Annotated in this window: 53 protein-coding genes and 1 other annotated feature (1 of these 54 running past the window's edge); of the genes, 44 read left to right on the plus strand and 9 right to left on the minus strand. The window is 37.5% G+C overall.

Going from position 1 to position 57,671, the window contains the following annotated elements; all coding sequences use genetic code 11:
- From ACIQZG_RS03675 to ACIQZG_RS03830, 32 genes are all read left to right on the plus strand, one after another.
- Positions 1-635: the 3' end of an L-fucose isomerase gene (locus ACIQZG_RS03675; protein ID WP_402753811.1), read on the plus strand. Its footprint begins 1,150 nt before the window's first position; the window shows 635 of its 1,785 coding nt (coding positions 1,151-1,785); its start codon lies off the left edge, out of view; its stop codon occupies positions 633-635.
- A 14-nt stretch (positions 636-649) separates the two neighbouring features.
- Positions 650-1,345, plus strand: a complete 696-nt coding sequence (locus ACIQZG_RS03680; protein ID WP_402753812.1) for an FGGY family carbohydrate kinase — start codon at positions 650-652, stop codon at positions 1,343-1,345.
- A 132-nt stretch (positions 1,346-1,477) separates the two neighbouring features.
- Entirely contained in the window at positions 1,478-2,128 is a 651-nt protein-coding gene (locus tag ACIQZG_RS03685) for an FGGY-family carbohydrate kinase (protein WP_402753813.1), read from the plus strand.
- Positions 2,106-2,318 carry a hypothetical protein gene (locus ACIQZG_RS03690; RefSeq protein WP_402753814.1) on the plus strand — a complete coding sequence of 71 codons (213 nt, stop codon included), beginning with the start codon at positions 2,106-2,108 and terminating at the stop codon, positions 2,316-2,318. Before ACIQZG_RS03685 ends, ACIQZG_RS03690 begins: the two co-directional genes overlap by 23 nt.
- Positions 2,315-4,375: a bifunctional aldolase/short-chain dehydrogenase gene (locus tag ACIQZG_RS03695; protein WP_402753815.1), complete on the plus strand. Its 2,061-nt coding sequence runs from the start codon at positions 2,315-2,317 to the stop codon at positions 4,373-4,375. The genes ACIQZG_RS03690 and ACIQZG_RS03695 overlap by 4 nt, the downstream gene beginning before the upstream one ends.
- Positions 4,376-4,820: 445 nt before the next feature.
- On the plus strand, positions 4,821-6,380 hold the full coding sequence (gene rny / locus ACIQZG_RS03700) for a ribonuclease Y (protein WP_402753816.1): 1,560 nt from the start codon (positions 4,821-4,823) through the stop codon (positions 6,378-6,380).
- A gap of 386 nt (positions 6,381-6,766) precedes the next feature.
- Positions 6,767-7,492, plus strand: coding sequence for a YveK family protein (locus ACIQZG_RS03705; protein ID WP_402753817.1), 726 nt, complete (start codon positions 6,767-6,769; stop codon positions 7,490-7,492).
- Complete coding sequence (locus tag ACIQZG_RS03710) at positions 7,492-8,202, plus strand: CpsD/CapB family tyrosine-protein kinase (RefSeq protein ID WP_402753818.1); 711 nt, start codon at positions 7,492-7,494, stop codon at positions 8,200-8,202. The genes ACIQZG_RS03705 and ACIQZG_RS03710 overlap by 1 nt, the downstream gene beginning before the upstream one ends.
- Positions 8,203-8,239: 37 nt before the next feature.
- Positions 8,240-8,995: a tyrosine-protein phosphatase gene (locus tag ACIQZG_RS03715; RefSeq protein ID WP_402753819.1), complete on the plus strand. Its 756-nt coding sequence runs from the start codon at positions 8,240-8,242 to the stop codon at positions 8,993-8,995.
- Between the two features lie 110 nt (positions 8,996-9,105).
- Positions 9,106-10,224: a glycosyltransferase family 4 protein gene (locus tag ACIQZG_RS03720; protein WP_402753820.1), complete on the plus strand. Its 1,119-nt coding sequence runs from the start codon at positions 9,106-9,108 to the stop codon at positions 10,222-10,224.
- A gap of 97 nt (positions 10,225-10,321) precedes the next feature.
- A complete protein-coding gene (locus tag ACIQZG_RS03725) occupies positions 10,322-11,470 on the plus strand; it encodes a glycosyltransferase (RefSeq protein WP_402753821.1) in 1,149 nt (382 codons plus the stop codon).
- Positions 11,467-12,807, plus strand: a complete 1,341-nt coding sequence (locus ACIQZG_RS03730) for a hypothetical protein (RefSeq protein ID WP_402753822.1) — start codon at positions 11,467-11,469, stop codon at positions 12,805-12,807. The genes ACIQZG_RS03725 and ACIQZG_RS03730 overlap by 4 nt, the downstream gene beginning before the upstream one ends.
- Positions 12,808-12,928: 121 nt before the next feature.
- Positions 12,929-14,437, plus strand: coding sequence for a lipopolysaccharide biosynthesis protein (locus tag ACIQZG_RS03735; RefSeq protein WP_402753823.1), 1,509 nt, complete (start codon positions 12,929-12,931; stop codon positions 14,435-14,437).
- Positions 14,438-14,704: 267 nt separating this feature from the next.
- Complete coding sequence (locus tag ACIQZG_RS03740; RefSeq protein WP_402753824.1) at positions 14,705-15,502, plus strand: TIGR00282 family metallophosphoesterase; 798 nt, start codon at positions 14,705-14,707, stop codon at positions 15,500-15,502.
- Positions 15,503-15,865: 363 nt separating this feature from the next.
- Complete coding sequence (locus tag ACIQZG_RS03745) at positions 15,866-16,132, plus strand: stage V sporulation protein S (protein WP_010858535.1); 267 nt, start codon at positions 15,866-15,868, stop codon at positions 16,130-16,132.
- A gap of 298 nt (positions 16,133-16,430) precedes the next feature.
- Positions 16,431-18,170, plus strand: a complete 1,740-nt coding sequence (locus tag ACIQZG_RS03750; RefSeq protein ID WP_402753825.1) for a 2-oxoacid:acceptor oxidoreductase subunit alpha — start codon at positions 16,431-16,433, stop codon at positions 18,168-18,170.
- Positions 18,170-19,036 carry a 2-oxoacid:ferredoxin oxidoreductase subunit beta gene (locus tag ACIQZG_RS03755; RefSeq protein ID WP_402753826.1) on the plus strand — a complete coding sequence of 289 codons (867 nt, stop codon included), beginning with the start codon at positions 18,170-18,172 and terminating at the stop codon, positions 19,034-19,036. Before ACIQZG_RS03750 ends, ACIQZG_RS03755 begins: the two co-directional genes overlap by 1 nt.
- Positions 19,037-20,087: 1,051 nt before the next feature.
- Complete coding sequence (locus ACIQZG_RS03760) at positions 20,088-20,750, plus strand: response regulator transcription factor (RefSeq protein ID WP_402753827.1); 663 nt, start codon at positions 20,088-20,090, stop codon at positions 20,748-20,750.
- The gene (locus tag ACIQZG_RS03765) at positions 20,738-22,117 is read left to right on the plus strand and encodes a sensor histidine kinase (protein WP_402753828.1); all 1,380 of its coding nucleotides are present in this window, start codon (positions 20,738-20,740) and stop codon (positions 22,115-22,117) included. The genes ACIQZG_RS03760 and ACIQZG_RS03765 overlap by 13 nt, the downstream gene beginning before the upstream one ends.
- Before the next feature lie 133 nt (positions 22,118-22,250).
- A complete protein-coding gene (locus ACIQZG_RS03770) occupies positions 22,251-22,652 on the plus strand; it encodes a 2-oxoglutarate ferredoxin oxidoreductase subunit beta (RefSeq protein WP_402753829.1) in 402 nt (133 codons plus the stop codon).
- A gap of 248 nt (positions 22,653-22,900) precedes the next feature.
- Positions 22,901-24,157 carry a carboxylate--amine ligase gene (locus ACIQZG_RS03775; RefSeq protein WP_402753830.1) on the plus strand — a complete coding sequence of 419 codons (1,257 nt, stop codon included), beginning with the start codon at positions 22,901-22,903 and terminating at the stop codon, positions 24,155-24,157.
- Positions 24,158-24,592: 435 nt separating this feature from the next.
- Positions 24,593-26,140, plus strand: a complete 1,548-nt coding sequence (miaB, locus tag ACIQZG_RS03780; RefSeq protein WP_402753831.1) for a tRNA (N6-isopentenyl adenosine(37)-C2)-methylthiotransferase MiaB — start codon at positions 24,593-24,595, stop codon at positions 26,138-26,140.
- Positions 26,137-26,574, plus strand: coding sequence for a YlbF/YmcA family competence regulator (locus ACIQZG_RS03785; RefSeq protein ID WP_402753832.1), 438 nt, complete (start codon positions 26,137-26,139; stop codon positions 26,572-26,574). Before miaB ends, ACIQZG_RS03785 begins: the two co-directional genes overlap by 4 nt.
- A gap of 144 nt (positions 26,575-26,718) precedes the next feature.
- The gene (cotE, locus tag ACIQZG_RS03790; RefSeq protein WP_402753833.1) at positions 26,719-27,351 is read left to right on the plus strand and encodes an outer spore coat protein CotE; all 633 of its coding nucleotides are present in this window, start codon (positions 26,719-26,721) and stop codon (positions 27,349-27,351) included.
- 271 nt (positions 27,352-27,622) lie between these two features.
- Complete coding sequence (gene mutS, locus ACIQZG_RS03795; protein ID WP_402753834.1) at positions 27,623-30,211, plus strand: DNA mismatch repair protein MutS; 2,589 nt, start codon at positions 27,623-27,625, stop codon at positions 30,209-30,211.
- A 15-nt stretch (positions 30,212-30,226) separates the two neighbouring features.
- Positions 30,227-32,107 (plus strand): DNA mismatch repair endonuclease MutL, encoded by a 1,881-nt coding sequence (gene mutL / locus ACIQZG_RS03800; protein WP_402753835.1) that lies wholly within the window; start codon positions 30,227-30,229, stop codon positions 32,105-32,107.
- A gap of 208 nt (positions 32,108-32,315) precedes the next feature.
- Positions 32,316-33,809, plus strand: coding sequence for a glycerol kinase GlpK (gene glpK, locus ACIQZG_RS03805; protein WP_402753836.1), 1,494 nt, complete (start codon positions 32,316-32,318; stop codon positions 33,807-33,809).
- 18 nt (positions 33,810-33,827) lie between these two features.
- Complete coding sequence (locus tag ACIQZG_RS03810) at positions 33,828-35,465, plus strand: glycerol-3-phosphate dehydrogenase/oxidase (RefSeq protein ID WP_402753837.1); 1,638 nt, start codon at positions 33,828-33,830, stop codon at positions 35,463-35,465.
- A 13-nt stretch (positions 35,466-35,478) separates the two neighbouring features.
- The gene (locus ACIQZG_RS03815; RefSeq protein WP_402753838.1) at positions 35,479-36,393 is read left to right on the plus strand and encodes an alpha/beta fold hydrolase; all 915 of its coding nucleotides are present in this window, start codon (positions 35,479-35,481) and stop codon (positions 36,391-36,393) included.
- Positions 36,383-37,267 carry a tRNA (adenosine(37)-N6)-dimethylallyltransferase MiaA gene (gene miaA, locus ACIQZG_RS03820; RefSeq protein ID WP_402753839.1) on the plus strand — a complete coding sequence of 295 codons (885 nt, stop codon included), beginning with the start codon at positions 36,383-36,385 and terminating at the stop codon, positions 37,265-37,267. Before ACIQZG_RS03815 ends, miaA begins: the two co-directional genes overlap by 11 nt.
- A 77-nt stretch (positions 37,268-37,344) precedes the next feature.
- Positions 37,345-37,566, plus strand: coding sequence for an RNA chaperone Hfq (gene hfq, locus ACIQZG_RS03825; protein ID WP_402753840.1), 222 nt, complete (start codon positions 37,345-37,347; stop codon positions 37,564-37,566).
- Between the two features lie 104 nt (positions 37,567-37,670).
- Positions 37,671-37,973, plus strand: coding sequence for a rhodanese-like domain-containing protein (locus tag ACIQZG_RS03830; RefSeq protein WP_402753841.1), 303 nt, complete (start codon positions 37,671-37,673; stop codon positions 37,971-37,973).
- Between the two features lie 103 nt (positions 37,974-38,076).
- Here ACIQZG_RS03830 and ACIQZG_RS03835 read toward each other — a convergent pair whose 3' ends face one another.
- Positions 38,077-38,682 (minus strand): trimeric intracellular cation channel family protein, encoded by a 606-nt coding sequence (locus tag ACIQZG_RS03835; protein ID WP_402753842.1) that lies wholly within the window; start codon positions 38,680-38,682, stop codon positions 38,077-38,079.
- Positions 38,683-38,827: 145 nt separating this feature from the next.
- On the opposite strand from ACIQZG_RS03835, the gene ACIQZG_RS03840 reads away from it, so the two are divergent.
- The 7 genes from ACIQZG_RS03840 to ACIQZG_RS03870 all read left to right on the plus strand — a co-directional run bounded on the left by ACIQZG_RS03840 (position 38,828) and on the right by ACIQZG_RS03870 (position 45,233).
- Positions 38,828-40,078 (plus strand): methionine gamma-lyase family protein, encoded by a 1,251-nt coding sequence (locus tag ACIQZG_RS03840; RefSeq protein ID WP_402753843.1) that lies wholly within the window; start codon positions 38,828-38,830, stop codon positions 40,076-40,078.
- A 158-nt stretch (positions 40,079-40,236) separates the two neighbouring features.
- Complete coding sequence (locus ACIQZG_RS03845; protein ID WP_402753844.1) at positions 40,237-40,611, plus strand: MerR family transcriptional regulator; 375 nt, start codon at positions 40,237-40,239, stop codon at positions 40,609-40,611.
- 119 nt (positions 40,612-40,730) lie between these two features.
- A complete protein-coding gene (gene glnA / locus ACIQZG_RS03850; protein ID WP_402753845.1) occupies positions 40,731-42,065 on the plus strand; it encodes a type I glutamate--ammonia ligase in 1,335 nt (444 codons plus the stop codon).
- A 144-nt stretch (positions 42,066-42,209) separates the two neighbouring features.
- Positions 42,210-42,440, plus strand: coding sequence for a PepSY domain-containing protein (locus ACIQZG_RS03855; RefSeq protein ID WP_402753846.1), 231 nt, complete (start codon positions 42,210-42,212; stop codon positions 42,438-42,440).
- Positions 42,441-43,136: 696 nt separating this feature from the next.
- On the plus strand, positions 43,137-43,340 hold the full coding sequence (locus ACIQZG_RS03860) for a cold-shock protein (RefSeq protein WP_038187584.1): 204 nt from the start codon (positions 43,137-43,139) through the stop codon (positions 43,338-43,340).
- Positions 43,341-43,848: 508 nt separating this feature from the next.
- Entirely contained in the window at positions 43,849-44,268 is a 420-nt protein-coding gene (locus ACIQZG_RS03865; RefSeq protein ID WP_402753847.1) for a MarR family winged helix-turn-helix transcriptional regulator, read from the plus strand.
- A gap of 152 nt (positions 44,269-44,420) precedes the next feature.
- Positions 44,421-45,233: a DUF4097 family beta strand repeat-containing protein gene (locus ACIQZG_RS03870; RefSeq protein ID WP_402753848.1), complete on the plus strand. Its 813-nt coding sequence runs from the start codon at positions 44,421-44,423 to the stop codon at positions 45,231-45,233.
- Between the two features lie 134 nt (positions 45,234-45,367).
- Here ACIQZG_RS03870 and ACIQZG_RS03875 read toward each other — a convergent pair whose 3' ends face one another.
- From ACIQZG_RS03875 to ACIQZG_RS03885, 3 genes are all read right to left on the minus strand, one after another.
- The gene (locus ACIQZG_RS03875; protein ID WP_402753849.1) at positions 45,368-45,748 is read right to left on the minus strand and encodes a GtrA family protein; all 381 of its coding nucleotides are present in this window, start codon (positions 45,746-45,748) and stop codon (positions 45,368-45,370) included.
- Positions 45,749-45,752: 4 nt separating this feature from the next.
- Positions 45,753-46,688: a glycosyltransferase family 2 protein gene (locus ACIQZG_RS03880; RefSeq protein ID WP_402753850.1), complete on the minus strand. Its 936-nt coding sequence runs from the start codon at positions 46,686-46,688 to the stop codon at positions 45,753-45,755.
- A gap of 344 nt (positions 46,689-47,032) precedes the next feature.
- Positions 47,033-48,574, minus strand: a complete 1,542-nt coding sequence (locus ACIQZG_RS03885; protein ID WP_402753851.1) for a glucosyltransferase domain-containing protein — start codon at positions 48,572-48,574, stop codon at positions 47,033-47,035.
- A gap of 605 nt (positions 48,575-49,179) precedes the next feature.
- Here ACIQZG_RS03885 and ACIQZG_RS03890 point away from each other — a divergent pair.
- On the plus strand, positions 49,180-49,902 hold the full coding sequence (locus tag ACIQZG_RS03890; RefSeq protein ID WP_402753916.1) for an SDR family NAD(P)-dependent oxidoreductase: 723 nt from the start codon (positions 49,180-49,182) through the stop codon (positions 49,900-49,902).
- 86 nt (positions 49,903-49,988) lie between these two features.
- Here ACIQZG_RS03890 and ACIQZG_RS03895 read toward each other — a convergent pair whose 3' ends face one another.
- Both ACIQZG_RS03895 and ACIQZG_RS03900 read right to left on the minus strand, forming a co-directional pair.
- On the minus strand, positions 49,989-51,350 hold the full coding sequence (locus tag ACIQZG_RS03895) for a sodium-dependent transporter (RefSeq protein WP_402753917.1): 1,362 nt from the start codon (positions 51,348-51,350) through the stop codon (positions 49,989-49,991).
- 73 nt (positions 51,351-51,423) lie between these two features.
- Positions 51,424-51,651, minus strand: a binding site (T-box leader).
- Between the two features lie 168 nt (positions 51,652-51,819).
- On the minus strand, positions 51,820-52,347 hold the full coding sequence (locus ACIQZG_RS03900; RefSeq protein WP_402753852.1) for a dihydrofolate reductase family protein: 528 nt from the start codon (positions 52,345-52,347) through the stop codon (positions 51,820-51,822).
- A 115-nt stretch (positions 52,348-52,462) separates the two neighbouring features.
- Here ACIQZG_RS03900 and ACIQZG_RS03905 point away from each other — a divergent pair, with 115 nt between their 5' ends.
- Positions 52,463-53,407, plus strand: coding sequence for a helix-turn-helix transcriptional regulator (locus tag ACIQZG_RS03905; protein WP_402753853.1), 945 nt, complete (start codon positions 52,463-52,465; stop codon positions 53,405-53,407).
- Positions 53,408-53,665: 258 nt separating this feature from the next.
- Here the strand turns inward: ACIQZG_RS03905 and ACIQZG_RS03910 are convergent, their stop codons facing one another.
- Together ACIQZG_RS03910 and ACIQZG_RS03915 are read right to left on the minus strand one after the other, a co-directional pair.
- The gene (locus ACIQZG_RS03910) at positions 53,666-54,196 is read right to left on the minus strand and encodes a GNAT family N-acetyltransferase (RefSeq protein WP_402753854.1); all 531 of its coding nucleotides are present in this window, start codon (positions 54,194-54,196) and stop codon (positions 53,666-53,668) included.
- Positions 54,197-54,479: 283 nt separating this feature from the next.
- Entirely contained in the window at positions 54,480-54,971 is a 492-nt protein-coding gene (locus ACIQZG_RS03915) for a CotD family spore coat protein (RefSeq protein ID WP_402753855.1), read from the minus strand.
- Positions 54,972-55,377: 406 nt separating this feature from the next.
- On the opposite strand from ACIQZG_RS03915, the gene ACIQZG_RS03920 reads away from it, so the two are divergent.
- The 3 genes from ACIQZG_RS03920 to ACIQZG_RS03930 all read left to right on the plus strand — a co-directional run bounded on the left by ACIQZG_RS03920 (position 55,378) and on the right by ACIQZG_RS03930 (position 56,675).
- Positions 55,378-55,944: a TetR/AcrR family transcriptional regulator gene (locus tag ACIQZG_RS03920; protein ID WP_402753856.1), complete on the plus strand. Its 567-nt coding sequence runs from the start codon at positions 55,378-55,380 to the stop codon at positions 55,942-55,944.
- Positions 55,945-56,016: 72 nt separating this feature from the next.
- On the plus strand, positions 56,017-56,361 hold the full coding sequence (locus tag ACIQZG_RS03925) for a DMT family transporter (protein WP_402753857.1): 345 nt from the start codon (positions 56,017-56,019) through the stop codon (positions 56,359-56,361).
- The gene (locus tag ACIQZG_RS03930; protein ID WP_402753858.1) at positions 56,361-56,675 is read left to right on the plus strand and encodes a DMT family transporter; all 315 of its coding nucleotides are present in this window, start codon (positions 56,361-56,363) and stop codon (positions 56,673-56,675) included. The genes ACIQZG_RS03925 and ACIQZG_RS03930 overlap by 1 nt, the downstream gene beginning before the upstream one ends.
- An 86-nt stretch (positions 56,676-56,761) precedes the next feature.
- Here ACIQZG_RS03930 and ACIQZG_RS03935 read toward each other — a convergent pair whose 3' ends face one another.
- Positions 56,762-57,601, minus strand: coding sequence for an S-layer homology domain-containing protein (locus ACIQZG_RS03935; RefSeq protein ID WP_402753859.1), 840 nt, complete (start codon positions 57,599-57,601; stop codon positions 56,762-56,764).
- Positions 57,602-57,671: the final 70 nt, after the last annotated feature.

The following is a 57,671-nucleotide window of genomic DNA, read 5'->3' on the forward strand; positions in this document are numbered from 1 at the left end:
AAGGCAGAGCGGAAAATGGTTTTATTCACCTTATTAACTCAGGGCCAGCAGCACTAGATGGCACAGGGCAACAATCGATTGATGGCAAGCCTGCGATGAAGCCATTTTGGGCTATTACAGATGAAGAAGTTGAAGCTTGCTTGCAGCATACAAAATGGCGACCCGCTTCGACGGAGTATTTCCGTGGTGGTGGTTACTCTACTGATTTTACGACCAAAGGTGAAATGCCTGTGACCATTACGCGGTTAAATTATGTCAAAGGTATTGGACCTGTTTTACAAATTGCAGAGGGGCATACTGTAGAGTTAGCGGAGCATATGCACGATACCCTTGATCAACGAACAGATCCGACATGGCCAACTACTTGGTTTGTGCCGAAGATAACTGGAAATGGAGCATTTACGGATGTTTATTCAGTGATGAGTAATTGGGGAGCAAACCACTGCGTTTTAAGTTATGGGCATATTGGTGATGAATTCATTACGCTGGCAGCGATGCTTCGAATTCCAGTAAATATGCATAATGTTGAAGCGGAACGTATATTTAGACCAAAAGCATGGAGTTCGTTTGGTACGGCAAATAGTGAAGGGGCAGACTACCGAGCTTGTCAAAACTTCGGCCCTATCTATAAATAGCAGGAGTGAGTGTGATGAAATATGTCATCGGCGTGGATTATGGCTCTGAATCTGCAAGGGCAATACTAATGAATACTGAAACCGGCATATGTCATAAGTCAGTGCAACAGGTCTACAAGCATGGTGTTATCACAGAGAGTTTATTTGGTAAGCCTTTAAAGCATGATACTGTGCTACAGCATCCAGATGATTATCTATGTGTGTTAGCGACGCTTATCCATCAGTTATCAGAGGTGCCGGGGGTATCGCCTCAGCAAATTATCGGCATTGGTATTGATTTTACGAGTTGTACAGTTGTGCCAGTAGATGATGAGTTTGAGCCACTCCTCCATCAACATCGTTTTGTGGAAAATCCACATGCCTATGTAAAGCTATGGAAACATCATGCTGCAGAGGAAGAAGCGAAGAAATTAAACGAGCGATGCCGCCAGGATAAGTGGATAGAACGGTATGGCAATATCGTATCTTCAGAATGGTTACTGCCTAAAGTAATGGAAATTGCCAATGATGATCCACAATTTTTCCATGAAGTTGCATATTTCATGGAAGCAGGAGACTGGCTCGTTTCGAAACTTACTGGAGTATTGTCACGAAGTAGTTGCTTTGCAGGCTATAAAGGTATGTGGTCAAAGCAAGATAGCTACTTATCAAATGAACAACTTAGTAAAATTCATCATGCACTACCAATGATTTATGACACAAAGTTATGAGGGACTGTACAATCTATTGGCCAAAGAGCCGGTTATCTAACGGAAGAAATTGCTACATTACTTCGATTAACAACGAAAACAGCAGTCGGTGTAGCTATTATAGATGCGCATGCTGCCTTACTTGGTGTAGGGGTGAGTCAACCAAATGAGCTCGTTATGGTGATGGGTACGTCAACTTGTCATTTAATGGTGCATGATAAGGAGATTTTTTTGCCTGGAATAAGTGGAGTTGTTGAGGATGGGATTTTGCCTGGAGCATTTGCCTATGAGAGTGGGCAAGTAGCTGTCGGTGATCTATTTGCCTATTTTATAAAAAATCATGTGCCAAGTAATGTAGTTGAAGAAAGTAAAGAGCGAGGCGTTTCTATTTTTCAATTACTAGAAGAACAGGCTGCAGCATTACAACCAGGCGAAAATCAGCTAGTTGTACTTGATTATCATAATGGTAATCGGACACCTTATGTCAACGGTCAATTAAGTGGTGTTGTTGTCGGTGAAACATTAACGACAACAACAGCTATGCTTTATCGCGGCTATTTAGAATCTGTTGTTTTTGCAACAAGAGTCATTATTGATTTATATGAAGCACACGGACTCCAGGTGCAAAGACTTATTGCAACAGGTGGAATACCCCAGAAAAATAAACTACTGATGCAATTGTATGCTGATATTTTACAAAAGGAAATTGAGGTTTGTGTTGAACAACAGGTACCGGCTGTTGGTGCGGCTATTTTAGGTGCGACGGCAGCCGCACCTGAGAATGGTGGATTTATTGCATATTGAATATGCAATAGAGAGACTGTGCCAAAAAGAAGTACTTCTTTATAAACCTAATAAAGCGACGAAAGCAGTCTATGATGAATTGTTTTCTTGTTATAAGGAACTAAGTGAATACTTCGCGGTAAAGTCAGCGATGATGGAGAAACTTAGACATTTAAAATATACCGAAGAGAAAATGGGGAATGAAAAATGATTGAGAATCTTTGGCCTCAAACGATTGAACCTGTAGAGACAGATACAGTATCTGGTTTAGCACTTCGTTCGAATTTAATCGGTGCTGATCGACGAGTTTGTAATTATGCTGGTGGAAACACCTCCTTCAAAACAACTGCTATCGACTTTCAAGGCAACGAAGTCGATGTAATGTGGGTTAAGGGAAGTGGATCAGACTTAGCGAGCATGACCGAAGACAATTTTACTGCTATACAATTAGAACCAGTCAATAAGTTATTAACACGAGAGAATATGACTGATGAAGAAATGGTTCATTATTTGGAGCATTGTATGCTAGATAAATCACATCCCCGCGCGTCAATTGAAACATTGCTACACGCTTTTTTACCATATAAACATGTGGATCATACACACCCGGATGCAATTATTAGTATTTGTTGTGCACCAAATGGGCAGGACATTGCGCAAGAAATATATGGAGATCGATTTGTATGGGTACCTTATATTCGTCCAGGTTTCTTATTATCCAAAATGATTGCCAAAAAAGTGAAAGAAAATCCAAAGGCAGAACTTGTGTTAATGGAGAAGCATGGATTGGTGGTTTGGGGGGAAACAGCAAAAGAGAGTTACGATAAAACAATTGACGTTATTAATGAAGCACAGGGTTATATTGATGCTGCATTTGCTACTGCACCAGTCTTTGGGGGGGAATGTTTTACATCAATCCCCCAAGTAGAAAGGGTAGAAATCTTAGCAAATTTACTCCCTGTTATTCGTGGATTTGTTTCCAAATCACACCCATCGATCGTGACATATGATGATAGCGATACCGTTTTGGAGTTTGTGAATAGTAAACGTGCGTTAGATTTAAGTAATGTTGGTGCCGCGTGCCCAGACCATCTGGTGCATACAAAACGAGTTCCTTTATTTATCAACTGGGACGGAGAGGTAAAGTCGTTACAGACCATGGTGACTGAAGGGTTAGAAAACTACCGAACAGCTTATGAGGCATATTTTAAGGAGAATGCTACAGCTACAGATCGTATGTTCAATCCTTATCCAAGAGTTATTTTAATTCGTGGAATAGGGATGATTAATACGGGCAAGGATTATCAGCATGCAAAAATTAGTGAGGCACTTTATCAAAGAGCGATTGTAGTCATGAGAGGTGCAGATGCGATTGGTGGTTTTACATCATTGACTGCAGAAGAATCCTATCAAATCGAGTATTGGCCACTAGAATTATATAAATTATCATTAGCACCAAAAGCTGCAGAGTTTTCAGGTAAGGTTGTTTTTGTTACTGGAGGTGCTGGTGGTATTGGTAGTGAAACATGCCGATTGTTAGCAAGCCAAGGTGCGCATGTTGTACTGGCTGATTTGAATGAAGAAGGTGCACAAAAAATAGCATCTGATATTGCTGAGAAATTTGGAGTGGGCAGAGCATTAGCTGTTTCGATTGATGTCACAAAAGAAGATCGAATCCTTCACGCATTTAAACAGACGGTGCTTCAATATGGTGGCATTGATATATTAGTAAACAATGCGGGACTAGCAACATCTAGTTCATTTGAGAAAACAACATTAGATGAATGGAACTTAAATATGAATGTACTTGGCACAGGCTATTTTTTAGTGGCACGAGAAGCGTTCAAATTGATGAAGCTGCAACAAATTGGCGGTAGCATTATTTTTATTGGTTCGAAAAACGCTATATATGCGGGCAAAAACGTTACGGCTTATAGTGCAGTGAAGGCACTAGAAGCACATTTAGCACGTTGTATAGCAGTAGAGGGTGGCGATTTTGGTATACGTGTAAATTCTATATTGCCAGATGCTGTATTGCAGGGGTCGGCCATTTGGGGTTCTAAATGGCGAGAAGAGAGAGCTCAAGCGTATGGTATTCAACCAGACGACCTAGAGGAACATTACCGCAAGCGTACCATTTTACAAGAGAATATTTACCCGAAAGATATTGCAGAGGGAATTGCATTTTTTGCTTCTTCCAAAGCGAAAAAGACGACAGGATGTATGTTAACAATAGATGGTGGGGTTGCAAGTGCTTTTTTACGATGAAAAAAGAAGCATTGCTTTCACGAATTGTGAAGGTAATGCATTTTTTGTTAGAATGCTTATTTTTATGAAGTACTTTAAATGGGCAAAATTAGTTACCGATATTTCCGCACTGCTAGGTAGAGCTTGTAGCGGCGGCGAATGTTTTTCCGTGCGAAAGCTCTTATACATTAATAGAATCGAATTAACTGTTTTGAAAATTGCTCATTGTTAGTTAAGTAGTTAAGATAGAACAAAAGTATGAAATACATATTTTATTGTTGGATATTATTAACTTTTTGTGTGATGAAGGCGAACATGTGCCCGTCAATCCTTGACAGAGTTTATAGGTAGATATACAATTAAATATGTATAATTTCTGAATTATGACTTTTAAAATAGGCAGTACATTTAAAATGTATGCGCCGACTGAAAACGTATTACCGAAATAGCAATAGGAGGTGTTCATATGGACGGAATTACTATCATCTCCGCTTTGCTTGGACTCATCGTTGGTGCCGCTGTTAGCTATATCTACATGAAAAAAGTGAATGACTCAAAAATCACTGGTGCTAAACATGTTGCCGAAACAATCGTTGAAGACGGAAAACGAGAAGCGGAAGCATTAAAGAAAGAAGCACTACTTGAAGCCAAAGATGAAACTCACAAATTTCGAACTGAAGCTGAAAATGACATTCGTGATCGTCGTTTAGAACTTCAAAAACAAGAGAACCGTTTATTGCAAAGAGAAGAGAATCTTGATCGCAAGGATGATGCTCTGAATAAGAGAGAAGCAGGTTTAGAGCGTAAGGAAGAAGCTCTTGCCGAGAGACAACAGCATATTGAACAGATGGAGAGCAAAGTGGAAGAGCTTGTTGCAGCACAAAAATCCGAGCTAGTGCGAATTTCTGCATTAACTAGAGATCAGGCGAAGGCTGTTATCTTAGGAGAAGTAGAAAAAGAGCTAGCAACAGATATTGCTGTTATGACGAAGGAATCTGAAACACGTGCAAAAGAAGAATCTGATAAAAAAGCACGTGAAATTTTATCACTGGCACTGCAACGTTTTGCAGCTGACCACGTAGCAGAAACAACTGTCTCTGTCGTTACCTTACCAAATGACGAGATGAAAGGTCGTATTATCGGTCGTGAAGGTCGAAATATCCGTACTTTAGAGACATTAACAGGTATTGATTTAATTATTGATGATACACCAGAAGCAGTTATTTTATCTGGATTCGACCCAATCCGTCGTGAAACGGCTCGACTTGCACTGGAAAAACTTGTACAAGATGGACGTATTCACCCGGCACGTATCGAGGAAATGGTTGAGAAATCTCGTCGTGAAGTGGATGAACAAATCCGCGAAACAGGGGAACAGACAACATTTGAAATGGGTATTCATAACCTTCACCCAGATTTAATGAAAATTTTAGGACGTATGAAGTATCGTACAAGTTATGGTCAAAACGTGTTAAAACATTCTATAGAAGTGGCTCATTTAGCTGGATTACTTGCTGCTGAATTGGGTGAGGATGTGGCATTAGCTCGTCGTGCAGGTTTATTACATGATATCGGGAAAGCTATCGACCATGAAGTAGAAGGTAGTCACGTAGAAATCGGTGTAGAACTTGCAACCAAATATAAAGAACATCCAGTAGTTATTAATAGTATTGCTTCTCACCATGGTGATACAGAAGCAAAATCTGTTATTGCAGTATTAGTTGCTGCAGCTGATGCTTTATCAGCCGCACGTCCAGGTGCTCGTAGTGAGACCCTAGAAAACTATATCCGTCGACTTGAAAAGCTAGAAGAGATTTCAGAAAGCTACGACGGCGTAGAAAAATCATATGCTATTCAAGCAGGTCGTGAAATTCGCATTATTGTTCAACCAGAAAAAATTGACGATTTAGCTTCACACCGTTTAGCGCGCGATATTCGCAAGCGTATCGAAGATGAACTCGACTATCCAGGCCATATAAAAGTAACGGTTATTCGTGAAACACGTGCCGTTGAATATGCAAAATAAATAATAAATAGGCATCCCTTGACTGAGGTCAGGGGATGCCTATTTTTGTTATTGAAATAGTATGTAGGTAATAACATCTATCAACTAGAAATTGGGAATTTAAGTGTACTTCTCGGTATGAATAAAATAAGGTGTGAAACAATATAGTAGTGAATAAAGCGTAGTGAACGAGTTTCAAATTATTACAGGTGTATTTATTAGGAAAGTATTGGGATGCGATTTATCTGTAAATCGCGGAAAGTGAGCATCCCATAGCGGATATCAATTAATAGTAATGATTAAAAATTGGTTAATCAACATACCTAAAAAGTACGTTTGATGATTCAACAATTTAGTTGTACGCCATATTTATTACTAGTTTATTTTTTGACAAGGAGTGAAGGGCATTGAAAGAAACTATCACATTACAAGATGTATTGAAGATAGTACGAGAACATTTCCTTTTTATAATGAGTTTTACACTTTTCATAGCTTTAGTTACCGCCTTTATCAGTATCTTTGTTTTAAAGCCTACCTATGAGGCGGAGACACAAATTTTAGTGAATCAAAAAAACATAGAACAGCCCTATTTAGGCGTACAACAGGTTGAAACAGATCTACGACTGATTAATACGTACAACATCATTATTACCAGTTCAGCTATTTTATCCAAAGTCATTAATAAGCTAGATTTAGATATGACGCCTGAAATTCTGATGGAACATATAACGGTATCTAGCGCCAATAATTCCCAAGTTGTAAACATTAACGTCATAGACAAGCAAGCGGAGTTGGCTGTGGAAATTGCTAATACAATTGCAGACGTGTTTCAGCAGGAGATTCAAGTTTTAATGACAGTTGATAATGTTAACATTTTATCAGTAGCAAAATTAGATAACCAGCCTGAGCCAGTTGCGCCCAATAAATCCCTCTATATAGTAGCAGCCTCGTTTATTGCTTTTGTCTTAAGTGCCGGCTTCGCAATACTAATAGTGAGCTTAGATACTACAATCAAGACCGAGCAAGACATTGAAGAAATAGTTGGGTTGCCGATTATTGGATTGATTAGTCAAATTAATGATGCTCACAACAGAAGCACTAGAGTTCAATCCCGTAAAGTGAGGAGGGAGTAATGATGTTTCAACCGAAAAAGGCGAAGAAAAAAAAGAAGAAGTTCGTAAAAATGGGACGGAAACTTGTGACGGTAGCAAATAGCCATTCTTTTGTTTCTGAACAATTTCGAACGATTCGAACAAATATTACTTTTTCAATGCCGGATAAAGCTATCAAAACAATCTTAGTGACATCCGCGACACCAGGAGAAGGAAAGTCAACAAATGCTGCAAATTTAGGCGTTGTATTTGCACAAGAAGGAAAAAGAATAGTAATTGTGGATGCGGATTTACGTAAGCCAACAATGCACTATACGTTTCTGTTGCAAAATGCTAGAGGACTATCAAATTTACTAACAAGACAATTTACTATCTCTGAAGCCGTAAATAGTACAGATATCCCTAATCTGTTTGTCTTGACGAGTGGACCAATTCCACCCAATCCAGCGGAGTTACTTTCTTCTAATGTAATGGGGGCTGTAATAGAAGAACTAAAGAAAGAGTTTGACATCATTATTTTCGATGCACCACCACTTTTATCAGTGACGGATGCACAAATATTGTCCAATAAATGTGACGGTACATTGTTAATCGTTAACAGTGGCGTTGTGGAAAATGAAAGTGTTAAAAAAGCGAAATCAAGCCTCGAAGCTTCAAAAGCGAATATTTTAGGAGTGGTATTGAATAATTATAAAATACCTCACAATCAATATTATGATCAATATTACTGAAAGTGCTTAGGCAGGGAAGTGAAAAGCAGTGATTGATATGCACAGCCACATATTATTTAATGTTGATGATGGCCCAGAAACTGTTGAAGAGACATTTCGTTTATTTGAGCAGGCGGTTGCAGAGGGGATTTCAACGATTGTTTCAACCTCACATGCCCTTCATCCATTGTATAATGTCCCGTTTAATGAAGTGAATGAACAGATTGCACAATTACAATTGGAAATTGATCGGCGTAATATGCCATTAAAACTTTACTCGGGCCAAGAGGTGCGCTTGGCTGGTAACATTCTAGAACTATATGAAAAAAAACAGTTACACACATTAGCACATTCTGATTATCTATTGTTAGAGCTTCCTTCCAATTACATTCCAAAATATACAAGAGATCTGATTTACGCATTATTAACTGCAGGTATTACACCAATTATTGCACATCCAGAGCGAAACAGAGTAATTGCAGAAAACCCAAGTAATTTAGAACAAATTATACGTGATGGAGCACTTGCGCAAATAACAGCAGGGAGTTTAGCAGGACTGTTTGGAAAAGCTATTCAAAAACGCTCCATGAAATTTGTGCGTTCGAACCTTATCCATACATATGGTTCGGATGTGCATAACTTAAACACACGACCATTCTTATTTGAAAAGGGTCTTAGGTTTTTAGAAAAGCAAAAAGAATTGGACGTGGTCGATTTTTTGCTTGCGAATAACGAACGAATTATAAAGAATATGCCATTAATTGTATACGAACCAGAAGACACTTTCACAAAAAAATGGTGGAAGTTTTTTTAAAATAGGAAAAATAACTATACGCATGTAAGGACATAAAAGTGAGGAAATGCACATAAACAAGTAAAGGTGAATTGCCGGGGAAAATAAGCATTTAAGGGGACAATTATGAGATGAGAGTTGTTTTTATGAGAAGTAATCCTGTTTCTCCAGATCCGAGAGTTGAAAAGGAAGCGGATTGCCTTGTGAAAAATAATTGGCATGTACAGATTTTAGCTTGGGATAGAGATGGCAAGTATAAGACGAGAGCGCAACTGTTGGAGCGTGATCATTCAATTAACATTACGAGGTTTGGTATACCGGCGTCCTTTGGAGGAGGCTTTCAAAAGAATTTCTTTCCATTGTTAAAATTTCAAATTAGACTTTTTCGCTGGCTACTTCGATATAAAAATACGTATGACATAATCCATGCTTGTGATTTTGATACGGCGCTAGTAGGTACAATATGTGGGAAATTACTCCGTAAAAAAGTTATCTATGACGTGTTTGATTCGATTACAGCGCCATTTAATGGACCGGAGAGTATTGGGAAAATCGTTGAAAATATAGACATTAGACTAATGAATAATGCTGATGCAGTAATTATATGTACGGAGAAGCGGAAAGAACAGATTGCAAAAGCTTCGCCTAAAAAAATAGAGGTCATCTATAATACCCCGCGCCATGTAAATCTGAATGATGAAGTGAATTTGAACTCAAATAAAGTAAAAATAGCCTATGTTGGCATACTGACTAAAGAGAGATTTGTTAGTGAATTGGTACAAGTAGTTAAGAATAACCCAAGCTATGAGCTGCATATTGGAGGCTTTGGAGAACTTGCCGATGAACTCTCTAGAGTGTCGAAGGTGTATGACAACATACGCTTTTACGGGAAGATCCCTTATGAAAAGACACTTGCCCTAGAAAATAGCTGTGATATCATGACTGCTATCTATGATCCAAGGGTTATCAATCATTATTATGCAGCGCCCAATAAATTTTATGAGGCACTTATGCTAGGTAAGCCTTTAATAATGGTGAAAAATACAGGAATGTCAGAAGTAGTTGCGGAGAATGATCTAGGAGAACTCATTGATTATAATAGCGAAAGTTTACAAAAAGCTATTGACCGCTTGGTAAGTCGAAAGAAAGAATGGCCTGAAATTTCACGTAAAATGAAGTTACTTTATTCAGAGAATTATAGTTGGGGAAAAATGGAGAAACGAATAACTGAATTATATAGTAGTTTATGAATGGCCTAAGGGGAAGGGGTATTTTGATTATTGCAATGATATTGGATTTATAGGGGGGGCAAACATAAAGATATTATTTGTTGCACAAAATTTTCAGATGGGCGGTATTCAAAAAGCTTTAATCAATATGCTAAAAGAAATCAGCCTAAATAAGCGGTATGAGGTAGATGTTTTTACATTTGGTGAAGGAGAATTAATGAAGGATATCCCCTCTACTATCAATGTTTATAAAGGAAACTTACCATTACAACTTATCGCTTCTCCTTTTTCTGAAGTGAAAAAGAGAAAAAACTTATTGCAAATAATGTTACGTGTATTATGTATGATTTTAGTTCGATTGGTGGGATCAAATAAATTTTATTCAGTACTATTTAAAAAACTAAGCGATGACCGTCATTATGATCTTGCTATTTCTTATTTTAATGACGTGCCAAATAATTATTTTAATCAAGGCACGAATTTATTTGTAGATAAGTTTGTTTCTGCGGATCGCAAGTTTGCGTGGATACATACGGATCCTATAAAAGCAAACTTTGATTATGAAGTGTGCGTTGAAACTTATAAAAATTTTGATAGACTCCTTTGTGTTTCAGAGGCATGTAAGCGAATTTTGATAAACTTTCTCCCACAATATCAACACAAAATTCAAGTCATCTATAATTTTTTCCCTATAGAGGAAATAAAAGAGTTGGCATGTCAATTTACACCTTTTGAGAAGGGCACGATGGATTTAATCTCTGTAGGTAGAATTGAAAATCAAACGAAAAGATTCGATCTCATCCCACATCTTTGCAAGCTTTTAAAGGAATCTGCCATCAGCAATTTTCGCTGGCGGATTTTAGGGGATGGACCAGACCTACTTGCAAATCAGCGATTAGCGTTGGAACTGGGCGTAGAGGATGTAGTCGAATTTGTAGGTGAAATTAACAATCCGTATCCTTATATAAAATGTAGTGATGTGCTCATTTTAACTTCAGCCTATGAGGGTTATCCAATGGTTATAGGGGAGGCGTTAATAGTAGGCACGCCGGTTATTACAACGGGTTTTGTTGCGGCGGGTGAACAAATTAGTGATGGTCATAATGGGTTGATTACGAGCTTAAATGTTGAGGACATATGTCAAACAATTGCTGGTGTTATTAAAAATACCGATATGCTCCAAAGTATGAAGTGCTATATAGAAGAAAATCACTATACGAACGAAAAAGCACAGGAGCAATTAGTAATGGAGTTTGATGCTACATGATATTGAAAAATAAGAATTTTAGTATGCTAATTTGTATTATGTCCAGTATCTTTGTCGTATTAAAAATGTATACAGGTAGCAATCTATTTCTCTGGCTCTTTTTCCTTTTAACTAGTACGGCCATGCTGTTGGATAAGCAGCCACATAAAATCGACTATTTATTGTTTTTTATTTCGTGGGTATATGTCATTAAGTTTGATTTTACAGGTTATTCACTGCTTGTCGTACTCAGTTTTCTCTATATTATGTTTAGTATTTTGACGATAGTTTTACAAAAGCAGGGTATTTCGAAACGGCTCTTACTTACCTATTTTCTATTTGCGTTTTATACGGTGAGCGTAACGTTATTCAGTGGCGGTAATCTTATTGCGGTGTTGGGTTTTGTATTGAATTTTAGTGTACTCTTTTTTGCAGTCTTAGCTATCGATCATAAGGCATATTTCAGAAGGTATACGTATATCTATGCATTAGGTTTACTGTCTGCTGCGATCGTTCGGTTGATAAGCTTTTCTGTTCCAGCCATTGATAGTTATATTGAGTCGATGACAATTGTGAACACAGTAAAGACAATGGGTTCGATTAGTACAAGGTTTACGGGTTTGGACTTAGATCCAAACTACTTTAGTTTGCAAATTTTAATAGCGATGGCTTGTTTATTAGTACTTTTTAATCTGGATAGAGAAAAAGAGAAAAAGTCAATTGTATTGATCATTATAATAGCGGTCTTTGGCATATTGACGTATTCCAAAATGTTTATCATCACATTAGTCGCATTAATTTTGATGACATTTATTGTGTTCTTTAAGATCAAAGTAAAAACGGCATTAAAATTTGCTACTTTTATAATAATCATTTGTGGAACTGTACTATTTTTTTTTTACGAGAAGTTATTCGAAATATATTGGATACGATTTTTTGGAGCAGGGACATCGACTTATGCCATCACAACTGGGCGAGTGAGCACTTGGGGAATGTTTGCGAGTGAGATTTTACAAAGTACGAAAATATTTGTTTTTGGAGCTGGCTTTGGAACGCCTTTCGCGAAAGTAAATATGGCACATACTATGTATCTATCAACTCCTTATTATTTAGGGATAATTGGAGTATTGCTAGCGTTACTATACATTTCAAGTTTGTATAAAGTGCTTCAAAGAAATATAGGCATTATAAGTAATACGAGTTTTCAAATATTTTCATTGAATGCGATCCCTTTCTATCTCATGCTAATTGCAAATCTCGTACTTGATTCATTTGTAATGGATTATTTTCCTTATCATATATTATTAATCATGTTTGCACTAGGCGTGAGTAAAAGTCAGGGAATTAGTGTGAGGTGAGGGTGAACAAAAAAATAAACAATAGATTCTTTTGCTGTACGCAATGATTTGGCGTAGTTGTGTGGAAGTTGTATAAAACTTTTAATTCTTGCTTTCACTAAGGGATAAGGTGTTTGCCATCATGAGAACAAAGAAAGTAATTTTGAATTTAATTTCAAATGTTATGCTACAGATAGTTTTGGCGATAATTAATTTCGTTTTGCCTCGGGTATTTATGACGAATTACGGCTCAGCTACAAACGGACTTGTTTCATCTATTAAGCAATTTTTAGGTTATTTAAAAATTGTAGAAGCAGGTGTCGGGAGTACATCTATAGCGGCCCTTTATAAGCCACTGTCTAGGAATGATAAAGACAATATTAATGGCATCTTATCAGCTACTAATCATTTTTATAGACGTTCAGGTTATATTTTTGTAGTGTTAGTCGCAATTTTTGCTATATGCTATTCTCTATTAGTAGGAGACGAAGTGAGTCCGCATACAGCTTTTTATCTGGTACTTATTTTAGGGATAAGTGGCATGTGGGAGTATTTTGTTATAGGGAAATATCAAGTGCTATTAATGGCGGATCAAAAAAGTTACGTTATTTTCCGAATCCAAGCAATTTTACTTATTGCGAGTACGATACTATCATTATCTTTTGTAGCCCTTGATTTTTCGATTGTCGTGGTGGTTACTAGTTCGAGTGCTTTGTTACTACTGGATGTTCTTTTTTTAAGAATGTATATCAAAAAAAAATATCCGTATTTCAATATAAAAGTAAAACCGGATAAATTAGCTATTAAAAATAAATGGGATGCTTTAATTCATCAAATTGCAGGCTTAGTTGTTTTTAATACCCCTTTTATTTTGATTACGATTTTTCTTGGACTAGCTGAGGTCAGTGTATTTACCGTGTATAATATGGTGTTTAATGCAGTTGCATTGTTCATTTCAACTTTTTCTGGGGCGATGATAGCAGCCTTTGGTGATATTCTTGTGAAAGAGGATAAGGGTGACCTTCAAAAACATTTTTATCGTTTCGAATATATTTTTTACGCAATTGTCGCTTTTTTTTATACGTGTACAGCTATTCTAATTTTGCCGTTTATGACAGTTTATACAGCTGGAGTTGAGGATGCCAATTATATAAGGCCGTGGTTAGCGACGTTGTTTGTCATTGTAGGTGTTGCGAATACAATTCGGATACCTTCAAGTATGTTAGTGATCTCAGCAGGACATTTTAGCGAAACGAAAAATCGTGCCATTATTGAGGCTGTTATTAATTTTGTGGCATCCGTTGTTTTTGTCCAGTTTTTTGGTATGGAGGGGATATTGATAGGTGGGCTTTGTTCGTTTGCCTATCGTACTTGTGATTTAATCATGTATACGTCAAAAGTGATTTTAAAAAGTTCAGCACTGGTTACCGTTAAAAAGATTGTTCGCAATAGTGTCCTAGCATTCATTGCATCAGCTCCATTTATATTCTTCTTTGAGCTCCATATTACGGGAACAGGTTCGTGGTTTGTAGCAGCAATTTGCATTTCTTTGTGGACTATTTTAGTTATTTTAGTAGGCAACCTTATATTTGAACCTAAAACAATGCGCGACATATTACTGCATTTAAGACGTACAATTTTCAACGGATAAAAAGTTTTTTTGGGAATTGCATCTCGTTATAGTGCAGATATATTACGATGGAAAATCATCGATTGCGGAATGCTGCTGATATAGTAAAATAACTCCTAAATAATGATATAACTTTTGGATAAACACTAGGTAAGATTAATGTTCCCTGAATAAATATCAACATTTAAAAGCGTAAACTGGGCATAGTATGCGTTTTTAACTTTGCGATTGGCGAAGAAACAATGGTAAACTAAAGAATGTTATTTATAGAAAGTGTGGTTTTGCAAAATGAAAGTCCTATTTATTGGAGATATCGTTGGTTCAATTGGCCGCGATGCAGTGGAAAAATATTTACCACGTTTAAAGAAAAAATTTAGCCCAGATGTTGTCATTGCGAACGGTGAGAATGCGGCAGCAGGTCGAGGCATAACACGTAATATTTACAATGATTTATTGCAAATGGGTGTAGACGTGATTACAATGGGTAACCACACATGGGACAATAAAGACATTTTTGATTTTATTGATGATGCGGATTATTTAATTCGCCCTGCAAATTTTTCAAGTGAAGCACCAGGTAAAGGGATGGTGCAAATTTCGAAAAATGGCGTGACATTATCAGTCATTAACTTGCATGGTCGTGTGTTCTTACCACCACATGAGGATCCTTTTGCGATGGCAGAGGAGTTAATCGAAGAAGCACGTAAAACGTCACCGCTAGTGTTCGTAGACTTCCATGCAGAAGCAACGAGTGAAAAAATCGCACTTGGCTGGCATTTAGACGGAAAAGCTTCAGCAGTTGTTGGAACGCATACACATGTGCAAACAGCTGATGCACGAATTTACCCGAACGGTACAGCTTATATCACAGACGTTGGTATGACTGGTCCATATGATGAAATTTTGGGCATGAAGAAAGACAGTGTAATTTACAAGTTCCAAACGAATATGCCATCACGTTTTGAAGTACCGAAAACAGGACGCGATGTATTAAGTGGTTTCTTCGTTGATATTGACGATAAGACTGGTAAAGCAATTCGTTGCGAACGTATTTATATTAATGAAGATTATCCTTTTAAAGGCTAATGAAACTAGCTACCTTGCCATTTATGTTGCGAGGTAGCTTTTTCTTTGGGTGGAGGCGTAAAAATATTTAAAGGGATACTTATTGACCGTTTAATATTGTTATTAGTTTTTGAGTAATAGGAAATTTTTATTAAGATTCAGTGTAGTTCAGGTGATGAGGGCGAAGTAGAACTACTACGAATCTGGTATTATACCGATGATATTACTTGAATGTTCAGATTGTTTAGAGAAAGATTTAATCCTTTCATTCTATTTCCATCATGTAGAGCATAAAATGACCTACGGACAATAACTTGACGTCCAATTAAGGCTCATATAGTTGTTGAGCGTAAAACACTATTCGCGAAACGGGGAGGAATAATTGTGGATTCATTAAAAGTATCATCACGCTCTAATCCAAATTCAGTTGCAGGTGCATTAGTCGCGGTAATCAGGGAAAAAGGGCAAGCAGAAATGCAGGCAGTCGGGGCAGGTGCACTTAACCAAGCCGTGAAAGCAGTAGCCATCGCCCGCGGATTTGTAGCGCCAAGTGGCACAGATTTAATTTGTGCACCGGCGTTTGCAGATATTTTAATTGCTGGCGAGGAACGCACAGCCTTAAAGCTGTTGGTGGAAAAAAGAGTTCGTTAATAAAATGTAAATGTAGTGAAATGCCTTGCGGTTACTGCAAGGCATTTTTTGATCTAGTGTCAAACGAATCATGTCTTCGTAAATACCTCTAAAATGAAGATTTTTTCATTATAGTTTTAGAGTATATACATAAACAACACTTTGTTCGTCTGAAAATTACAATATTTTGAACGTAATTTTCGGTCAAAGGTCTGAATTTCGCTAAAATCGTGGAATAACAATAGTCCATACTGTTTCTTCGTGTTAAACTGATGAAGGAAAAAATAATAGTACACATTGGATTTAAGGAGTTGTTGACATGTTACATCAGCTTTCATGGAAAGTCGGTGGGCAACAGGGTGAAGGGATTGAGAGTACAGGTGAAATCTTCTCAATGGCAATGAATCGTTTAGGGTATTTCCTATACGGTTATCGTCACTTCTCTTCTCGAATTAAAGGTGGCCATACGAATAATAAAATTACAGTTCGTCCAACAGAAGTACGTTCTATAGCGGATGATTTAGATATTTTAGTAGCATTTGATCAAGAAACAATCGACGTTAACTATAAAGAACTAACAGAAAACGGCATTATTTTAGCAGATGCTAAATTTGAGCCGGTAAAACCAGAAGATTCAAAAGCGCCGTTATTTGCAGTACCATTCACAGAAATTGCTGCAGAACTGGGTACTACGTTGATGAAAAACATGGTAGCTATTGGTGCAACAGCTGCGCTATTAAACTTAGAGAATGCTGTATTCCAAAGCGTTGTCGATGAAATATTCGGCAAAAAAGGTGAAGAAGTCGTACAGAAAAACTTGGATGCAATTGCACGTGGACGTGAAATGATGCATGAGCTTCTAGGCGATCGAGTAGGTGAGTGGGAACTAGCACCTGCTGACGGCAAGCGCCGCATGTTCATGATTGGTAATGATGCTATCGCGCTTGGTGCGCTAGCAGCTGGTGTACGTTTCATGGCGGCGTATCCAATTACACCTGCTTCAGAAATCATGGAATATCTGATTAAGAAATTGCCTAAATTCGGTGGTGCAGTCATCCAAACAGAAGATGAAATTGCTGCTGCAACAATGGCAATTGGTGCAAACTTTGGTGGTGTTCGATCATTCACAGCATCCGCTGGTCCTGGTCTATCACTAATGATGGAAGCAATCGGACTTTCTGGTATGACCGAGCAACCACTTGTTGTGATCGATACACAACGTGGTGGCCCATCAACAGGTCTTCCAACAAAACAAGAACAATCGGATTTAATGGCGATGCTTTATGGAACGCATGGTGAAATTCCGAAAGTCGTTATTGCACCTTCCACAATGGAAGAAGCGTTCTTTGATACGATTCAAGCGTTTAATATTGCAGAAGAATTACAAGTACCAGTTATTTTAATTACAGACTTACAATTATCACTTGGTAAACAAACTGTTGAAGCATTTGATTACAATAAAATTGATATTCGTCGCGGAAAAATTGTGACAGAAGATATTGAAGAAGCGGCAGACAAAGCTTACTTCAAGCGTTTCGAAAATACAGAGGACGGCGTTTCTCCACGTGTTTTACCTGGTCATTTAAATGGTATCCACCACGTAACAGGTGTTGAACACGACGAAACTGGGAAGCCATCAGAAGCTACAGGTAACCGTCGTACGCAAATGGACAAACGTTTCCGTAAACTTGCAGCACTTAATTTCGATACACCGGTGTACACAAACACACCTCATGAAGAAGCAGATGTTTTACTTGTCGGCTTTAACTCAACACGTGGGGCACTTGAAGAAGTGCAAGAGCGATTAAATGAACAGGGTGTAAAAGTAAACCATGCACATATCCGTTTAATCCATCCATTCCCATCTGCGGACATAGCACCACTAGTAGCAAAAGCGAAAAAAGTGATCGTAGTGGAAAATAACTACACAGGTCAATTAGCAAATATCATGAAGATGAATATTGGTGGCCACGATAAAATTGAGACAATCACGAAGTATGACGGTACGCCGTTCTTACCAGGTGAATTAGAAAATAAAGTGAAGGAGCTGCTTTCATAATGGCAACATTTAAGGATTTTCGTAACTCAGTGAAACCGAACTGGTGCCCAGGTTGTGGCGACTTCTCTGTACAAGCCGCTATTCAACGTGCTGCAGCAAACGTTGGTATCGAGCCAAATGAGCTAGCTGTTATTTCTGGGATTGGCTGTTCGGGTCGTATTTCAGGCTACATCAATTCATATGGTTTCCACGGGATTCATGGTCGTGCTTTACCAATTGCACAAGGTTTAAAAATGGCAAACCGTGATTTAAACGTTATCGCTTCAGGTGGTGACGGTGACGGCTTTGCAATCGGTATGGGGCATACAATTCATGCTATCCGTCGTAACATCGATATTACGTATGTTGTTATGGATAACCAAATTTACGGTCTAACAAAAGGGCAAACATCTCCACGTTCTGCAGCTGGTTTTATTACAAAATCGACGCCAGGCGGTGCGATTGAGCCATCGTTAAAACCATTAGAAGTAGCACTAACAAGTGGCGCTACATTTGTTGCACAAGGTTTCTCAACAGATATTAAAGAATTAACGGCTATCATTGAAGCAGGCATTAATCATAAAGGATTCTCGTTCATTAACGTATTCTCACCTTGTGTGACATATAACAAAGTGAACACATATGATTGGTTCAAAGAAAACTTAACGAAGCTTGCAGATATTGAAGGTTATGACAATTCAGATCGTGGCATGGCGATGCGTACTGTAATGGAAAACGAAGGATTAGTTACAGGTATTATTTATCAAGATAAAGAAACGACTTCTTATCAAGAAAAAGTACCAGGTTACTGTGAACTACCTCTTACGGATATCGACATTAAAATGAGCGAAAATGAGTTTAATGATTTAGTAAAAGAATTTATGTAAATAAGAAAAATGAGTGAAGCGCTACAATTACATAATTGTGGCGCTTTTTTCGCGGAAAATTGAATAGTGTAAAGATACTGTACTTTGCACACTTATAATCTAGGTAATTCGCGAGATTTTTTAATAATTCCATTTCATCATGAATAAATCCACTTTGAATATCTACCATAAGGAAAAAACTATCCATTTTCATACGTATTTGATTGTCCACAGCCTCTTGAGCCAAGCGATTAGAAGCTGTCCCTGAGCGTTTTCTCTATTGCACCGAGCGATTTCATGACGTACCCGAGCGTACCTTCCATTGCCCTGAGCGTATTGCTAAAAATAGTATTTCGTAAATAATCTGCAAAAGATTTTTTATTTTAATTAAAAGGGCAGAATATGTCTTTTGATTTTCTTTATGCTAATTAACAGGATGTTACAAAAAAGAGAGGCGAATTAGAGTATGGTAATGTTAAGATTGTTTAGAGTAGCGTTTCTTAGAATAAAAAGAACGCCGTTTTTCCTAATTCATCTGCTAGTACCGCTCATCATTTCATAGCTGTTTTTAGCATATTACTCAGATTATCCGTGGAATTTCGATTGGGAAGTATCCATTTATTTTCAGGGAATACTGGCAGCTACTAAGATGAAAAAGTTAGCTTTTATTAGTGAACAGATTCTTATATTGCTATTTGGTTTTGGGCAACATTATTTTCAACTGCTATATTTAGTCTTGGTTTTAATGAAATTTTTCACGAAGAGCTACTTGATTAAAAATTTTATTTAATAGGTGCATGTATTTTATTTGGAAGTCAGGTGTTTTTTATATTTTGGCAAAGGTGCCTCCAGTGGCTTAGGTATTGTTGGAGCACTTCTGACGGCATTAGCTAATGGTATTTCTATGTATATTCCTTATGAATGCGCGTTAATGTTATTCAATTATAGGACATGAGGGCACCAGGATTTGAGCAAATTTCCGGTATCAATTATCTCTTGTGTATGTTTTTGATATTTGGGAAGGAAGAAAATCAGAGTATTAGAAAATTGATAGATTGTTGGGGGAAGAAGGATGGCAAAAGTTTTGGCAGTAGATGATGAAAAAGGTATCTTGGTGTTGATCAAAAACGCATTGGTAAAAGATGATCATTTAGTAACAGTCGTATCTGATGCGGCAGAGGTAGCTAAAATGAATCTTGGTGCCTTTGATTTAATATTGTTGGACGTAATGATGCCAGAAATAGACGGTTTTACATTGTGTGGCCGAATTCGTCATGCTGTAGACTGCCCTATCCTTTTTTTAACAGCTAAAACATTAGAGGAAGATTTGATGTACGGTCTAGGGCTAGGCGCAGATGATTATATTGTCAAACCTTTTGGTATTGGAGAACTTCGTGCTAGGGTCGACGCCCATTTGAGACGTGAAAAAAGGGGTAGACGTAGTATCCTTTATGCGGAGAATGTTCATTTTAATCTTTCAGGCAAAGAACTGTTTATAAATGAGACAAGAGTGGCACTAACAAAAAGCGAATATGAAATTTGTGAATTTCTAGCTCGTTATCGAGGGCAGGTATTTTCAAAAGAAAAAATTTACGAAACCGTTTTTGGATTTGATGGTAAAAGTGACAGTGCAGTTATTACGGAGCATATTAAAAATATTCGTTCAAAGCTCAATGCCCTTGATGTTGATGTGATTGATACAGTTTGGGGGATTGGCTATAAATGGAGACAATAAAATCAACAAAAGGCACACGGCTTCATACTTTTTTTCTTCGCTACCTCCTATTTCTATGCTTAGGAACTATCCTGTTAGTTTTACTATTACTCGCTTTGTTTTTCTATTTATTTTCTACCGAATTCATCTTGCCAGCAAATTATGAGGAAACGCAGATTTCTTTATCGAAAGAACGTATTGCGTCTAGCAGTTCGGTCACTGCTGATATTATTCCAGATCTTGTTGACTACGTTGTCTTTTCTAATCAGGGCAAATTTATGTCAGGTAATCTCTCAGAAAACGAAGCTTCACAAGCTTGGGATTTAATGCAAGAAGGACAAACTCAAGGGGGTTCCTGGTTTTACACGTTTATACAGCGTGATAAAGAAGTTTGCATATTACGGTATAGCTTAATACCTCAGTATCATTCTGCTGTATTAAGAAAATATTTGCCGAATCCACAATTATTAGTATTGCTATTATTTATTTTTGGGGTTATCGCGCAAGCAATTATGCTTGCTATACATTTTGGAAGAAGTCTTAGAAAAAAAATGATGGGCTTACAGGAAGCTATTGAAAAAATACAACATCAAAATTTGGACTTTACCATTAAACCTTCAGGAATTCGTGAAATAGATGATATATCTTCTTCATTTGGACAGATGAAGGATGCTTTGAATAATTCCCTAAAACAGCAATGGGAGTTAGAACAATCTCGCAGGGAACAAATTTCTGCGCTTGCTCATGATCTTAAAACCCCCTTAACAATTATTCGAGGAAATGCAGAGTTACTACAAGATACGCCGCAAGACGAAAATCAACGAGAATATAGTGACTATATTGTGGAAAATACCATTGTGATCGAAAGATTTACAAAAGAATTAATGGATTTATCTAAGATGGAGAAAAACATTGTACGGGAAAAATCATTTATTGAAACGGAGCCATTTATAACAGAAGTAGAAAATCAAATGAGGGCCCTTTCCTTTGAAAAAAGTCTTCATGTAGACGTGAAAAAAGAAATGATTCCAGCGTTTATCTATATCGATAAAGAACTACTTTATCGGGCTATTTTAAACACGATTGCCAATGCGGTAGAGCACACGCCAGAGCAAGAGGGAGTTACTTTATCGGTTCAAGGGTCATCAGATGCTGTTTGCTTTATCGTGACAGATGGTGGTTGTGGTTTCTCTTTGAAGGATTTAAAAGACGCTACAAAACAGTTCTATCGGGGTGATTCCAGTAGGCATTTGGGAAATCATCACGGTATGGGCCTGTACATTGCCGAGTCTATTGTACAAAATCATGGAGGAACTTTGCTAATCGAAAATGATATGGCATCTGGTGGAGGAAAGGTAACAATTTCTATCCCAGTTAATCATGATTGATGAATCTAATATTGAAAGTTACATTGTGATGAGATGATTTCGATGCTTTGTTGAAATCATCTTTTTTTAGTAATTGTAGTATTCGCAAAAATCGGAAGTATGTCCGGGCAAAACGAAACGAAAGAATGATACAATGGAAAGAAAAAAAGAAGAGGCGATGCACGTGGATAACGTCATTGATTTTATTGCGAAAAAAAAGGAACGAGATGCGCTTAAACGTGCAAGGGAGTTAGAGCGTTATGTAGCAGTACATTGTACGCTTGATCAGCCGGAAAATATCGACGCGCTTGTCATTGAAAAAGAGCTAGAAGTGAAAGATCACACACTGTTTCTAGGCTTTCTATCGATTTTAAAGGACGAGAAAATCGAACCGCTAACTATTTTTCAAGATGTCTTTAGGTTAGAGCCAGTGCACTTCGAAATTTCTTACAATATGAAATGGTGGTCGGTTGTACAGCTTGCTTTTACGTTTTTGTCGATTTTAAAGGATAATGAGCCGCATACATATGCCGACTTCCTTGGTATTTCCGAATAATTAGGAGGAGGGTTCGTTTGAATGTAGTGAAGGGCTGCTCGACTTCCACTAGAAAAGCTAGACACTGCTTATAGTGAAAATCAGTTTTTCTAGTATTCGAATTAAAAAAATGCTGGATCAAGACATTTAATATTGGGCTATGTTGAACGTGGCAAATGAGTCGTGTCTAAATAAATTGATTGACATGAATTACTGAAGAAATACATATAAGTGATAATGACCATTTTCTTAACGAGAGGCGAGGTTAATTGACGCTAAAGACAGAGCAAGCTTTTCAACCAATCATTATTCAATCGGGTCAAAATGCATATGGGATGGCCCGCTCGTTTTACGAAGCGTATGGTGTAAGAAGTCTAGTATTAGAACCGTCTAGGAAAAAGCGAAACATTCAAACGTTCATACTAGGTGGTTCACAAGCAATAGCAACAAAAAATAGTCGTATTGTTGACTTTCAGCAAGTGGACTATCTAGATGACCCCAATTATTTTGTACATGCATTAACAGGTGTGGCCAAGCAGTACAAAAATAAGAAATTACTTTTATTTGTATGTGATTGTTACTATGTGGAACTCGTCATTAAAAACAAACAGGCATTAGAAAATTATTTTATCCTACCATATATAGATGAATCTTTAATGAATCAGATTCAAACAAAAGAAAATTTTTATAAAAAATGTGACTTATATAATTTGAAGTACCCAAGAACAATGGTGCTTACCAACAAGAATTATGAAACAACTGCTATTTCATTGGCGTATCCAATTATTATTAAAGCATCCAATTCAGCCGAATATAAGAATTGTTCCTTTCTTGGAAAGCAAAAAATATTTCTTGTCCACAATGAGGAAGATCAAAAAAGGATTGTGAAAAGTATTTTTAGCTCGACGTACAATGATCATTTAATCCTTCAAGAATATATTCCGGGTGATGATACGACTATTCGAGTATTATATGTTTACGTGGGGAAAGACAAGAAGGTGAAACTGATGTGTTTAGGGAACACACTCATTGAAGATCCTTCACCCCACCATATTGGAAACTCTTTGGCAGTTGTGACTGATTACGATAAACAGCTCATGGATAAAATAAGGTTTTTTTTAGAAGACATTGGCTATACGGGCTATGCGAATTTTGACATGAAGCTAGATGTTCGAGATGGAGAATATAAGTTGTTTGAAATTAACTTAAGAACAGGTACTTCAAGCTATTATGTGACGGCAAGCGGTCATAACTTAATGAAATACGTAGTCGATGATTATGTGTTCGGAGAAAATCTAGAGTTAACATACGTACAGGCCGAGCATTTATGGTCACTAATTCCCAAAAAGGTTTTATTTAAATGTATAGTGAATAAACCATTGAAAGCTGAAGCCAAACGTCTAATAAAACAAGGGAAATATACGGATGCCTTATATTTTAAAGAAGATATGAATATAAAGCGCTGGTCGATGTTGAAAGCATATAATTTATACTTAAAAATAAAGTTCAAAAAGTACTATAAATAAGTACAGGACACTTTTGATGGAGTTTTATATCAAAAGTGTCCTATTTTGATGGAAGATCAATGTAATGATAGAGGGGGGATAGCAAGACTGAAAAAAAACGACTTTAAAAATATTAATACGACTGGAATAATTTTGCCGATATTCGTTATTAAGGATTCTCAGCATAAGTGAATTCTAGAAAAGACTAACTCTTCACCAAAAAGTGGAGTTGGAATTTAAATAAAGCGTTTGTTGATTGGCGTAACTGAAATCAACCCTTAGTGTTGGTGATGAACCAAAATACTGTCTAATAAGTAATAAACATGTATTTAAGTCTAAACCACGACATTTCGTACACAAACCTTGTAGGAAGTAGCAACTATTCAGTATAATAGTAAAATGGGAATTCGAATGCACGGATTACGGATTTCGTTTGAAAGGAGTTACTTGATTGCAATGAATGAGGAACAACGATTAGCCAGTCAACAAGTCAATCAACCTAAAACTGAAAATAAACCTGAAAAGGATTATAGTAAATATTTTGAGAAGGTGTTTACCGCGCCTTCATTAAAAGATGCGAAAAAACGTGGGAAAGAAGAAATCAAGTACCATAAAGATTTTGACATTGCTGAAGAATTTGCAGGAATGGGCGAAGGGCGCACTTTTTATATCCGTACATACGGCTGCCAAATGAACGAGCATGATACAGAAGTGATGGCTGGGATTTTTATGCAGCTTGGTTATACTTCAACGGATATTATTGAAGAAGCAGACATTGTCCTGCTAAATACTTGTGCGATTCGTGAAAATGCGGAAAATAAAGTATTTGGTGAGCTCGGCTTCCTATTAAAATACAAACGCAAAAATCCAGAAATGCTAATTGGCGTTTGTGGTTGTATGTCGCAAGAAGAATCTGTTGTAAATAAAATTTTAAAAACGTATCCACATGTCGATATGGTGTTTGGGACGCATAATATTCACCGCCTGCCAAATATTTTAAAAGAGGCGTATATGTCGAAGGAAATGGTTATTGAAGTTTGGTCGAAGGAGGGTGACGTGATTGAAAACTTACCAAAATCACGTAACGGTTCGATTAAAGCTTGGGTAAACATTATGTACGGTTGTGATAAGTTCTGCACGTACTGTATCGTACCGTATACACGTGGTAAAGAGCGTAGCCGACGTCCCGAAGAAATTATTCAGGAAGTGCGCGAGTTAGCGGCAGCTGGCTATAAAGAAATTATGCTGCTTGGACAAAATGTAAACGCCTACGGAAAAGATTTCGAAGACATTACTTACCGTCTTGGCGACTTAATGGATGAATTGCGTAAAATTGATATTCCGCGTATTCGTTTTACAACAAGCCATCCACGCGACTTTGATGATCATTTAATCGAAGTGCTTACTAAAGGTGGAAATCTTGTTGAACATATTCACTTGCCAGTACAGTCAGGTTCAAATGAAGTGTTAAAAATTATGGCACGTAAATATACACGTGAGCATTTCTTAGCACTTGTCGAAAAAATTAAAGCAGCAATTCCAAACGTAACACTGACGACGGATATTATCGTTGGCTATCCGAATGAAACGGAAGAGCAATTTGAAGAAACACTGTCTTTATATCGTGAAGTGGGCTTTGAAATGGCATTCACATATATTTATTCACCTCGTGAAGGCACACCGGCTGCAAAAATGGTCGATAATGTACCGGAAGATGTGAAGAAAGAACGTCTACATCGTTTGAATGCGGTCGTTCAAGAGTATTCTAGAAAAGCTTTAGCAGGGCTTGAAGGTGAGATTGTAGAAGTGTTAGTCGAAGGAACAAGTAAACGCCGTGATGACGTACTTGCTGGCTACACACGCAAAAATCGTCTTGTAAACTTCCAAGCACCAAAAGAATTAATTGGTCAGCTAGTGAAAGTAAAAGTAGTAGAGGCCACTTCGTATTCATTACGCGGTGAATTTATAGAAGTAGTAAAAAACGAAAAGGTGGAAACAAAATGACACAAGTACTTTATACTAAAGACGATTTAATCAAAAAATCACATGAAATTGCACACATGATCGCCAACACACCTGAAGTAGAGTTTTTCAAAAAAGCAGAAGCTCAAATTAATGAAAATCAACTAGTACGTGAACGTATTGCAAGTTTAAAGAGCTTACAAAAACAAGCAGTAAACTTCCAGCACTTAGGGAAAGAAAAAGCGCTTAAAATGATTGAAAGTAAGATTGAGAAAATTGAAGAAGAAATTAATGGAATTCCAATCGTACAACAATTTAAAGAATCTCAAGTTGATGTAAACGACTTATTACAATTAGTATCTAATACAATTGCTAATAATGTAACAAACGAAATCGTACGCTCAACTGGTGGCGATTTACTACGTGGTGAAACAGGCTCACAAGTAGCTAACTCACAACCTGGAAGCTGCTCATAATGGAAAACTGCTCGCACATTTGTGTGGGCAGTTTTTTCACGATTCGCTTGAAGTACTCACAAACTTTTACACAGCTTCATTTAAAGCATTCTATTACTGGAACTAAATACGTTCACCCAATAGGCGCCTCTTGCATATGATGGAATGAGACAAAGCGAAGGAGGAATTGCGCTGAAACGTTTACGACAGATCGTGACGAAAGCCGTAGTTGCCAAAGGGAAAAAACGGACAGAGGAGTCAGTAACTTTAAGTCCAACAAATAAACCGACAAGTATTCTTGGATGCTGGGTAATCAATCATACTTGTTCTGCGAAAAAAGTTGGACGGTTTGTGGAAGTGTCGGGGAAATTTGATGTTAATGTGTGGTATGCCTATAGTAATCATTCGAAAACAGCAGTGTTTTCGGAAACTGTGCACTACAAAGATAAAGTAAAATTACATTTTAGAGATGATGAAGTAAGTGTAGGCGATGATGTGCATGTGCGTGTACTACAAGAGCCGAACTGTATGGAAGCTGTCATCTCACCATGTGGTACGAAATTTGAAATTGTAGTAGAACGTGAAATTTTAGTAGAAGTAATGGGTGAAACAACAATTTGCATTAGCGTACATCCGTTAGATTATGAAGAGGAATGGCACTTTAATGATGAAAGTTCATCTTCGTCTTCATCAAGCTCAAGTTCGAGCTCAAGCTCAAGCTCAAGTTCGTCAAGCTCGGACGGTGATGGGAAGTTCTTCTTAGAGTCTTCGTCATTTCCTGATGGACGATCAAAATAATAAACAGTATATGATATTTTGATACATGCGAAATGCTTGCATCTTTACAAAGATGAAAAAGGCGTTTCGCATGTATCTTTTGTTATAATAAAGTGAAACTTCCACCAGTGGGGATACTCAGCCCACTAGTGGTTAATTGAACCAATCGGATTTTACGGGCAGTTAGACATTCTTAATATTATAATTTTTATTTTAATTATTATACCTGCGGGGGGTTACTGCCCGTTAAAGCGGGATAAAACTAACTAAGGCAAGAGTGAGGGACTAATGCATGACAACATACACACCAATGATACAACAATATTTACAAGTAAAAGAAGATTACAAGGACGCTTTTTTATTTTTTAGACTAGGTGACTTTTATGAAATGTTTTTTGAGGATGCGATTAATGCTTCGCAAATTTTAGAAATTACGTTAACAAGCCGGGATGCTGGAGCAAAAGAACGTATTCCGATGTGTGGCGTACCTCATCATTCGGCCAAAAATTATATTGAAACACTTGTACAAAAGGGCTATAAAGTAGCGATTTGTGAGCAAACGGAAGATCCTAAGCAAGCTAAGGGAGTAGTAAGACGTGAAGTAGTACAACTTATTACACCAGGTACGATAATGGAAGGTAAGGCGCTTGATGGTAAAACAAATCACTTTATCGGAGCGGTGGAGCAGCTAAATAGCAAAACATTTGGCTATGCCTATTTAGATTTGTCTACCGGCGAGGCGGTTGCTTCATCGATTGATGGTGACGAGAAGGCGCTCCTAATGCAAATGCAGGCGTATGGAATTCGTGAACTCGTGGTAACGGAAGCATTACAACCTTTGTTAGCGGAGCATGCAATGAATTTAGGTATTGTCTTATCAGTAGAAGCGGATGAAATGTCGACGGACAAGGCCGCTGCATATATAGAGGCTGTACCGACGAACATACAAAACGCATGTTGTCGATTACTTGCGTATATTGATAGAACACAAATGCGTTCACTATCGCATATTCAGGCATTTATATTTAATGAAATGAAAAATTATTTACGCATTGATTCAAGTTCAAAACGAAATTTAGAGCTCATTCAATCGATTCGTGGCGGCGATCAAAAAGGAACACTACTGTGGTTATTAGATGATACGGTAACTGCAATGGGGGGACGTAAGTTAAAGCAATGGCTTCATCAACCACTTGCATCGCGGAATGCGATTGAAGAAAGACTCGAGATTGTAACGGATTTACTAGAGGAATATTTTGTACGAACAGAATTACAAAGTTCCCTTAAACAAGTATATGATTTAGAACGCTTAGCTGGTCGTGTGGCATTTGGGAATGTTGGGGGACGAGATTTAGCACAGCTTCGTGATTCACTGCGCCAAGTACCAATGATTCAACATCAATTAGTAAATGCCAGTAAAGGGACATTACAAAAGCTAGGGACTGCACTCGATATTTGTGCAGATGTAGAGGCACTTTTAGCCAATGCGATTACTGACAATCCACCGATTACGATTAAAGAGGGGAATGTCATTAGTGACGGCTACAATGCACGTTTAGACGAACTTCGTTATGCGTCTCGTAACGGCAAGGATTGGATTGCACAGTTGGAGCAAGAGGAACGTGTGAAAACAGGTATTAAAAATTTGAAGATCGGCTATAATCGTATTTTTGGTTATTATATTGAAATTACAAAATCTAATATTCATTTAGCGGATTTAACACGTTATGAACGCAAACAAACATTGGCGAATGCAGAGCGCTACATCACGCAGGAATTAAAGGAAAAAGAGGCACTCATTTTGAATGCTGAAGAAGAAAGTTTAACATTAGAGTATGATTTGTTCGTAGAAATTCGTGAAGAGTTAAAGACATATATTCCACGTGTACAAGCACTTGCAGCAAGTATTAGTGAACTAGATGTACTACTTAGCTTTGCAAGTGTATCTGAGAAGTATCGCTTCACAAAACCAGAATTCCATACTGGTCGTGCACTAAAAATAACAGAAGGTCGTCACCCGGTTGTCGAAAAAATGCTCAATAAGCAAATGTACGTACCAAATGACTGTGTCCTTGAAGAAGAGCGTAATATGATGCTGATTACTGGACCGAACATGTCTGGTAAAAGTACGTATATGCGTCAAGTGGCACTCATTGTCGTAATGGCACAAATGGGTTGTTATGTACCGGCTGAAAAAGCAATATTGCCAATCACAGACCAAATTTTCACACGTATTGGAGCAGCCGATGATTTAGCGGCAGGACAATCGACATTTATGGTGGAAATGTTGGAATCACAACATGCCATTGCCAATGCGACGCGAAATAGCCTTTTATTATTCGATGAAATTGGGCGTGGAACGTCTACATATGACGGTATGAGCCTCGCACAATCAATGATGGAATATATTCATGATAAAATTGGCGCAAACACGCTGTTTTCAACACACTATCATGAATTAACAGCACTTGAAAATAACCTGACACGCCTACAAAATGTCCATGTTTCTGCAACTGAAAAAAATGGCACAGTCGTCTTTTTACACAAGGTGAAAAAAGGAGCGGCGGATAAATCATACGGAATTCACGTGGCACAGCTTGCACAATTACCGGAGGAGATTTTAGAACGTGCACGTGTATTACTAGCAAACTTCGAAGCAGGTAAAGAAGCACCAGCTATAGCTCCAGCACCACAAGTTGTGGAAGAACAACCATTACAGATGAGCTTCTTTGTAGAGGAAGAGCCGAAGCCAACTGTATCTTCAGCTGAACAAGATGTATTAAACAGCTTGGAGAAAGTCAATATCATGGGCACTTCTCCAATGCAGGCGATGAATATTTTATATGAGTTACAGCAGCAATTATTAACTACGAAAAAATAAGAGGAGTGAAGCGCCATGGGGAAAATTCAAATTATGGACGAATGGCTGTCCAATAAAATTGCGGCAGGGGAAGTAGTTGAAAGACCAGCTTCTGTCGTCAAAGAACTTGTCGAAAATGCCATTGATGCAGGCAGTACGTCCATTGATGTTTTTCTGCTAGAAGCTGGGCTCACTTCGATTCAAGTGATAGATAATGGAAGTGGAATGGACGAGGAGGATGCACTTATTTCCTTCTCCCGCCATGCCACAAGTAAAATTCACCAGGAACATGATTTATTCCGTATTCGTACGCTTGGCTTCCGCGGTGAGGCATTAGCGTCGATTGCATCTGTATCCAAAATGACGCTAATTACCTCAAATGGCGAGTCGGGGACGTATTTAGAGCTTGAAGGTGGGCATGTGGTAACGCATAAGCCAGGGCCACTGCGCAAAGGTACGGATATAACCGTAGCACAATTATTTTTCAATACACCAGCGCGTTTAAAATATATGAAAACCATACAAACAGAGCTTGGACATACAATTGATCTTATGAATCGTCTTGCCCTGGGAAATCCACATATTGCATTCAGGTTGCTACATAATGGACAGCAACTATTGCATACGAATGGACGAGGAGATGTCCAGCAAGTGTTAGCAGCAATTTATGGTGTGCACAATGCGAAGAAAATGGTGTCATTTTCGGGCGAGTCACAAGATTATAAAGTATCGGGTTATGTCTCTTTACCAGAAGTGACCCGTGCATCGAAAAACTATATGTCTCTGTTCGTGAATGGCCGATGGGTAAAGCATTATTTGGTGCAAAAAGCGATTGTTGATGCATATCATACGTATTTACCGATTGAGCGCTTTCCAGTTGTGTCACTTTATATTGAAGGAGATCCGTATTTAACGGATGTCAATGTTCACCCAGCAAAGCATCAAATTCGTTTGAGTAAAGAGCCAGAGTTATTAAAGCTCGTGGAAGAGACGATTCGAGAGACGATTCGTAGTGTGATACGTGTGCCTCAAATGGAGAAGAAAGAAAAGGTTGTAAAAGCAGAAACCGAGCAACTCAACATTTGGAAGCCTGCACCAAAGCTTGATGTTGGTAAAATGAATGCCATCGTAGAGAAATTATATGATGTGCAAACTGTGCAAGAGTCGAACTCATTACAAGTAGAAGTACCTGAAGCGACAGCAATTGAAGAGAGTTGGCATACGGTGTCAGAAGAGTCGTCTACTAGAATAGAAGAATCTCCTGTAAAACAAGAAGTTTTTCCGCAACAAGAAGAATTGAAAGAAGGCCCAGAAGAAGAAGCGAAAAAAGAGCCGTTTCCTGCACTTGAAGTAGTAGGACAAATTCATGGAACATATATTGTTGCACAAATGGAGGACGGTTTTTATCTAATAGACCAACACGCAGCGCAGGAGCGTATTAAATATGAATATTTCCGCGAAAAGGTTGGGCAAGTTGATCCAAATGAAAGACAGGCGTTACTGTTGCCGTTAACATTCCACTATGCCGCAGATGAAGCGCTAGTTTTACGAGAAAATAGGCAGGAGCTTGAAGCGGTAGGTGTTTTCTTAGAGGAGTTTGGACAGTCGTCGTTTGTTGTGCGCGAGCATCCAAGCTGGTTCCCAAAAGGTGAGGAACAAGAGATTATTGAGGATTTAATAGAGCAGGTGCTAACGACGAAAAAAGCAGATGTAAAAAAATTACGTGAAGATGCGGCTATTATGATGAGTTGTAAAAAGTCGATTAAGGCCAATCACTACTTAACGAAAGAGCAAATGGACGTACTGTTAAGTGACTTGCGTAAGGCAGATAATCCGTTTACTTGTCCGCATGGTCGTCCAGTATTAATACATTTCACGAAGTATGAAGTAGAAAAAATGTTTAAACGAGTAATGTAGAGAGAGAAGCGCCCTCGAGCGTGGATATACAGATAGTAGGTTCATCACCAAAAATAGGGGGTGAGATTTGATTAAAGAGCGTATTGATTTTAAATTGCTTGTTGATTGGAGTGGGGCTGGACGCCCTTCGGAAAGCGTCTAGTCGGAACGGAAAATCAACCCCAAGATATGGTGATGAGCCAGATAGAAATATATAGGGGGTAACTGGATGGGTGAACTTATTTTAGCACTCGATCAGGGAACGACGAGTTCGCGTGCAATTTTGTTTAATAAAAAAGGTGAAATTGTCCATGAAGCGCAAAAGGAATTTCAGCAATTTTTTCCGAAGGCCGGCTGGGTTGAACATGATGCTACAGAAATTTGGGGCTCATTACTCGCGGTAATCGCTACGGTAATGACGGAAAGTGAACATGAAGCGAGCGAGGTGCACGCTATAGGTATTACCAATCAGCGTGAAACAACTGTTGTGTGGGATAAAAATACTGGGCAACCTATTTACAATGCGATTGTTTGGCAGTCACGTCAAACGCAAGATATTGTTAATGATTTAAAGGAGCGAGGGCTTGAGCAAACGTTTCAGCAAAAAACAGGTCTACGTCTTGATGCTTATTTCTCAGCCACAAAAATAAAATGGATTTTAGATAATGTTGATGGTGCCCGCGAAAAGGCGGAAAATGGAGAATTATTATTTGGCACGATTGATTCGTGGATAGTGTGGCGATTATCTAAAGGTAAGGCTCATGTTACGGATTACTCAAATGCAGCTAGGACACTTATTTATAATATCCATGACTTGAAGTGGGACGAAGAGCTATGTGCTATTTTAGATATTCCAATGTCTATGCTACCTGAGGTAAAAAACTCATCGGAAATTTATACGACTACAGCAAAAAGTATTTTCTTTGGTGAAGAAATACCGATTGCTGGTATTGCAGGTGACCAACAAGCTGCGCTATTCGGTCAAACATGCTTTGACAAAGGGATGGCAAAAAACACGTATGGTACTGGTTGCTTTATGCTCCTCAATACAGGTGAAGAGGCGGTTCGTTCTGAAAATGGCTTACTCACAACGATTGCATGGGGGCTTGATGGAAAGGTAACCTATGCATTGGAAGGTAGTGTGTTTGTCGCTGGTTCAGCTATACAGTGGTTACGTGATGGACTGCGAATGATAAAAATGGCAGCTGATTCTGAATCTTATGCGGAAAAGGTAGAAGATACAGATGGTGTTTATGTCGTGCCGGCGTTTGTTGGTTTAGGAACACCATACTGGGATACAGATGCAAGAGGAGCTATTTTTGGCTTAACACGTGGTACCACGAAAGAACATTTTATCCGCGCGACACTCGAATCGCTAGCCTATCAAACGAAAGATGTCCTCAATGCGATGGAAGAAGCAGTTGGTTCACCGATACATGTTTTACGAGTAGACGGTGGAGCAGTAGCGAACAGTCTATTAATGCAATTTCAAAGTGATATGTTGCAACTAGAAGTGGAACTTGCCAAACTGAACGAGTCCACTGCGCTTGGTGCAGCATATTTAGCGGGGATAGCAACAGGCTTTTGGAAAGATGAAGATGAGCTTACAGGACTTTGGGAAAGTGGCAAAACATATACACCGAAAATGGAAAAAATCCGTGCACAGACACTTTATAAAGGATGGCAAAAAGCTGTAGAAGCAACACGTGTATTCAAATCATAACGTATAGGGGGAAATCCAATGTTCTCATTTAAGCATCGTCCTAAAATTATAGACTATCTTGAACAATATAGCTTTGACGTGTTAGTAATCGGAGGGGGTATTACTGGTGCTGGAATTGCACTTGATGCTGCTTCACGTGGTCTTTCGGTAGCACTTGTCGAAATGCAAGATTTTGCTGCTGGGACTTCTAGTCGTTCAACAAAGTTGATTCATGGTGGCTTGCGCTATTTAAAGCAGTTTGAAGTGGGCGTTGTGTCAGAAATAGGTCGTGAACGAGAAGTTGTCTTTGATAATGCCGTTCATGTGACGACACCTGAAAAAATGCTATTGCCACTTTATAAAAAAGGCTCACTAAGCCCATTTACTACATCTCTAGCATTAAAGGTTTACGATCGTTTGGCTGGCGTGAAAAAGCATGAACGTCGTACGATGCTAAGTGCGAAGGAAACAATGGAACTTGAACCGCTGTTAGTGCAAGATGGACTTGTAGGTGGTGGTTATTATGTGGAATATCGTACGGATGATGCCCGCTTAACAATTGAGGTACTCAAGAAGGCTGTGGAGTACGGTGCACTTTGCTTAAACTATGCGGAAGTAACAGAATTTCTCTACGATAAGAAAAAAGTGGTGGGTGCAAAGGTAATAGACACTATTACTGGTCAATCAATTGATGTACATGCTGCGCAAATTATTAATGCCACAGGTCCTTGGGTAGATGATGTGCGGAAAAAAGATAAAGTGTCGAACAAGAAGCAGCTGCGCCTGACAAAAGGTGTGCATATTGTCCTTGACCAAAAATATTTTCCATTACAACAGTCAGTTTATTTTGATACTCCTGATGATCGTATGGCGTTTGCGATTCCTCGAGATGGTAAAGCCTATATAGGGACAACAGATACAGTGTATGATGGTGATCCAAAGCATCCGGTTGCTACGAAAGAAGATATCGATTATTTAATCGCAGCGGCAAAATCAGTGTTCCCAGGCGCGGATATTACAACTGAGACGGTTGAATCTTCTTGGGCAGGAGTGCGTCCACTTATTTATGAAAAAGGTAAAGACCCGTCTGAGATTTCTCGTAAAGATGAAGTGTGGATTGCACCAAGTGGACTTATGACAATTGCAGGAGGTAAATTGACCGGCTATCGTCAAATGGCAGAAACCGTTGTCGATAAAATTGTAGCTACGCATAAATTTAAACATGCGGCTAAATGTTCGACACGTGAAATGTCACTCTCTGGAGCAAGGGGCATTAACGCCATCAATTTCCCAGACTATACAGGCTATAAAGCGAGAGAAGGGGTGCAGTACGGCTTGAACTACGATGAAGCGAAGCAACTCGTACAAAAGTACGGTACTAATGTGGATGCATTATTTGATCAGGTAAAATATTTGCATGCCCATGGGAGCACGATGCCGCTTGCTTTACATGCGATGCTGCTCTATGGCATGGAGGCAGAAATGGTGTATACGCCAAGTGACTTCTTCATTCGACGCACAGGATTATTGTATTTTGATATTGAAGCGGTGAAGCGTTATAAACAGCAAGTAGTAAACGTGATGCAACAGCATCTTGGTTACACAGAAAAGCAACGAGTGGAATACTTGGCACAGCTAGATAGAGCCATCGAAGAAGCGACGAATTTTGCAAACTAGAGGAGGAAATCAGATGGAGCAACTAAGACAAATGTCGGACGGACATGTGGTATTTACAAATCAGTTTGATCCTGTTGGAACGTGTATTGGCCATATTCACATTTTACACGGCATGGCAGAGCATAGTGGACGCTATGAGAAATTCGCACGGGAGTTAAGTGCAGTCGGTTATGTTGTGACGATGCATGATCATAGAGGGCACGGCAAAACAGCGTTGCGCAATGGCAAGCTAGGTTTTTTCGCTGAACAGGACGGCTTTGCTCGTGTTGTAGAAGATGTCTATGAAATTGTTAGCGCGATGCATGCGCCATATGCAGATGTACCACTGATTTTGTTTGGTCATAGTATGGGGTCCTTTATTACGAGACGGTATATTCAATTGTATGGAGAGACGGTAGATCGTGTAATTTTATGTGGTGCAGGGGCAGTCTCGACTTTACATAAAGTTGGTCATTATGTGGCACTTGCTTTAGCGAAGCAGTACGGAAAAGATGTGGAGAGCCCACTATTAAATGAATTAAGTTTCGGTAGCTTCAATAAGCAATTCCCATCGCCAAAAACAGCATACGATTGGCTGTGTTCTTCAGAAGTCGAGGTGCAAAAATATATCGATGATCCATATTGTGGCTTTATACCGACAAACCAGTTTTTTGCTGATTTGACAGAAGGATTTATGGCGCTGAATCGAAAAAAAGAGATTGAAAAAATAAAGAAAAACTTACCGATTTTATTGATTAGTGGCAGTAAAGACCCAGTTGGAGAGCAAGGTGCCGGTGTGTACCGTGTGGCTGAGCAATATCATGAAGCAGGGTTAGAAGATGTTACTGTTTATTTGTTTGAAGATAAGAGACATGAAATTTTAAACGAAGATAATCGACAAGCGGTTTATCAAGTACTTTTACGGTGGTTAAATAAATATGATACATGACAAAATAACACAAGCCGAAGTTGTAGCGATTGTTGGTCCTACAGCTTCCGGTAAGACAGCACTTAGCATTGACTTGGCTAAAAAATACAATGGTGAAATTATTAATGGCGATTCTATGCAGATTTACAAAGGGTTAGATATTGGAACAGCTAAAATTACTGAAGAAGAAATGGAAGGTGTGCCCCATCATTTGCTTAGCTTTTTAGAGCCGACCGATTCCTTTTCAGTTGCCGACTATCAAAAATTAGTAAGAGCGAAAATTAAAGAAATTCAATTGCATGGGAAACTACCAATCCTCGTAGGAGGCACTGGTCTTTATGTTCAAGCGGTGCTATTTGATTTTCAGTTTACAGAGGAACAAGTCGACGACGAAGCGCGTAAAGCCTATTATGCGGAACTAGAGAAATTAGGACCAGAGGCAATGCATGCAAAACTAGCAACACTTGATCCAAAAACAGCAGAGACGATACATCCAAATAATACGCGCCGTGTCATTCGAGCATTAGAGATGATCGAATTAAGTGGGATTTCGAAAGCATCAGAAGCTCAAAATCGAGGGGAGATTCCGCTTTATAATCATCTAATCATCGGACTTGGACAAAATATGGATCGCGAAGAATTATATGATCGCATTAATCGCCGAGTAGATATCATGATGGAAAAAGGATTATTGGAAGAGGTAAAGGGCTTATGGCAGCGAAATATCCGTGGAGTCCAGTCTATTCAAGCGATTGGTTACAAGGAATTGTACGAGTATTTAGATGGTAAATGCTCGCTTGAAGAGGCGATAGAAAATCTCAAGCAGAACTCTCGAAGATATGCTAAGCGTCAGCTTACATATTTCCGTAATAAAATGGACGTACAATTTTTATAAAAATGTAATTACTAATTTGGTAATATATGTTAGTATAGAGTGGGTATATAGAAAGATAAGTCGAGGGGGAGCATTCATTGAAAACGATTAATTTGCAAGATACGTTCTTAAATCAGTTACGTAAAAACAATATCTTTGTTACAGTATTCCTTTTAAATGGTTTCCAGCTAAAAGGGAATGTGAAATCCTATGATAACTTCACCGTACTGCTTGTAGATGCTGATGGTAAACAACATCTTATTTACAAACACGCTATTTCTACTTTTGCCCCAACAAAGCAAGTGGAACTAACAGAATAAGAGAAATTAAGGCGTAAAATTTTCCGGCTAGTGTTCTGCACTAGCTGTTTTTTTTTGTTCACGTTATAATTAAGACGAGATGGAAATATTGGAGGAAAATACACATGAAATCAATGGAAGTAACAGCACTGTTAGATTTACTAGATACGAATGAAGATTTATACATTATTGACGTGCGCGAAGACGATGAAGTCGCACAAGGCATGATTCCGGGTGCAAAGCATATTGCACTTGGCACAATCCCAGATCGCTTAGATGAATTAGATGCATCAAAACCTTACATCGTAGTATGTAAAGCTGGTGCTCGCTCTGCTAATGCATGTGCTTTCTTAGAAGCGCAAGGCTTTGACGTAACAAACCTTGAAGGCGGCATGCTTGCTTATGATGGCGAGTTAGAATTTAAATAATTATTTTGGAGCCCTCACCTTGTGCGAGGGCTTTTCGTTTGTCGAATAGGCGTGATAATAGCGGTCATTATCTCTGCAAATTATTCAGAGTCCTTTATCTGCATTAAGCTCGGTTTAATTTCCGTAAAGGCAAACGCCATTTTCGCGTATAAGAAAGAATCCTCAGTGCTGTGATGACAGCAAATAATACATATAAAAAGATATCCCCGGATAATAGTTCAAGGCCAATCATTAACCCCGCAATGGCTGCCCACACACCGTAAATTTCATCTCGGAGGACAAGTGGCTTTCGACCTGCTAACACATCACGTACAATACCACCACCAGAGCCAGTCAAAACTGCCGCAACGATGACTGCACTAAGCGGCATATCAAGTTTTACTGCATATAGAGCACCTTGAATGGCAAAAGCTGATAAACCAATAGCGTCGGTAAAACTCCCCCAGCGATGCCAGTGCTGAATAAGGCGATGTGGAAATAAGAAAAACAATGTAATTGCTGCAATGGCAATTTGAAACATCATATCCTGTCCCCACAACGTTGTCACAGGTAGTCCGATAAGTAAATTACGAATAGCCCCTCCACCGAAAGCGGTTACAATTCCAAGTATATAAACACCGAATAAATCGTATTCTTCCTCCATCGCTATTATTGCCCCGGAAATCGCGAAGGCAATTGTACCGATGATGCTAAAAACTTCCCAAGCCATTACATTCACTCCTATTCGAGAATAATAATGCATAAGTATGCATTTAGATTAGCGCATCTAGCAAACGGAAACAATAGCAAGTTTTGCAGGCTCGCCAACAAATTGATAAGATAAGGAGGAACAAATCGAAACGGAGACGAAAAGTATGACTTTTACAACAAATTTAACAGAAGAAACGTTGGCTCTTGCCACACAAATAGAGGAAAAGGTGAGACCATTTCATGCGAAAGTTGAGGAAATGGCGTTTTTTAATCAGCAAAAAGTGCTAGCGGCTTTCAAAACTCATCAGGTGAGTGATTACCATCTGCACCCATCAAATGGCTATGGTTATGATGATGAGGGGCGTGACAATCTTGAGCGCGTCTATGCAGAAGTTTTTGGGGCAGAGGCGGCAATTGTACGTCCACAAATAATTTCTGGTACACATGCAATTACACTAAGTCTATTTGGTGTTTTGCGACCAGGAGACGAGCTACTATATATTACAGGGAAGCCATATGATACGCTGCAATCGATTGTCGATGGTGGTGATAAGGATACGGGTTCATTAAAAGATTATAAAATTGGCTATAGCCATGTAAATCTAATCGATAATAAGGACATTGACTGGGAAGGTGTAAACGCTGCGATTACGCCGAACACAAAAATGATTGCGATCCAGCGTTCGAAGGGGTATGCAACACGACCTTCATTCACAATTGAACAGATTAAAGAAATGTGTACGAAGATTCGAGCACTTGCACCAGGGGCAGTTATTTTTGTGGATAACTGCTACGGTGAATTTGTTGAAGCGCAGGAACCGACAGAAGTTGGAGCCGATTTAATAGCGGGCTCACTAATTAAAAACCCAGGTGGTGGGCTAGCGAAAATTGGTGGTTATATTGCAGGTCGCGCCGATTTAGTGGAAAAATGTGCGTACCGTATGACGTCACCGGGCATTGGTGCTGAAGCAGGAGCAACCTTAAATACATTGGGCGATTTCTATCAAGGCTTCTTCCTAGCGCCACATGTTGTATCACAGGCGTTAAAAGGAGCAATTTTCACATCAGCTATGCTAGAGGAAATAGGAATGAGCACGTCGCCAAGCTATGCGGAGCACCGTACAGATTTAATCCAATCGGTATCATTCCAAACTGCGGATCAGATGATTGCATTTTGTCGCGAGATTCAAGCGAATTCTCCGATTAATGCGCACTATGCGCCAGAGCCTGCGTACATGCCAGGCTATGAGGATGACGTGATTATGGCAGCGGGTACGTTTATTCAGGGCTCAAGTATTGAGTTAACAGCAGATGGCCCGATTCGTCCGCCATTTACAGCGTTTATTCAAGGTGGATTAACGTACGAGCATGTTAAATTTGCGATTTGTAGTGCCGTACAAAAGATAAAAAAATAAGTATAAAAAAACTGTCCGAAGCATAAATTTGGACAGTTTTTTTCATAGTATTGTCTAACATGAAAAAATTCTGAAAAAAGCATGTTAGGAAACCTTACATCTACGTTGACAGTAAAATTTTTTCGTTGTATGATAAGCGGGTATTGGAGGGGACTTAAATGAGTCGTGAAATTAGACGAAATATGCCGTTATTATCTATGAGTATCGTGATGCAATTGACCGAGCTTTCTGCGCGACAAATTCGTTATTATGAAGAACACCATTTAATTGAGCCGCACCGAACAGAAGGAAATCGTCGTATGTTTTCTTTAAATGACGTTGATATTCTTCTTGAAATCAAAGAATATTTGGAGCAGGGTATGAATATAGCGAAAATTAAGAAGATTTTTGCTAAAAAGCAAGATCCTGTCGTAGTTGAAGAAACAAATTTAAGCGATACTGAACTACGTCGTGTTATGCGTGAAGAGATGCGTCAAGCACAGCGTATGCAAAAATCGTCCATCCGACAAGGTGATTTATCTCGATTCTATTAGTGTCTAGGTAAAAGTGCCATACCCTCGAGGTCGCTGGGTATGAATGTGCACTTCTATGCTTTTCTTAATAGATTCGGGTAATGATATAAGCTAGACAATTTATAGGAGTGTGGAAAACTGTGGGTAAATACACAAAAGAGGACATTAAGCGTCTAATCGAAGAAAAACATGTTAACTTTATTCGTCTACAATTTACAGATATTCTTGGCACAATCAAAAACGTTGAAATTCCTGTAAGCCAACTAGACAAAGCACTAGACAACAAAATGATGTTTGACGGCTCATCTATTGAAGGTTTCGTTCGTATCGAAGAATCAGATATGTATTTATTCCCTGATTTAGATTCTTTCGTAGTGTTCCCTTGGACTTCTGAAAAAGGGAAAGTAGCACGTTTTATCTGTGACGTTTACACTGCAAAAGGCGAACCGTTCGCAGGTGACCCACGTAATAACTTAAAACGTATTCTAAAGAAAATGGAAGATATGGGCTTCACAAGCTTCAACTTAGGGCCTGAGCCAGAGTTCTTCTTATTCAAACTAGATGCAAAAGGCGAGCCAACTTTAGAAGTAAATGACCACGGTGGTTACTTCGACTTAGCACCGACTGACCTTGGTGAAAACTGCCGCCGCGATATCGTGTTAGAGCTAGAAGAAATGGGCTTCGAAATTGAAGCATCTCACCATGAAGTAGCACCTGGTCAACACGAAATTGACTTTAAATATGCAGATGCAATCACAGCTTGTGATAACATCCAAACATTCAAATTAGTTGTCAAAACTATTGCTCGCAAACACGGCTTACACGCAACATTTATGCCAAAACCGTTATTCGGCGAAGCTGGTTCTGGTATGCACTTCAACGTTTCTTTATTCAATGGTAAAGAAAATGCATTTTACGATGAATCAACAGAACTAGGTCTTTCTGAAACAGCTATGCAGTTCATGGCGGGTGTTCTTGCACACGTACAAGGCTTCACAGCTGTTACAAACCCAACAGTTAACTCTTATAAACGCTTAGTACCTGGTTATGAAGCGCCATGTTACGTAGCATGGTCTGCTCAAAACCGTTCACCACTTATTCGTATTCCATCTGCACGCGGCCTTTCAACTCGTGTTGAAGTACGTTCAGTGGACCCAGCAGCGAACCCATACTTAGCAATGGCTGTTATTTTAGAAGCGGGCCTTGAAGGGATCCGTCAAAGATTAACACCACCTGCTGCGATTAACCGCAACATCTATGTAATGTCTGAGGAAGAGCGCCAAGCAAATGGTATCGAAAACTTACCACCTGCACTTGATGACGCTTTAGCATTACTTGCAAAAGACAAAGTGGCGCAAGAAGCTCTAGGCGAGCACATCTATGCGAACTTTAAAGAAGCTAAAGAAATCGAGTTCGACATGTACCGCACAACAGTACATCAATGGGAACGCGACCAATATTTAAAAATGTATTAATCAAAAGCGTTGGGGCTACTAGGCTCCAACGCTTTTCTTTTTTCTATTAATTTGTATATGTCGATAAATTAATCGGAGAAGAGGCAAGTAATTTTCATTTTACATACTATTAGGACATGTATTTAGAATGAGGAAGATATCTTTATGGTTAATCAAATGCCTTCATATAGTCAACGAATTTCTCTCCAACAAGTAATGCAAGTTGCTGTACAAAGAGTACCAGGTCAAATCATACACTATGGACTGGATATGGAAAATGGCGTTTTAGTGTATGAAATCTTTATTTTGACACCTCAAAACAGGATATATGAAGTTGAAGTTAATGCGAAAACGGAAACCATTCGTAAAGTTGAAGAGGGAAATGATTTCGATTGAGCATGATTAAAGTTCCCTAAAAGCAAAATGTGTCCTAAATTATGTTTTTATCTACTTTATAAGAATAATGACTATGCTATTTTTTTTTATTTGCTCACATTTCGATTATTAGAAGTAACGGGTAATGCGTTTTCTATCAGGTAGATGACACCATAAGCAGCATCCGAATATTTCAACTCCTATCTTGTTAAAGGTTTGCTTCAGGACAGTGAAAAGTAGTTAATGCATTAACCAAGGATCGTAATAAGGTACCTACACTAGAAAAAATAAGAAAAGACAGAATCTTAAAAATAGCTTCTGTCGTTCCGTTTCGATAGTAATATTTATTTTAATCCGGGACCAATCTTGGAATCACTGGTTTCTATCATATAAATACTTTCGTTAGCTCATCAAAATATAGTTTACCTTATTGAATACCTGTATCAACTTCTTAATGATGTCTTCTAATAGTTTCTAAAGTGCAGTAGTGGTATTTTCTTACCTCAATAATTGGTGGAAGTTAATAAGTACGTTTTTGCACTAGACAAATAGTATTTTATAGTATATAATGAAATTAATAAGATCGTTTGCAAGGAAACATTGAATTCACATATTACAAAGAGTAATCGTGTTTTGTTCGATACTTTTTGTAATATGTGAATTTTTTCTTTTGAAAAAAGATGATATTATTTAATACAATTAATGGAGGTCATTTAAATGACACAACAAGGTACAGTAAAATGGTTTAATGCAGAAAAAGGTTTCGGATTCATCGAAGTAGAAGGCGGAAACGACGTATTCGCTCACTTCTCAGCTATCCAAGGTGAAGGTTTCAAATCACTTGACGAAGGTCAAAAAGTTGAATTCTCAGTAGAAGACGGTCAACGTGGCCCACAAGCTACAAACATCGTAAAACTTTAATCTTTAATGATGTAATCATAAAAAGAGGTATCCTTTTCATAAGGATGCCTCTTTTTTGTTCAACTTACTTCACAAACAGAGTAGGTAAGTTTAATTAACGACTAAATCGCCAATATATATTGTTTATTTGATAATATATAATTACTATATATTTTAGGCTCTACACTAAAATCTGTATTTGACGGCATCAACTATAGGCGAACGCTTTCCAGAGAGAGAGCTTTGAGCAGCTAGGGGTAACCAATGTTTTATGTAGCGAAAGCGAAGCGTCTGTTACAAGATGTTAGTCATGAAGGCTTGTGCTGCTGTCGCTTTGCTTTCGCGCAGATAAATTGCCACAGGACGTGACGTTTTTAGCATTCGTGGCTCCTGCAGGTTCTCTAATTGCTAAGGTGTCACCACCTTCCGTTCCATGTGTTTCCCTATATTGGCGGTTACTCTAAATCAAGCACATATTTTGGGATGGTCTATATTTAAAACTGTAAATTAATAATAAAGGATGATGATCATGGATAAAAATAAGGATGATTCAGTTCGAGCTTTAATGGAGGAAATGTTTAATGTTCAAATTAAATCCGAAAATTTCGTGACAGTACTTACTCGTGATGAAGACCTTTCTGAGAATTTAGTTCTTTTATTGCTGAGATTGAGATTATTTGGTTTTTTAAAAATTACCGATGTTTCTGATGCATTTCTCTTAACACCTGGAGCTGCAACTAATATGTGCGATAAACTTGAGGGACTTGATTTCATTGAACGAGTAAGGCTAAAAGATGATAGAAGAGTGGTAAGAGTCACACTAACAAAAAAAGGAGAAGAGAGAGTAGATGAAATATTTTCGAAATTTTCGATCGAAAAATTAGAGAGTATTACAAATTATTTATCAGAAATAAATGGCTTATTAAAAAAAATAGAAAAAATTATTTGAAACAGATCATAAATAGATCTGTTTTTTTTTGAAAATATTGACACGAATGCAGAAGTGGATATATATTGTAATTACTAAATGTTTTAGTTATTAAAACATTTATATATTAAAACATTTATATATTAAAACATTTAAGGTGTGAGGGGAGAAGTATGTGGAGAAAAAAGCTTATTTGGGGAGGAATCATTTTAATGTCATTATTAATTTTAGGTTCATTGAACAATTTTAAAAGTCATTTTGAATTTCAATCAAACATAAAGCAAGTAAAAAGTATAATGGTTAATGCGGATCTTTCTAACATCAAAGTAATTAGCGAGCATTCAGATTTATCTATTGAATATCAAGGTGAAAAAAGTATATTTGGAGAACCAAACATTGATATCACGTATAGCAATAACAAAGCCACTATAAATGTAGTTACAATTGATAAGGGGTGGAAGAAAATTCTACCTGGTAAAAGAAACAGAGGGAATATAGTTTTAAATATACCACCACGATATTTGGATGAAATGCAATTAGGAACGAAAAATGGGAATATTGATGTGAATCAAATTGCTGAAATTAGTCAGCTATCTCTTATTGCTGATACAGGTACGATTAGATTGAATAGTTTTCAAGGTGGGCTTTTAAATGTTAAAGCGGGGAATGGTTCTATTTATTTGGGAGAGGTAGAGGGACAAATAAATATTATAAATAAAGTTGGAAGTTTAAAGGATTTAGTTCTCAAAGGTGTTCAAGGAGAAAATAAAATTAAAATCTCCAATGGCAGTGTAAAAGTCAAATTACCGAATGACACTACTAATATAGGACTAAACATTTCGACAAAAAATGGTGATATTAAAGATAATGAAAGTAAATTGGCCATCGTAAAAAAGGGTGCAGGTAAAGCAATCGTAAATGAGGTACCTAATAGTGACGCTAAAATAAATATATCTGTTTCTGTCGGAAATATAGAAATTGATTAATGTTTTTTGAGGTGTTTCCTTAGATACTAATTAGCTTATAGGAATAGAGTACTGACAATTACAATATACAATTTAATTGCAACAATCAGTACTAATCTGAAAATGGATTTGAATAAATGTTTGCCGCACCAACTTTATTTCTTTAATATTTTTTTTGAGATCATAAAGGTAAATGGAATCGCTGCAAATGAAGCAATTAGAGGTGATATTGTTTCATTCAATTTAAGTAAATCAACTAGAATGTAAACGCCAAACGTAGTTACTGTTAGGTTGACGACATACGTCATTGGGAATTGTATAAATTTTTTCCACGTTGGTTTCGTACGATACGTAAAATAAGAATTCAGAAAGAACGAACCGACCATGCTTATTAAAAACGCTAAAATATGTGAAATCATATAGTTGAGATGACCTACATGCAAAAATAGTAAATACAAAACGAAATAATTCCCAGTATTCACAACCCCGACGATAATGAATCGTAATATTTCTATATTAAAAAACTTCTTCAACATTCATTTAATCCTCACTATCGATCATTTCAGAAGTTTTTTGAATGATATAATGTGGTCGTTTCTTTACTTCGTAGTAGATACGACCAATATATTCACCAACAATGCCCATGAAAAATAATTGGAGTCCACCAATAAGTAAGATAGATGCGATTGTCGTGAAGTAACCTGGTACATCTACTCCGTAAATAACAATTCGTATTAGCATAAAGAGTACATATAAAATATCAAAAAAGGTAACGATTAATCCAAAATAAATTGCAATTCGTAATGGTTTATTATTAAAAGAAATGACACCATCAATACCGTAATTCAATAGGCGCTTAAAAGACCATTTACTGTCCCCATTTTCACGCACAACATTGTCATATTCAATAATATATTCATTAAAACCAATCCAAGAAAATAAGCCTTTTGAAAAACGATTAAATTCTTTTAGTTGTAGTAAGTTATCAACTGCTTTTCTAGTCAAAAGCCTAAAATCTCCGATACCATCCGTTAGTTCCACATCAACAAGAGAATTAATAATTTTATAATATATTCTTGTGAAAAGTGAGCGTGAAAAAGCTTCTCCGTTACGATTCCTTTTTGCAATGACCTGATCATAACCAAGCTCGGCTTTTTCAATCATTTCAAGAATTAAAGATGGTGGATGCTGTAAGTCTGCATCCATGAGGATAACATTATTACCCTTTGCATAAGTAATACCTGCAAGCATAGCAGCCTCTTTGCCGAAATTTTTACTAAATGACACGAAACGAACTCTGCTATCTTTACTTGATAAACTATCCATTATTTGTTGCGTCTTATCTTTACTACCATCATTAATTAAAATTAATTCGTAAGAAAAATTGCAATCACGTAGCGTTTCCCGGATCGTTATATAAAATTTTTCTAATGTCTGTTCCTCGTTATAGCAGGGAACAACAATTGACAGTCTCATAATGCACCCACCTATATATCAGTAGAAAATTATTGAATTTTAATTAGAGAACAGTTTATACTTGAAACTTTCTTTACCTTAAAAGAAAGAAACTCACAAAGACTATGCTATTGTGAGTTTCACCATCATACGATCAAAGAATTCAATTGTACCTAATGTTTTCCGCGCAAACTAAATGATTATAAGTTTCCAGCCGGAACAAAAAATCAGCACCATGTCCTAAGGCTACTGCAATCATTCTAAGAAGGGACTGTTCTAAAAAAAAAGTTTTTTTGATTTTCACCATATAATAAGGCAGTTATTCTGCTTAAAAAGACTAATTCGGAAGCCCCTTTTCAAATTTTTTAGTGAAATTTAATCATTACAATATCATCAAAGACACGTATTGAATCTTTTGCAGGCCATTCACCCATTTCTTCAAACTCTTTCGTCTGATAAATGGCTTGCATCTCTTCTTCTGATGCAGCATCAATACGATAACCAAGGAAATTTTCTAGCATTGATTTGTAATGATATGAAGCAGTTAAAACGGTATCTCCCATTGCACCAGTCATAATGGGAATACTTTGAGGCAATATCTCAAAGGCCAGCTTAGTTTTCATCGGAACTCGTCCTGAAACAGCAATTTTTTTAATATCTTTATAATCGTCTAATTGCTCGATACGGGTTAAAACACGTGACCCTAGATTTAATGATTTTTCAAAACGTAACTCCATATTGAAATAAGAAATATTGGCAATTAAACTAAAATTAAATATGGATAAACCTAATACGAAGACTACCATCCAGGCCATAGCTTTTTCAAACATAGCAGGCTTTAGCTCGTCTAATGCTTCATAATAGAGTGCTAAAAATATATAGGTTGTGCTGATGCTAAAGACCATCAGCATATGATAACCAACATCAGGAGAGATGAAAAATAAAATGTAATAGCTAATTGGCAATGTACAAATGAGAATTACCAGAGCAAGCATTTGACTTACTTTTTTATACAATTTTTTTTTAAAAATCCATATAGGTAATATAATTGCGATTAAGACGAAAATGACCGCATTTAATATCTCAAAAAAATTGAATTGATTGGATGTTGTATAACTATAGAAGAAGAAACCTTTAAGTTGTTGAAATATTAAAGGGAGCTTATTTGGGAAATCACCCAGAGACACTGCCCCAACCTTATCTAAACCTTGGTAGTTTGTAATTGCTCCCCCGAATACATTTGTATAGAGTTTGTACACCACAAAATAAAAACTCATACCAACTGTACCCATCAGACCAAAACGACCAACTAGTTGCCACAAGTACTTGTTTTGAATTGAGGTAAATAGAATACAATATATGAGATATAAAGTGATGAATGCCATTGCAATCGACAAATTTGCTTGGTAAATACCAACTGCTAGCCCCATTAGAATAGCCCCAACTAAAAATCCAAATTTATATTGTCGTGTTAATACAATAGCTAGCATCGTTAATAAAATGCCAAGCATATAACCATCAGCGGTATATAAATATGCAAACGTCGAAGAAACACTTGGAAATGCTACGATTAATCCTGCCACAATTATGATTGAAAACTTCTTTTTTAAGTTAAATAAAATGACTACACAAACAGCTGACAATGCTAAAAAAAGAATCGATAATAGCCCAATCACCCATGGTAAATCAAAAAATGTACTCATTCCACTTGCGGGGCCTAAGAAGAATCGACCCGAGACCAATTTTGCTTGTGTATTATAAATATTTATCATGCCATCATGATTAGGTAATCGATTTAAAAATACATAGGCATGTGTCAAAAATCCTATGATAATTGCAGAGAAAAACGCTAACCACCACTCTGGCTTAATGTAATTTTTCATTTTTACTAAAAATTGTTCTGGCATTTTGACCTCCAAAAAAGATTTCTCATTCATTTTATAAAAATATAAAAATTTATATCAATAATAGCCCTACACTAAAATCAGTACTTGACAGCACATTAATCTGCAGGCGGACGCTTTCTAGGGGCGAACCTTGAGCAGTTTCGTTGGCTCCTACCGCTATGCTTTCGTCGCAAAACACTGTTTCGATGTACTCCTGCAGGGTCTCAAGCTGCTCGCTAATCCCCCAGGATTCGCTGCCCTTCTTTCCATGTACTTACATATAGCAATGTTTACTCTAAATCAAGCATATATAAAGGCGATAATCCACGGGTTATTTGAATCTCATTTGGCATTGTATCTTCTTTTAGTATAGACTTTGTAATATACTGTAAACCCATATGTTCAAAAATAACTGGGCGTGGGGAACTTAAACCCGATTCGACTTTTTTATAATTTAGTTTGAATAACCTTCTGTTTAGGTGATAACGCGAACTTGCTGACACTTCCGTTTAAAGAGATATTTACTTTTACAAAAAGTGTATTTATAGAAAGGTAGGTTGTTTGTAATTTTAAAACATTAGTGATAATATTCAGATAAATGTTGTGGTTAGAAAGGGTTGGTTCAAATCGGGAAAAAATACATTGTATTTGGGGCTAGTAAAGGGCTAGGTGACGCATTTGTTAAAGGTTTACCGAATGCTGGAGACCAGGTGTGGATTGTCTCTAGAAGCAGGCCTAATAGCTTAGACTTAAATGATGGCGTTCAGCGGATATGGTTGGAAGCCGATTTATCACAGCAAAATAATAGATACATAATTACTGAAGCTCTTCAAAATGAAAGAATAGATGTACTAATTTATAATGTCGGAGTTTGGGAAAAGGAAGGGTTTGAGGATCATTACGACTTTGAACTAGATGAACCAGAAGAGATTGCTTCAATAATTAATATAAATCTTACATCAACAATAACCTTTATCCAAGCCTTGTTACCTAATATAAGAAGGTCTGAAAGTGGGAAGATCATTTTGATTGGATCAACTGCAGGGTTAGATCATACAAATAATTCTCAAGTGTCTTTCGTAACTTCTAAATTTGGACTACGTGGGATTACAAATGCTCTACGCGAACATGTTAGGAAAGATAAAATTGCTGTGACTTGCATTAATCCAGGTGAACTAGCTGCCGAAATCCCGTTTGAAGAAGGTGCTGAAAAAGCTATTTCTGAATATAACGGCACACGCATACCGGTCCAAGACATTGTCTCTCTAGTCAAATGTGTTGTGAGTTTATCAAACGTTGCATGTGTCAAAGAGATTAATGTCCCAGCCATCACAGACCTAAACGCTTGATGAGTAAAAAAGTGCTGAAGCTAAGCAGAGTCTCTGCTAGCTTCAGCACTTTTTATTTGTGCACTTAAATAGTGGGTGGTTTCATCCTAAAAAAGTGCAGTAATTTTATCAAGTATGCCTGTAATATCAAGGAATACAATGAAGATGACTAGAGGAATAATATACCTCATAATGAAGAACCAAATATTAAAGGCAGTGGCTCCAAAACGTGAATGTTGTAATAGTTCCTCTCGCAAAGTGCTTTTTTTAATTTTCAGTGGTACGAAAATAGAGATTAAGAATACACCAAGTGGCATTAAAATATTACTCACTAAATAATCAGCTGAGTCAAAAATGCTCTTCGAGAAGATAAAAATATCTGCAAAAACACTATACGATAATGCAGAAGGAACGCCTACTGCAAAGATTAAAGCACCAATAATATAGGCATATTTTGTACGCTGTTCTTCTTTGCCTTTTACGATAGAAGCTACAATAATTTCTAACATTGAAAAGGCAGAAGTTAATGTGGCGAATAAGAATAACGCTAAAAATCCTAATAAGAAAGCTTCACCAAAAATAATTTGATCAAATACAGCAGGTAATACAACAAACAGTAGACCTGGTCCTTCAGCTGGTTCTAAACCTAGTGAAAAGACAGCTGGGAAGATGGCTAAACCTGCTAGTAAAGCAATGAATAGATTCATTGAAACAATCGAAATAGCTGGCTGAATTAAGCTTTCTTTTTTCGAAAGGTATGAACTATACGTTACCATTACGGATACGCCGACGCTTAAAGAGAAGAAAGCTTGGCCCATCGCAAACAAAACACTTTCTGATGTGATGTTTGAGAAATCTGGTGCTAAAAAGAATTTCACTCCTTCCATCGCGTTATCGAGTGTAAGTGAGCGAATGATTAGAGCAAAAAATAATATGAATAATGCAGGCATTAAAATTTTATTAACTTTTTCAATGCCATTTTGAATTCCTTTTGCTACAACTAGAACGGTGAAAGCTAAAAATACAAATTGCGCGCCAATAACCAACATAGGGTTTCCAATCGTAGCGTTAAAGACAGAGGCATAATCTGCACCGTCTCTGATGATGCCACCGAATAAACCTTTGGTGAAGTAAATAAGGATCCATCCGCCAATTACACTATAAAAGGATAATAATAGGAAACAAGTGAAAACCCCTAACTTCCCAATCCAATGCCAATTCGTATTTGGCGCTAATGTACGATAAGCACTAACAGCTTCCTTTTGTGTACTTCTACCAATAATAAACTCTGCTAATAACAACGGAAAACCAATAAATAAAGAGAATAAAATAAATAGCAGGAAGAATGCCCCGCCTCCACTTACGCCAGTTACATAGGGAAGCTTCCAAATTGCGCCTACTCCTATGGCCGATCCAGCAGCAGATAAAATAAAACCAATTTTCGATGACCATTGCTGTGATGTTTGAATGCTAATCAATCCAATCTATTTTAGTATTTCTTGTCTCAATAAAAAGACAAACAACCACGTCTCTATCTGTAACGATAGGGACGTGGTTGTTCACGCGGTACCACCCTAATTGGAAACAAAACATGTTTCCCACTTGTTAAAGTAACGGTTTAATCCGTTTTCATACCACTTGTTCTAAGATGTAGTATAAAAAAAGCTCGAAGAATGAAATTCACACAGATCTTTGTATCAGTTTCCACCAACCACTGATTCTCTGCCAACAGGGAGATCTGGCTTAATATGTTCTTGTCATCGCTCATTCGATATTTAGAATAATAATCGAAATTATAGTATGATAATACCTCGAGGTCAAGTCCTTTTTCAGAATTTAATATTATTTGACAAAGTTACCACGATCAGTTTCCTACATACAACAGATACTGAGCCGTATTTATTATGTTGATTATAAATCAGGAAGACTGTCAAATAACTAACATTTTTTTGCCTTATAATGCAGTTCTACAAACTGTCCATAACGCTTCGTATTGACTAATTCTAAGTTTATTTGTGGATTATTTTCTTTAAATAAAGGAATACCAGATCCTAAAATATGAGGTGTGACCGTAATAATATATTCATCTATTAAATTTTCTTTTACAAAAGCATCGAGTATTCCAGAGCCACCAACCATCCATATTTTAGCTCCTTGTTGTTCTTTTAACTTTTTGGTAAACGCTACGACATTTACATTCACAAAATCCACGTAATCTGTTGAGCCTTGTTCAGAAGTAGTAAAGACATAATTTTTCTTATCAGGATAAGGAAAATCAACTGCATGTTCCATCACATAGTCATATGTTCTTTTTCCCATAATCGTCGTATCTATCGTGTCATACATCGCTGTATAGCCGTTGTCACCTTCGCCTTCAACTTCTTCTAACCATTGCAGGTCATCATCTTCCTTTGCGATATATCCATCTAAACTAACACCAATATATAAAATTACTTCACGTGTCATAAACTTGTCTCCTTTTATTTTAGAATAGCCCTCATTGATAAAATTAGAAGGTATACACTATACTAACCGTAAAACATGACAACTAATGACATGATTAAGGAGGAAGGTGAGAAAAATGTCAAAGGCAAAGCGTTTATTAGATATACTCGTGTTTGTGAATGCGAAAAGGAAGTTTACAGCAGAGGAATTAGCAGATGAATTTAATATATCCATCCGTACAGTTCATCGATATATCTTAGATTTAAGTGAGATGGGTTTACCTATATACGCGGAGCAAGGTCGAAACGGGGGATATACAGTATTACCAAATAGACTACTGCCACCAATTTTATTTACGGAAGAAGAAGCGGTCGCGATCTTTTTTGCATTCCAATCACTTAGTTACTATCGAAACTTACCTTTTGATGCAGAAATCAGCTCTGTTGCCCAAAAATTATATAGCTCATTACCAGGCGACGCCAAAATGAAAATTGATAAAATGCGTTCTTATGTCACCTTTTGGAGCCCTAAAAGATTCATTGAGACACCGCTATTAAAAGAGGTTTTAGAGGCTGCAATCGAAACAAAAAACTTACACATTCAATATGAATCACAATCTGGGTTAACTACAAAACATATTCGACCAATTGGTGTCTATGCCCATGATGGATTATGGTATTTACCTGCATATGATTATCGTAAGCAAAAAATTTTATTGTATCGTGTAGACCGCATCCATGCCATTCTATCAACCGAAAAAAATGATGATGTATTCATGAATTTAGAACAATGGTTTGATTCGAGTGAAGTACATAAGCCTATTCGGTTGCATGTTCAGCTGACAATGGAAGGGGTACGTCAATGTAAATGCGACCCTAGTTTTGAAGAGTTAATTGTAACAAACGAAGATGGAAGTGGATACATTGATTCAGATATTGATGAAGGAGAGATTCGATTTATTACGCCATTATTTTATAGATTGGGCACACACGCACGCATTATAGAGCCACAGGTATTGATAGACGGTTTGCGTAAACAAGCAAAAGAAGTTTTAGCGATGTATCAAAATGAACAGACATAATTAAAAGATGACATGTCTATTGTGTTGAAGTAATCATAAATTAAAAAAGACTAACCTAGGATAGTATGTTTTTTGATATACAGGTAAAAATCCGCATAGACCCCTGCAGAATAGCACATGAAGTAAGACGCAATCCACCGCTCTGGCGAGGGTTGTGTCTTATGCAGTGCCCGCGGAATGCCAAGCGGATTTTACCCCATATAGAAATGCCGTAGTTCGGCTTAAAAAGACTTATTGGACATCCCAGAGAAGCTTAAATTAGTCTGTTCGTAGTCGTGAATACATATTGATGTCAATAAAGTTTCCCTTAGCTTTTTCATACTGTCTAAGAGTGCCTTCAAACGTGAAGTTTAACTTCTTCAAAACTTTAATTGAGTTCGTGTTTTCAGGTTCGACTTTTGCTTCAATACGATTTAGTTTTAATGTTTGGAAAGCATAATCTAACAAGGCATTGATGCTTTCTGGTGCATAGCCTTTTCCCCAATAAGATTTAGCGATGTCATAACCAATTTCAGCTTTTTCACTTTCAAAGTCAATTGAATTGAATCCACAGCTACCGATGATTTCATTCGAGTGTCGTTCAATAATTGTCAGGCGAATCCCTTTTTGTTCCTGTGCTAATTCATCAAGTATTTCAATCATTTCAATTACTTGATCTTCATTGGTAAAGCTTGCGATGTTCATGAACTTCGTAACATCTGGATCAGACCAAATTTTATACAAATTTTGGGAGTCTGTTACGTTCATTTTTCGTAAATGTAATCTTTCTGTGTGTAATTCTGTAATCAATACTTTTCCCTCCAATTTTTATAGACAGTTGGATAAAAAATATTGCTATCTGCGCATAGTTCAGTCCCTTCAAGTGTATGTATTTAATATAGACGGTAGTGGAAATAGAAAGTTTCAATAATAGTTTATCATAATTATGATTTAAATGTATGTGAAGGTTACGGTGGGGAATAGAGGGTGTTGGTAATAGTATACACAAAAAAGGCCAGGCAGTAGCCTGGCGTATCAATGTGAGTTACTAGCAAAACGAAGGTAGTTGTAAAACGAGTGAGAATAGGACTTACTATTTTTTATGATGGTCGCAGTGTTTTTTGTGGTGGTGGTGTGGCGTTTCGCACAGCGTATGATTTTCGCAGCATTCATTTACAACGGATTCTGTCACTGGGAAGTGGTGCTGATGATCGATGATGTGTTTGTTAACTGTTGTAACATGTGCTGGATGAACGTGTGGAACAATTGTGTGCATGACATTTGTGCGAACGAATTGCTCTTGCGGAGAAAACTGAGTTGGAGCGATTTGAGTTGGCATCATTTGCGTTGAAAGCGGAGTTCCGCCAAACTGACCTGGCATCATCATCTGTGGTGAAAGCTGAGATGGATCAAATTGACCTGGCATCATCATTTGTGGTGAAAGCTGAGATGGATCAAATTGACCTGGCATCATTTGTGGCGAAAACTGACCAGGACCATACTGAGCTGGCATCATTTGTGATGGGCAGCAATGAGTGTTTCTTCTTTTACAACCATGTGAATGATGGCGATTGCGATTGAACATTTTTATGACCTCCTGTTTTGATAAGATATGATTCTTAGTTAATATATGAGGTGTATGACTAATCGGACTATTTGTATGCCTATTAATAGTTAGGTGAATCTCTCAGTATCTGTACTTTTCGAGTAAAAGGGCCAGGAGAAATGGTTTTATGCAATAGCTTAATCATCTCCTCTTTTGGTGTATTATCAAATGAATTTTATTTCATTCACGTGTGGGCATTTTTCTAAAATAATGGAAACTGAAGGTTATAATAGACAAAAGCACTGTAGCTAACAATGATTTTTGAGAATTCCCTTTTTATGTATAATGCCGACAAGGGGAGAATGGGTAATATAATAATAAAATGAATGACATTCAGTCGTTTTTTTAGTAGTATAAAAATACGCAGAAAGTTGGTGGTATAGTTTTGGATAAAAAACAGTTAATAATTGATGCAACTGTGAAGGTTTTTAGTGAAAAGGGTGTAGAAAATACCAAAATTTCAGATATCGTAAAAGAGGCTGGTATTGCCCAAGGGACATTTTATTTGTATTTTCCGAGTAAATTTTCGGTTATGCCTGAAATTGCAAAATTAGTAGTCTCGATGATTATTGAAGAAGTAGACAAAAATGTTAATTTAACATCTAATTTTCAAGATCAGCTAGAACAGCTCATTAGTGCTGTTTTCACATTAACTGATAAAAAAAGTAAGTTATTCACACTTTTATATGCAGGTTTGTCTCAAAGCGAACATTTGAAACAATGGGAAGATATTTATGCCCCATTTTATAAATGGATGTTTGAATTCTTAGAAAGAGCCAAACAGAATGGAGACATACGCGAAGATATTAACTCAGCTAGAACAGCGAAATTAATGATTGCGATTATCGAATCAACAGCTGAACAGTTATATTTGTATGATGAATCAGTGGATGAAGAAATTGAGCTACAGTTTAAAGAATTGTTGTCATTTGTTAATAATGCTTTAAATTAACGTTACTTTTATGTAACGTTTTATTAAAAACTATTATGACTGAATGTCAGTCAAAGGTGAAGAGGCGTAAATATGAAAAAAGATTGGTTTTATGTAGGAATGACGAGCCTTATGGAGTTGTGTTGGCTTTTTGGATTTAATGTAGCGAGCAGTTGGTGGCATTGGGGAATTATTATAACACTGATCATGTTAGATTTCTATTTCTTATCAAAAGCATGTGAAAATCTACCGACTGGGACGGTTTACGCTATTTTTGCTGGAGTAGGTACATTAGGCACAGCTTGTATGGATATTTTTATCTTTGGTGAAGAATTTAAAATAGCTTCATTATTTTTTATGATCATTTTATTATCGGGTGTAATAGGACTGAAATTATTTGATCCCCAGGCTGAAAACGTGAAAGAAGGTAATGTGTAATGGGATGGATATACGTGACATTAGCCTCTATATTTGAAATTCTAGGTGTTGTTGGCCTACGCTTTTTTAGTCAGAAAAAAACAGTCTGGAATTTATTGCTTTATATAAGTGGGTTTACATTGTCATTTATTCTGTTATATCAATCTTTTCAATATATGCAAACTAGTATTGCTTATATAGTATGGGTTGGAATTGGAACAGTTGGTGCAGTAGTAGTAAATATTTTATTTTTTGGGGAATCAAAAAACTTTGCTAGATTAGTAAGTATTGTAGCAATAGTAATTGGAATTATTGGATTAAAGTCATTTGGATGAAATTTTTTTAAAAGAACGGGATCAACAATTAATAGGAAAAAGCGTCGGGGTTGTGTGGCTCCTGCGCTTTTTCTATCCTAAAAAAATTATTTTGATTCACATGCCCAATTATCATTATCGCGATCCATCTTAGTTGTATAAGCTGGGTGCCCTTTTTGAACACCGTTCGGATAATATTCTTTTAATTCTGTACAGTTTTTAAAGGAAGTTGGTGCACCTGGAATTACATAAGTGCCTGAGCTCAAGTCGGGTTGCGGTGCAGGACTTGGTGTTGGCAGTGGAGTCGGCGTTGGTACAGGTTTTGGCGCAGGTGTATTGATTGCTGTACCAGTTTCTTGATAACGAATTGCGCGCGTAATAAATGTTGAAATATGTGCACGTGTTAGGTTGTTTTGCGGTTTGAATGTACCATCAGCATAGCCTGTTGTGATGTTCGCAGCCGCTAATTGTTTAACAGCGTCAAATGCCGTGTGGTTACTCGGCACGTCTGTGAAAGTCTTGCTACCTGCTGGCAAGTCAAACGCTCGCGCAATAAATGCCGCCATATGCCCACGTGTAACTTGTGTAGTTGGTTTAAATAGACCACCGTCATAGCCGTTAATAATACCAGCCTCAGCAGCAGATTGAATGTAGCCACTGTTTTGGTTCGAAGATGGTACATCGCTAAATTTCGTGTCGCGAGGTGAGCCGTCTAAATGTAAAGCCTTTGCAATCATAACAGCTACTTCCTCACGTGTGACAATAGTTGCCCCGCCAAAAGTAGATGCTTCCTCGATTACCCTTTTATCTAGTAGAAACATGATATCGTCATAGTTTGCATGGGTTGTGGGTACATCTGAAAATCCAGCCGCTTTTGAATTTTTTACTGGTAGTAAAATTGAAAATGAAAGTAGGAAAACTAGAAACATAGCAATTTTTTTGTTCATAATATTATTCTCCTTTAGTATTTTAATAGTTTCACCTACTTATTCTAGGTATAATGTATATGGTTGTCAA

It is taken from the genome of Lysinibacillus sp. NPDC096418, from assembly GCF_044762775.1.
Taxonomy (GTDB): Bacteria; Bacillota; Bacilli; order Bacillales_A; family Planococcaceae; genus Lysinibacillus.

What these genes read in the sequence shown, in the direction of transcription:
- ACIQZG_RS03680 (WP_402753812.1), top strand. Translation starts at nt 650, where the DNA reads ATGAAATATGTCATCGGCGTGGATTATGGCTCTGAATCTGCAAGGGCA.
- ACIQZG_RS03690 (WP_402753814.1), top strand. Translation starts at nt 2,106, where the DNA reads ATGGTGGATTTATTGCATATTGAATATGCAATAGAGAGACTGTGCCAA.
- ACIQZG_RS03695 (WP_402753815.1), top strand. Translation starts at nt 2,315, where the DNA reads ATGATTGAGAATCTTTGGCCTCAAACGATTGAACCTGTAGAGACAGAT.
- rny (WP_402753816.1), top strand. Translation starts at nt 4,821, where the DNA reads ATGGACGGAATTACTATCATCTCCGCTTTGCTTGGACTCATCGTTGGT.
- ACIQZG_RS03710 (WP_402753818.1), top strand. Translation starts at nt 7,492, where the DNA reads ATGATGTTTCAACCGAAAAAGGCGAAGAAAAAAAAGAAGAAGTTCGTA.
- ACIQZG_RS03715 (WP_402753819.1), top strand. Translation starts at nt 8,240, where the DNA reads ATGCACAGCCACATATTATTTAATGTTGATGATGGCCCAGAAACTGTT.
- ACIQZG_RS03720 (WP_402753820.1), top strand. Translation starts at nt 9,106, where the DNA reads ATGAGAGTTGTTTTTATGAGAAGTAATCCTGTTTCTCCAGATCCGAGA.
- ACIQZG_RS03725 (WP_402753821.1), top strand. Translation starts at nt 10,322, where the DNA reads ATGGGCGGTATTCAAAAAGCTTTAATCAATATGCTAAAAGAAATCAGC.
- ACIQZG_RS03730 (WP_402753822.1), top strand. Translation starts at nt 11,467, where the DNA reads ATGATATTGAAAAATAAGAATTTTAGTATGCTAATTTGTATTATGTCC.
- ACIQZG_RS03735 (WP_402753823.1), top strand. Translation starts at nt 12,929, where the DNA reads ATGAGAACAAAGAAAGTAATTTTGAATTTAATTTCAAATGTTATGCTA.
- ACIQZG_RS03740 (WP_402753824.1), top strand. Translation starts at nt 14,705, where the DNA reads ATGAAAGTCCTATTTATTGGAGATATCGTTGGTTCAATTGGCCGCGAT.
- ACIQZG_RS03750 (WP_402753825.1), top strand. Translation starts at nt 16,431, where the DNA reads ATGTTACATCAGCTTTCATGGAAAGTCGGTGGGCAACAGGGTGAAGGG.
- ACIQZG_RS03755 (WP_402753826.1), top strand. Translation starts at nt 18,170, where the DNA reads ATGGCAACATTTAAGGATTTTCGTAACTCAGTGAAACCGAACTGGTGC.
- ACIQZG_RS03760 (WP_402753827.1), top strand. Translation starts at nt 20,088, where the DNA reads ATGGCAAAAGTTTTGGCAGTAGATGATGAAAAAGGTATCTTGGTGTTG.
- ACIQZG_RS03765 (WP_402753828.1), top strand. Translation starts at nt 20,738, where the DNA reads ATGGAGACAATAAAATCAACAAAAGGCACACGGCTTCATACTTTTTTT.
- ACIQZG_RS03770 (WP_402753829.1), top strand. Translation starts at nt 22,251, where the DNA reads ATGGAAAGAAAAAAAGAAGAGGCGATGCACGTGGATAACGTCATTGAT.
- miaB (WP_402753831.1), top strand. Translation starts at nt 24,593, where the DNA reads ATGAATGAGGAACAACGATTAGCCAGTCAACAAGTCAATCAACCTAAA.
- ACIQZG_RS03785 (WP_402753832.1), top strand. Translation starts at nt 26,137, where the DNA reads ATGACACAAGTACTTTATACTAAAGACGATTTAATCAAAAAATCACAT.
- cotE (WP_402753833.1), top strand. Translation starts at nt 26,719, where the DNA reads ATGAGACAAAGCGAAGGAGGAATTGCGCTGAAACGTTTACGACAGATC.
- mutS (WP_402753834.1), top strand. Translation starts at nt 27,623, where the DNA reads ATGACAACATACACACCAATGATACAACAATATTTACAAGTAAAAGAA.
- mutL (WP_402753835.1), top strand. Translation starts at nt 30,227, where the DNA reads ATGGGGAAAATTCAAATTATGGACGAATGGCTGTCCAATAAAATTGCG.
- glpK (WP_402753836.1), top strand. Translation starts at nt 32,316, where the DNA reads ATGGGTGAACTTATTTTAGCACTCGATCAGGGAACGACGAGTTCGCGT.
- ACIQZG_RS03810 (WP_402753837.1), top strand. Translation starts at nt 33,828, where the DNA reads ATGTTCTCATTTAAGCATCGTCCTAAAATTATAGACTATCTTGAACAA.
- ACIQZG_RS03815 (WP_402753838.1), top strand. Translation starts at nt 35,479, where the DNA reads ATGGAGCAACTAAGACAAATGTCGGACGGACATGTGGTATTTACAAAT.
- miaA (WP_402753839.1), top strand. Translation starts at nt 36,383, where the DNA reads ATGATACATGACAAAATAACACAAGCCGAAGTTGTAGCGATTGTTGGT.
- ACIQZG_RS03830 (WP_402753841.1), top strand. Translation starts at nt 37,671, where the DNA reads ATGAAATCAATGGAAGTAACAGCACTGTTAGATTTACTAGATACGAAT.
- ACIQZG_RS03835 (WP_402753842.1), bottom strand. Translation starts at nt 38,682, where the DNA reads ATGGCTTGGGAAGTTTTTAGCATCATCGGTACAATTGCCTTCGCGATT.
- ACIQZG_RS03840 (WP_402753843.1), top strand. Translation starts at nt 38,828, where the DNA reads ATGACTTTTACAACAAATTTAACAGAAGAAACGTTGGCTCTTGCCACA.
- ACIQZG_RS03845 (WP_402753844.1), top strand. Translation starts at nt 40,237, where the DNA reads ATGAGTCGTGAAATTAGACGAAATATGCCGTTATTATCTATGAGTATC.
- ACIQZG_RS03855 (WP_402753846.1), top strand. Translation starts at nt 42,210, where the DNA reads ATGGTTAATCAAATGCCTTCATATAGTCAACGAATTTCTCTCCAACAA.
- ACIQZG_RS03860 (WP_038187584.1), top strand. Translation starts at nt 43,137, where the DNA reads ATGACACAACAAGGTACAGTAAAATGGTTTAATGCAGAAAAAGGTTTC.
- ACIQZG_RS03865 (WP_402753847.1), top strand. Translation starts at nt 43,849, where the DNA reads ATGGATAAAAATAAGGATGATTCAGTTCGAGCTTTAATGGAGGAAATG.
- ACIQZG_RS03870 (WP_402753848.1), top strand. Translation starts at nt 44,421, where the DNA reads ATGTGGAGAAAAAAGCTTATTTGGGGAGGAATCATTTTAATGTCATTA.
- ACIQZG_RS03875 (WP_402753849.1), bottom strand. Translation starts at nt 45,748, where the DNA reads ATGTTGAAGAAGTTTTTTAATATAGAAATATTACGATTCATTATCGTC.
- ACIQZG_RS03880 (WP_402753850.1), bottom strand. Translation starts at nt 46,688, where the DNA reads ATGAGACTGTCAATTGTTGTTCCCTGCTATAACGAGGAACAGACATTA.
- ACIQZG_RS03885 (WP_402753851.1), bottom strand. Translation starts at nt 48,574, where the DNA reads ATGCCAGAACAATTTTTAGTAAAAATGAAAAATTACATTAAGCCAGAG.
- ACIQZG_RS03900 (WP_402753852.1), bottom strand. Translation starts at nt 52,347, where the DNA reads ATGACACGTGAAGTAATTTTATATATTGGTGTTAGTTTAGATGGATAT.
- ACIQZG_RS03905 (WP_402753853.1), top strand. Translation starts at nt 52,463, where the DNA reads ATGTCAAAGGCAAAGCGTTTATTAGATATACTCGTGTTTGTGAATGCG.
- ACIQZG_RS03915 (WP_402753855.1), bottom strand. Translation starts at nt 54,971, where the DNA reads ATGTTCAATCGCAATCGCCATCATTCACATGGTTGTAAAAGAAGAAAC.
- ACIQZG_RS03925 (WP_402753857.1), top strand. Translation starts at nt 56,017, where the DNA reads ATGAAAAAAGATTGGTTTTATGTAGGAATGACGAGCCTTATGGAGTTG.
- ACIQZG_RS03930 (WP_402753858.1), top strand. Translation starts at nt 56,361, where the DNA reads ATGGGATGGATATACGTGACATTAGCCTCTATATTTGAAATTCTAGGT.
- ACIQZG_RS03935 (WP_402753859.1), bottom strand. Translation starts at nt 57,601, where the DNA reads ATGAACAAAAAAATTGCTATGTTTCTAGTTTTCCTACTTTCATTTTCA.